The 56,589-nt window shown below is 72.2% G+C and carries 52 protein-coding genes and 2 pseudogenes (1 of these 54 running past the window's edge); 33 read left to right on the top strand and 21 right to left on the bottom strand.

Annotation, left to right across the window (positions count from 1 at the left end; genetic code table 11):
- Nucleotides 1–157, top strand: the end of a protein-coding gene (locus J5X75_RS15995) for an SRPBCC family protein (protein ID WP_208468185.1). 482 nt of this gene lie to the left of the window's left edge; 157 of the gene's 639 nt are visible here — the last part of the coding sequence; the start codon falls outside the window, past its left edge; the stop codon is at nucleotides 155–157.
- Between the two features lie 4 nt (nucleotides 158–161).
- Here the strand turns inward: J5X75_RS15995 and J5X75_RS16000 are convergent, their stop codons facing one another.
- Complete coding sequence (locus tag J5X75_RS16000; RefSeq protein ID WP_208468186.1) at nucleotides 162–1,139, bottom strand: sulfotransferase family protein; 978 nt, start codon at nucleotides 1,137–1,139, stop codon at nucleotides 162–164.
- Between the two features lie 87 nt (nucleotides 1,140–1,226).
- On the opposite strand from J5X75_RS16000, the gene J5X75_RS16005 reads away from it, so the two are divergent.
- On the top strand, nucleotides 1,227–1,568 hold the full coding sequence (locus J5X75_RS16005; protein ID WP_208468187.1) for an MmcQ/YjbR family DNA-binding protein: 342 nt from the start codon (nucleotides 1,227–1,229) through the stop codon (nucleotides 1,566–1,568).
- Nucleotides 1,569–1,608: 40 nt separating this feature from the next.
- A complete protein-coding gene (locus tag J5X75_RS16010) occupies nucleotides 1,609–2,082 on the top strand; it encodes an OsmC family protein (RefSeq protein WP_208468188.1) in 474 nt (157 codons plus the stop codon).
- 65 nt (nucleotides 2,083–2,147) lie between these two features.
- On the opposite strand, the gene J5X75_RS16015 is transcribed toward J5X75_RS16010, so the two are convergent.
- Complete coding sequence (locus J5X75_RS16015; RefSeq protein ID WP_208468189.1) at nucleotides 2,148–3,179, bottom strand: ABC transporter substrate-binding protein; 1,032 nt, start codon at nucleotides 3,177–3,179, stop codon at nucleotides 2,148–2,150.
- 217 nt (nucleotides 3,180–3,396) lie between these two features.
- On the opposite strand from J5X75_RS16015, the gene J5X75_RS16020 reads away from it, so the two are divergent.
- From J5X75_RS16020 to J5X75_RS16035, 4 genes are read left to right on the top strand one after another with little or no spacing between them, the layout of a single operon-like run.
- On the top strand, nucleotides 3,397–4,335 hold the full coding sequence (locus J5X75_RS16020) for a FecCD family ABC transporter permease (protein ID WP_372450892.1): 939 nt from the start codon (nucleotides 3,397–3,399) through the stop codon (nucleotides 4,333–4,335).
- Nucleotides 4,332–5,354 (top strand): FecCD family ABC transporter permease, encoded by a 1,023-nt coding sequence (locus tag J5X75_RS16025; RefSeq protein WP_208468190.1) that lies wholly within the window; start codon nucleotides 4,332–4,334, stop codon nucleotides 5,352–5,354. Before J5X75_RS16020 ends, J5X75_RS16025 begins: the two co-directional genes overlap by 4 nt.
- Before the next feature lie 7 nt (nucleotides 5,355–5,361).
- The gene (locus tag J5X75_RS16030) at nucleotides 5,362–6,204 is read left to right on the top strand and encodes an ABC transporter ATP-binding protein (protein ID WP_372450888.1); all 843 of its coding nucleotides are present in this window, start codon (nucleotides 5,362–5,364) and stop codon (nucleotides 6,202–6,204) included.
- Between the two features lie 53 nt (nucleotides 6,205–6,257).
- Nucleotides 6,258–7,865, top strand: coding sequence for a methyl-accepting chemotaxis protein (locus J5X75_RS16035; protein WP_208468192.1), 1,608 nt, complete (start codon nucleotides 6,258–6,260; stop codon nucleotides 7,863–7,865).
- 116 nt (nucleotides 7,866–7,981) lie between these two features.
- Here J5X75_RS16035 and lhgD read toward each other — a convergent pair whose 3' ends face one another.
- On the bottom strand, nucleotides 7,982–9,178 hold the full coding sequence (lhgD, locus tag J5X75_RS16040) for an L-2-hydroxyglutarate dehydrogenase (RefSeq protein WP_208468193.1): 1,197 nt from the start codon (nucleotides 9,176–9,178) through the stop codon (nucleotides 7,982–7,984).
- Nucleotides 9,179–9,337: 159 nt separating this feature from the next.
- Entirely contained in the window at nucleotides 9,338–10,327 is a 990-nt protein-coding gene (locus J5X75_RS16045) for a PrpF domain-containing protein (protein WP_208468194.1), read from the bottom strand.
- 121 nt (nucleotides 10,328–10,448) lie between these two features.
- Between J5X75_RS16045 and J5X75_RS16050 the strand changes: the two genes are divergently transcribed.
- Entirely contained in the window at nucleotides 10,449–11,159 is a 711-nt protein-coding gene (locus J5X75_RS16050) for a GntR family transcriptional regulator (protein WP_238488124.1), read from the top strand.
- Here J5X75_RS16050 and J5X75_RS16055 read toward each other — a convergent pair.
- A complete protein-coding gene (locus J5X75_RS16055; protein WP_208468195.1) occupies nucleotides 11,144–12,535 on the bottom strand; it encodes a HAMP domain-containing sensor histidine kinase in 1,392 nt (463 codons plus the stop codon). The genes J5X75_RS16050 and J5X75_RS16055 overlap by 16 nt on opposite strands.
- Nucleotides 12,532–13,221, bottom strand: coding sequence for a response regulator transcription factor (locus J5X75_RS16060; protein ID WP_208468196.1), 690 nt, complete (start codon nucleotides 13,219–13,221; stop codon nucleotides 12,532–12,534). The genes J5X75_RS16055 and J5X75_RS16060 overlap by 4 nt, the downstream gene beginning before the upstream one ends.
- Nucleotides 13,222–13,375: 154 nt before the next feature.
- On the opposite strand from J5X75_RS16060, the gene J5X75_RS16065 reads away from it, so the two are divergent.
- From J5X75_RS16065 to J5X75_RS16115, 11 genes are all read left to right on the top strand, one after another.
- A complete protein-coding gene (locus J5X75_RS16065; protein WP_208468261.1) occupies nucleotides 13,376–13,963 on the top strand; it encodes a DUF4956 domain-containing protein in 588 nt (195 codons plus the stop codon).
- Complete coding sequence (locus J5X75_RS16070; RefSeq protein WP_208468197.1) at nucleotides 13,960–14,739, top strand: polyphosphate polymerase domain-containing protein; 780 nt, start codon at nucleotides 13,960–13,962, stop codon at nucleotides 14,737–14,739. Before J5X75_RS16065 ends, J5X75_RS16070 begins: the two co-directional genes overlap by 4 nt.
- Nucleotides 14,736–16,703 carry a carbohydrate-binding domain-containing protein gene (locus tag J5X75_RS16075; RefSeq protein ID WP_238488126.1) on the top strand — a complete coding sequence of 656 codons (1,968 nt, stop codon included), beginning with the start codon at nucleotides 14,736–14,738 and terminating at the stop codon, nucleotides 16,701–16,703. The genes J5X75_RS16070 and J5X75_RS16075 overlap by 4 nt, the downstream gene beginning before the upstream one ends.
- Before the next feature lie 48 nt (nucleotides 16,704–16,751).
- Nucleotides 16,752–17,654: a Sco1979 family transcriptional regulator gene (locus J5X75_RS16080; RefSeq protein WP_307798106.1), complete on the top strand. Its 903-nt coding sequence runs from the start codon at nucleotides 16,752–16,754 to the stop codon at nucleotides 17,652–17,654.
- Nucleotides 17,655–17,713: 59 nt separating this feature from the next.
- Nucleotides 17,714–18,661, top strand: a complete 948-nt coding sequence (locus J5X75_RS16085; protein ID WP_307798107.1) for a phosphodiester glycosidase family protein — start codon at nucleotides 17,714–17,716, stop codon at nucleotides 18,659–18,661.
- 5 nt (nucleotides 18,662–18,666) lie between these two features.
- On the top strand, nucleotides 18,667–19,437 hold the full coding sequence (locus J5X75_RS16090; protein WP_208468199.1) for a glycosyltransferase family 2 protein: 771 nt from the start codon (nucleotides 18,667–18,669) through the stop codon (nucleotides 19,435–19,437).
- Between the two features lie 22 nt (nucleotides 19,438–19,459).
- A complete protein-coding gene (locus J5X75_RS16095) occupies nucleotides 19,460–22,651 on the top strand; it encodes an AfsR/SARP family transcriptional regulator (RefSeq protein WP_208468200.1) in 3,192 nt (1,063 codons plus the stop codon).
- Nucleotides 22,652–22,849: 198 nt separating this feature from the next.
- Nucleotides 22,850–23,806 carry an ATP-binding cassette domain-containing protein gene (locus tag J5X75_RS16100; protein ID WP_208468201.1) on the top strand — a complete coding sequence of 319 codons (957 nt, stop codon included), beginning with the start codon at nucleotides 22,850–22,852 and terminating at the stop codon, nucleotides 23,804–23,806.
- Nucleotides 23,803–24,609, top strand: coding sequence for an ABC transporter permease (locus J5X75_RS16105; protein WP_238488128.1), 807 nt, complete (start codon nucleotides 23,803–23,805; stop codon nucleotides 24,607–24,609). The genes J5X75_RS16100 and J5X75_RS16105 overlap by 4 nt, the downstream gene beginning before the upstream one ends.
- A gap of 99 nt (nucleotides 24,610–24,708) precedes the next feature.
- Nucleotides 24,709–25,323 carry a peptidase associated/transthyretin-like domain-containing protein gene (locus J5X75_RS16110; RefSeq protein ID WP_208468202.1) on the top strand — a complete coding sequence of 205 codons (615 nt, stop codon included), beginning with the start codon at nucleotides 24,709–24,711 and terminating at the stop codon, nucleotides 25,321–25,323.
- Nucleotides 25,324–25,468: 145 nt separating this feature from the next.
- Nucleotides 25,469–25,894 carry a hypothetical protein gene (locus J5X75_RS16115; RefSeq protein WP_208468203.1) on the top strand — a complete coding sequence of 142 codons (426 nt, stop codon included), beginning with the start codon at nucleotides 25,469–25,471 and terminating at the stop codon, nucleotides 25,892–25,894.
- A 5-nt stretch (nucleotides 25,895–25,899) separates the two neighbouring features.
- On the opposite strand, the gene J5X75_RS16120 is transcribed toward J5X75_RS16115, so the two are convergent.
- Entirely contained in the window at nucleotides 25,900–27,108 is a 1,209-nt protein-coding gene (locus J5X75_RS16120) for an EAL and HDOD domain-containing protein (RefSeq protein ID WP_307798108.1), read from the bottom strand.
- A 153-nt stretch (nucleotides 27,109–27,261) separates the two neighbouring features.
- Here J5X75_RS16120 and J5X75_RS16125 point away from each other — a divergent pair, with 153 nt between their 5' ends.
- The 8 genes from J5X75_RS16125 to J5X75_RS45980 all read left to right on the top strand — a co-directional run bounded on the left by J5X75_RS16125 (nucleotide 27,262) and on the right by J5X75_RS45980 (nucleotide 37,841).
- Nucleotides 27,262–28,815 carry a long-chain-fatty-acid--CoA ligase gene (locus J5X75_RS16125; protein ID WP_208468205.1) on the top strand — a complete coding sequence of 518 codons (1,554 nt, stop codon included), beginning with the start codon at nucleotides 27,262–27,264 and terminating at the stop codon, nucleotides 28,813–28,815.
- Nucleotides 28,816–28,956: 141 nt separating this feature from the next.
- A complete protein-coding gene (locus J5X75_RS16130) occupies nucleotides 28,957–30,228 on the top strand; it encodes a GlnX family signal transduction membrane protein (protein ID WP_238488227.1) in 1,272 nt (423 codons plus the stop codon).
- A complete protein-coding gene (locus J5X75_RS16135; protein WP_208468206.1) occupies nucleotides 30,228–31,154 on the top strand; it encodes a glutamate ABC transporter substrate-binding protein in 927 nt (308 codons plus the stop codon). Before J5X75_RS16130 ends, J5X75_RS16135 begins: the two co-directional genes overlap by 1 nt.
- A 150-nt stretch (nucleotides 31,155–31,304) precedes the next feature.
- Entirely contained in the window at nucleotides 31,305–32,531 is a 1,227-nt protein-coding gene (locus tag J5X75_RS16140; protein ID WP_208468207.1) for a hypothetical protein, read from the top strand.
- A complete protein-coding gene (locus J5X75_RS16145; RefSeq protein ID WP_208468208.1) occupies nucleotides 32,528–34,822 on the top strand; it encodes a serine/threonine-protein kinase in 2,295 nt (764 codons plus the stop codon). Before J5X75_RS16140 ends, J5X75_RS16145 begins: the two co-directional genes overlap by 4 nt.
- Nucleotides 34,823–34,832: 10 nt before the next feature.
- The gene (locus J5X75_RS16150) at nucleotides 34,833–35,921 is read left to right on the top strand and encodes a PP2C family protein-serine/threonine phosphatase (RefSeq protein WP_208468209.1); all 1,089 of its coding nucleotides are present in this window, start codon (nucleotides 34,833–34,835) and stop codon (nucleotides 35,919–35,921) included.
- Between the two features lie 10 nt (nucleotides 35,922–35,931).
- Complete coding sequence (locus J5X75_RS45975) at nucleotides 35,932–37,194, top strand: vWA domain-containing protein (protein WP_208468210.1); 1,263 nt, start codon at nucleotides 35,932–35,934, stop codon at nucleotides 37,192–37,194.
- A complete protein-coding gene (locus J5X75_RS45980) occupies nucleotides 37,191–37,841 on the top strand; it encodes an FHA domain-containing protein (protein ID WP_208468211.1) in 651 nt (216 codons plus the stop codon). The genes J5X75_RS45975 and J5X75_RS45980 overlap by 4 nt, the downstream gene beginning before the upstream one ends.
- Before the next feature lie 39 nt (nucleotides 37,842–37,880).
- On the opposite strand, the gene J5X75_RS16165 is transcribed toward J5X75_RS45980, so the two are convergent.
- Together J5X75_RS16165 and J5X75_RS16170 are read right to left on the bottom strand one after the other, a co-directional pair.
- Nucleotides 37,881–39,098, bottom strand: coding sequence for a DUF3500 domain-containing protein (locus tag J5X75_RS16165; protein WP_208468212.1), 1,218 nt, complete (start codon nucleotides 39,096–39,098; stop codon nucleotides 37,881–37,883).
- A gap of 10 nt (nucleotides 39,099–39,108) precedes the next feature.
- The gene (locus J5X75_RS16170) at nucleotides 39,109–39,888 is read right to left on the bottom strand and encodes an inositol monophosphatase family protein (protein ID WP_208468213.1); all 780 of its coding nucleotides are present in this window, start codon (nucleotides 39,886–39,888) and stop codon (nucleotides 39,109–39,111) included.
- Nucleotides 39,889–39,963: 75 nt separating this feature from the next.
- Here J5X75_RS16170 and J5X75_RS16175 point away from each other — a divergent pair, with 75 nt between their 5' ends.
- From J5X75_RS16175 to J5X75_RS16185, 3 genes and pseudogenes are all read left to right on the top strand, one after another.
- Nucleotides 39,964–40,641: a TetR/AcrR family transcriptional regulator gene (locus J5X75_RS16175; RefSeq protein WP_238488130.1), complete on the top strand. Its 678-nt coding sequence runs from the start codon at nucleotides 39,964–39,966 to the stop codon at nucleotides 40,639–40,641.
- Nucleotides 40,638–42,317 (top strand): AMP-dependent synthetase/ligase, encoded by a 1,680-nt coding sequence (locus J5X75_RS16180; protein WP_307798109.1) that lies wholly within the window; start codon nucleotides 40,638–40,640, stop codon nucleotides 42,315–42,317. Before J5X75_RS16175 ends, J5X75_RS16180 begins: the two co-directional genes overlap by 4 nt.
- Nucleotides 42,318–42,436: 119 nt before the next feature.
- Nucleotides 42,437–43,209: pseudogene (locus J5X75_RS16185) on the top strand (IS5 family transposase).
- A gap of 32 nt (nucleotides 43,210–43,241) precedes the next feature.
- Here the strand turns inward: J5X75_RS16185 and J5X75_RS45470 are convergent.
- Both J5X75_RS45470 and J5X75_RS45475 read right to left on the bottom strand, forming a co-directional pair.
- On the bottom strand, nucleotides 43,242–43,370 hold the full coding sequence (locus J5X75_RS45470; protein ID WP_274383559.1) for a hypothetical protein: 129 nt from the start codon (nucleotides 43,368–43,370) through the stop codon (nucleotides 43,242–43,244).
- 3 nt (nucleotides 43,371–43,373) lie between these two features.
- Nucleotides 43,374–44,069: pseudogene (locus J5X75_RS45475) on the bottom strand (IS630 family transposase); the annotation flags it as partial.
- Between the two features lie 1,316 nt (nucleotides 44,070–45,385).
- Between J5X75_RS45475 and J5X75_RS16195 the strand changes: the two are divergent.
- Nucleotides 45,386–45,901 (top strand): hypothetical protein, encoded by a 516-nt coding sequence (locus J5X75_RS16195; protein ID WP_208468214.1) that lies wholly within the window; start codon nucleotides 45,386–45,388, stop codon nucleotides 45,899–45,901.
- A gap of 145 nt (nucleotides 45,902–46,046) precedes the next feature.
- Nucleotides 46,047–46,829: a hypothetical protein gene (locus J5X75_RS16200; protein ID WP_208468215.1), complete on the top strand. Its 783-nt coding sequence runs from the start codon at nucleotides 46,047–46,049 to the stop codon at nucleotides 46,827–46,829.
- A gap of 9 nt (nucleotides 46,830–46,838) precedes the next feature.
- On the opposite strand, the gene J5X75_RS16205 is transcribed toward J5X75_RS16200, so the two are convergent.
- The 3 genes from J5X75_RS16205 to J5X75_RS16215 form a co-directional block, all read right to left on the bottom strand.
- The gene (locus tag J5X75_RS16205; RefSeq protein ID WP_208468216.1) at nucleotides 46,839–47,171 is read right to left on the bottom strand and encodes an STAS domain-containing protein; all 333 of its coding nucleotides are present in this window, start codon (nucleotides 47,169–47,171) and stop codon (nucleotides 46,839–46,841) included.
- Nucleotides 47,168–47,998 carry an ATP-binding protein gene (locus tag J5X75_RS16210; protein ID WP_208468217.1) on the bottom strand — a complete coding sequence of 277 codons (831 nt, stop codon included), beginning with the start codon at nucleotides 47,996–47,998 and terminating at the stop codon, nucleotides 47,168–47,170. Before J5X75_RS16210 ends, J5X75_RS16205 begins: the two co-directional genes overlap by 4 nt.
- A gap of 98 nt (nucleotides 47,999–48,096) precedes the next feature.
- Nucleotides 48,097–50,853, bottom strand: coding sequence for a DEAD/DEAH box helicase (locus J5X75_RS16215; RefSeq protein ID WP_208468218.1), 2,757 nt, complete (start codon nucleotides 50,851–50,853; stop codon nucleotides 48,097–48,099).
- Between the two features lie 78 nt (nucleotides 50,854–50,931).
- Here J5X75_RS16215 and J5X75_RS16220 point away from each other — a divergent pair, with 78 nt between their 5' ends.
- Complete coding sequence (locus J5X75_RS16220) at nucleotides 50,932–51,675, top strand: HAD family hydrolase (protein ID WP_307798110.1); 744 nt, start codon at nucleotides 50,932–50,934, stop codon at nucleotides 51,673–51,675.
- On the opposite strand, the gene J5X75_RS16225 is transcribed toward J5X75_RS16220, so the two are convergent.
- From J5X75_RS16225 to J5X75_RS16255, 7 genes are all read right to left on the bottom strand, one after another.
- Nucleotides 51,666–51,848, bottom strand: a complete 183-nt coding sequence (locus J5X75_RS16225) for a hypothetical protein (RefSeq protein ID WP_208468219.1) — start codon at nucleotides 51,846–51,848, stop codon at nucleotides 51,666–51,668. The two genes, J5X75_RS16220 and J5X75_RS16225, sit on opposite strands and share 10 nt — an antisense overlap.
- 41 nt (nucleotides 51,849–51,889) lie before the next feature.
- Nucleotides 51,890–52,819, bottom strand: a complete 930-nt coding sequence (locus J5X75_RS16230; protein WP_372450889.1) for a diacylglycerol/lipid kinase family protein — start codon at nucleotides 52,817–52,819, stop codon at nucleotides 51,890–51,892.
- An 84-nt stretch (nucleotides 52,820–52,903) separates the two neighbouring features.
- A complete protein-coding gene (gene tatC, locus J5X75_RS16235) occupies nucleotides 52,904–53,857 on the bottom strand; it encodes a twin-arginine translocase subunit TatC (protein WP_208468221.1) in 954 nt (317 codons plus the stop codon).
- Between the two features lie 9 nt (nucleotides 53,858–53,866).
- Nucleotides 53,867–54,169: a Sec-independent protein translocase subunit TatA gene (gene tatA / locus J5X75_RS16240; RefSeq protein WP_208468222.1), complete on the bottom strand. Its 303-nt coding sequence runs from the start codon at nucleotides 54,167–54,169 to the stop codon at nucleotides 53,867–53,869.
- Nucleotides 54,170–54,297: 128 nt separating this feature from the next.
- Nucleotides 54,298–54,543 (bottom strand): hypothetical protein, encoded by a 246-nt coding sequence (locus tag J5X75_RS16245; protein WP_208468268.1) that lies wholly within the window; start codon nucleotides 54,541–54,543, stop codon nucleotides 54,298–54,300.
- A gap of 15 nt (nucleotides 54,544–54,558) precedes the next feature.
- Complete coding sequence (locus J5X75_RS16250; protein ID WP_208468223.1) at nucleotides 54,559–55,545, bottom strand: helix-turn-helix transcriptional regulator; 987 nt, start codon at nucleotides 55,543–55,545, stop codon at nucleotides 54,559–54,561.
- Nucleotides 55,542–56,531, bottom strand: a complete 990-nt coding sequence (locus J5X75_RS16255) for a helix-turn-helix transcriptional regulator (RefSeq protein WP_208468224.1) — start codon at nucleotides 56,529–56,531, stop codon at nucleotides 55,542–55,544. The genes J5X75_RS16250 and J5X75_RS16255 overlap by 4 nt, the downstream gene beginning before the upstream one ends.
- Between the last annotated feature and the right edge of the window lie 58 nt (nucleotides 56,532–56,589).

The following is a 56,589-nucleotide window of genomic DNA, read 5'->3' on the forward strand; positions in this document are numbered from 1 at the left end:
CGCCATGGCCTGGATGATGTCCGACGACGGCAAGCAGTTCATGCGGCTGTCCGCCGACGCCTGGACCGAGGCGGACATCGCCTACGGCACCGAGCCCGAGCAGGCCCGGCGCCAGGCGGAGAACACCCTCAAGGCGTACCTCGGCGAGGAGGCCTAGCCCTTCAGAGACGGGCGGGCAGTGCCGGGCCGCGGCGGCGGGCGCGCAGGCGCCCACGCGCGTCCGCGGCCCGCTCCCGGGCCGGGTCGAGCTTGTCGCGCACGGCCAGCCAGGTGCGGGTCGCCGTGATCTCGGGGGTACGCCGGCCCGCGGCCGACACCTGGTACCCGAACCTGGTCAGGCGGTCCCCGAAGATGGCCTCGCAGCGGTCGATCTCCTCGGCCGTGAGCCGCCGCTGCCAGCTGCTGACCCGGGCCGTGGTGACCTCCGAGCGGGTCAGCGCGTGCCAGGTCTTGTACGCGGGGACCGCCACCGGCGCGAGTTCGGACGGGCGGGCCATCGCCGGGTCGTACTCCTCGCCCAGGAAGTCGCAGATGGCCCGCAGGTGCGGCTCCGGATCGGCGACCAGGTCCTCGTAGCGCAGCTGGTGGTAGACGCCGGCCGGGTAGGCGCGGGCGGCCCGCAGCGAGGAGTCGGCGGACCGCGCCCAGATGTCGATCAGCTCGTCGAGGTCGCGCGGGCCCCACGGCGTCTCCTTGAGCGACGCCACGCAGTCCCGGCCGTCCCGCACGATGTTGATGATCTGCGCGTCCGGGAACAGCCGCCGGATGGTCGGCAGGTGCCGCAGGTAGAGCGGCCGCTTGTCACCCCAGCGCGGCTTGCCGAACCGCTCCGCGTACCGCTTGAAGACCGTGCCCAGGGCCGACCCGAGCGTGGGCGGCGCCGCGACGATCGCCTCGATCGTCGCCCGCCGGTCCAGGCCGAGGTCGCCGAAGTGGCTGGTGCCGGTGATGAACTCGGCCAGGGCGCGGCGCTGCGCCGGTTCGCCCAGGTCGCCGAACTCGTGCCGCCGCCGGTAGGCGGGCAGCAGGAAGCGGCTCTCCGGGGGCAGCGCGATCCGCGGGTGCGCGTGCAGCATCAACTGGAGCATCGTGGTGCCCGAACGCGGGCAGCCGACGACGAAGATCGGGCGGTCTGACATGGCGTAGACCGTAAGGTAAGTTATGTCCGTTTTGCAAAGAACGTCATGGCGGTTGCCCGCGGCCGCCGCATGGCGTAAGCACTAGTCATGATCGGTGACGAACTGTTGCGACACTGCCTCGCCAAGCCCGGCGCCTGGCAGGACGAGCCGTGGGAGGGCGACGTCGTCGCCAAGGTCGGCAAGAAGATCTTCGCGTTCATCGGCACCGGCGAGGCCGTCGGCGTCAAGTGCGGCCCGAACCGGGACGTCGCCGACGAGTGGCTGGACCGCTACCCCGGCGACGCCACGGCCAGCGCCTACATCGGCCGGCACGGCTGGAACACGCTGCGCCTGGGCGGCGCCATCCCGGACGACGAGATCCTCGAGGCGGTCGACGCGTCCTACGAGGCGATCGTCGCCACCCTGCCCAAGAAGGACCGCCCCGCCTGACGCGTACCGTGAGCGTTTCGGGATCTCGTCAGGAGGGTGAATGCCACTCGCGCACCACTACGCCACCGTCGTCACCTGGACCGGCAACCGCGGCACCGGCACCAGCGGCTACCGCGACTACGGCCGCGACCACGAGGTGACCGCGGACGGCCCGGCCCCGATCGCCGGCAGCTCGGACAAGACGTTCCGCGGCGACCCGGAGCGCTGGAACCCCGAGCAACTGCTGCTGGCCGCGCTGTCCCAGTGCCACATGCTGTCCTACCTGCACGCCTGCGCCGACGCGGGCATCGTCGTCACGTCGTATGTGGACCGCGCCGCCGGTGAGATGACCACCCGCGCCGGTGCCGGGCAGTTCACCGAGGCGGTGCTGCGGCCCGAGGTGACCGTGGCCTCACCGGACATGGTGGAGACCGCGATCAAGCTGCACGACGACGCCCACCACGCCTGCTTCATCGCGAACTCGGTGAACTTCCCGGTCCGCCACGAGCCGATCGTCACGGCCGGCAACGGCTGATCACGGTCGAGCCCCGCCGCCGGCGTGGGCCGGTGACGGGGCTCGGGTTCGCCGATCGCGGACGGTCAGGCGAGCTTCTTGGACTTCGTGATGGCGGCGGTGATCGCCTCGATCAGCGGGGCCGAGCTCGCCCAGGAGTAGATCGGGACGGCCTGCCACGGGAAGACCTGGTTCGCCTTGACGGCGGGCAGGGCGGCCCAGCCCGGCTTGGACGCCAGGTCGTTGGGCTGCAGGGTGCCGGTACGCGCGTCGAGGAAGATGATGTCGGCGTGGTACTTGTCGGCGTTCTCCCAGCTCAGCGACTCGAAGTAGTCGGCGCCCTTGACCTCGGGCATGACCAGGTCGACGCCGAGCTCCTTGAAGTACATGAGGTCGGAGCTGACCGCGGCGCTGGACACGTAGAAGATGTCGGCGGCGCCGGAGCCGAACAGCACCTTGACCCCACCGGCGGCCTTGGCGGCGGCGGTCAGGTCGGCGGCGGCCTTCTCGAAACGGGCCTTGGCCTCGGTCACCTTCGGCGCGTTCAGGTCGGCGCCCAGCGACTTGGCGAGCTCGGCGTACCGCTCGATCGGCTTGTTCAGCGGGACCCGGCCCACGGTGATGGTGGCGGCCGGGGCCAGCTTGAGGATCTGGTCCTTGCTGGCGTCCGGGAGGTACCAGTACGCGCCCGGGTCGAACATGTGCGTGACCAGGAGCTCGGGCTGCAGCGCCGCGTACTTCTCCACGGAGAACTCGCCCCAGGCGTTGCCGATGATCTGGACCTTGTTGATGTCCAGGTCGCCGGCCTGCTCCTCGGCGGTGCCGTCGGTCTTCTTGGTCTCGCCGAAGACGCCGACGATCTTGTCCTGGAGGCCCAGGTCGACCAGTGCGGCGGCGGTGCCGGTGAAGGCCACGATCTTGCTGGGGGCCTTGTCGGCCTTGTGCTCCTTGGGCTGGTCGTCGGTGAACGCCCAGGGGCCGGCGGCGGTGGCCGTGGCGGCCGGCGACGACCCGGTCTCCTCCTTGCCACCGCAGGCGGCGAGCAGGGCGCCCGCACCGGCGGCGCCACCCGCGGCCAGCAGGCCACGACGGGACAAAGAAAGCTGTGAGTACTTCATCTTCAAGTCTTTCTGGGGGGACGACCGGCCCTACGGCCGAGTGCGATGGTTAGGCTAACCTAACGGACCGAAGACGCGTCAACAGGATCCAGATCACCAGGGCGGGAGAACCACGCTGTCCACCATCGACACCCCCGTCGAGCAGGGGTTTCGCGCCGCGGAGCCGACCCGCGCCGGGCGCCGCTCCGTCGTACGCCTGTTCGGTCTGATCCTGGCTCTGGTGGCGCTCGCCACGATCCTGGTCCTCAGCGTCGGGTTCGGCGCGCGCTTCCTCTCGCCCGGTGAGGTGTGGGCCGGACTGACCGACCCGGCGTCCGATTACTACCGGATCGTCCATGAGATGCGCCTTCCGCGTACCCTGCTCGGTCTGATGGTCGGCATGGCGCTCGGCCTGGCCGGCGCCATGATGCAGGCGCTGACCCGCAATCCGCTGGCCGACCCGGGCCTGCTCGGCATCAACGCGGGCGCGTCGGCGGCGGTGGCCAGCGCCGCGGTGTTCTTCGGCATCGGCACCTTCTTCGGGTACGTGTGGTTCGCTCTCGCCGGCGCCGCGGTCGTCACGGCCCTGGTGTACGCGGTCGGCGGCGGGCGCTCGGCCACCCCGGCCCGGCTCGCCCTGGCCGGCGCCGCGCTCAACGCCACGCTCTACTCGTACGTGAGCGCCACCCTGCTCTCCGACACGCAGGCCATCGACAAGGTGAAGTTCTGGACCGCCGGTTCGCTGGCCAGCGCCGACTTCGAGACCGTCGAGCTGCTCCTGCCGTTCTTCCTGTCCGGGCTGCTGGCCGGGCTGCTGGTGGCCCGGCCGCTCAACGCGCTGTCGCTGGGCGACGACGCGGCCCGCGCGCTGGGCGCCAATCCGACGGTGATCCGGGTCGCGGTGATCGTCGCGGTCACCCTGCTGTGCGGCAGCGCCACCGCGGCGTGCGGCCCGATCGTCTTCGTGGGACTGCTCATCCCGCACCTGGTGCGGCCGATCACCGGACCGGACCTGCGCTGGATGCTGCCCTACACCGCGGTGCTGGCGCCGGTGCTGCTGCTCGGCGCCGACGTGCTCGGCCGGATCCTGGGCAGCCCCGGTGAGCTCCAGGTCGGCACGGTCACCGCGGTCCTCGGCGGTCCCCTGTTCCTCTATCTCGTGCGAGCCGCCAAATGACGCTGGTAGAAGTGCGCAGGAACCCGGTGGGCATCCGTCCGCGGGCCGTCGTGGTCGGGGTGACCGCCGTCGTCGCCACCGTCGTGGTCAGCGTGTTCAGTCTCGGCACCGGCGACTTCCCGATCGCCCCGGCCGACGTGGTGGCGACCCTGTTCGGCGCGGGCAACCCGGCCCACGAGTTCATCATCAACGAGCTGCGGCTGCCCCGGCTGATCGTCGCGATCCTGGTCGGCGCGGCCCTGGCGGCCGGCGGCGCGGTCTTCCAGTCGCTGGTCCGCAACCCGCTGGGCAGCCCGGACATGCTGGGCGTCACCAACGGCGCGAGCACCGCGGCGCTGGTCGTGGTGATCCTCGGCGGCTCCGACCTCCAGCTGTCGGTCGCCGCGATCGCCGGCGGGATGGCCGCCACCCTGCTCATCCAGCTGATCGCCGGCCGGGCACTGCACGGTTTCCGGTTCATCCTGGTCGGCGTCGGCATGGCGGCGATCCTCACCGGCATCAGCGGCTACCTGCTGACCCGCGGCCAGCAGATGGAGAACGCCCGGGCGCTGCTCTGGCTCACCGGCAGCCTGGACGGCCGCTCCTGGACCCAGGCGGTGCCGCTGCTCGTGGTGCTCGGGGCGGTGCTGCCGTTCCTGGTGCTGGCCTGCGGCCCCGGCCTGCGGATCCTGGAGATGGGCGACGACGCGGCGTCGGCGCTCGGGGTCCCGGTCTCCCTGCTGCGCAACGGCGCGCTGCTGGCCGCCGCCCTGCTGGTGTCGTTCGGCGCGGCCGCCGCCGGGCCGGTCGCCTTCGTCGCGCTGATCGCCCCGCACCTGGCGAAGCGGCTCACCCGGGCGCCCGGGCCGAACCTGCTGCCGTCGATCGCGGTCGGGGCGCTGCTGCTCAGCGGCGCCGACTTCATCGCCCAGCACGCTCTCGACGACCGGGCGCTCCCGGTCGGTGTGGTCACCGGCCTGGTCGGTGGCGCCTACCTGGTCTGGCTGCTCACCACCGAACGGCGAGCGGGACGGATCTGAGGCGGATATGACGAACACGGCAACAGGAGAGAACATGACCCGTCTCAGCGGCACCGGGATGACACTGGCCTACGACAAGCGGGTCATCGCCGAGGACCTCAGCGTCGAGATCCCGGACGGCTCGTTCACGGTCATCATCGGGCCGAACGCGTGCGGCAAGTCGACCCTGCTGCGGGCGCTGTCCCGGCTGCTCAAGCCGACCACCGGCACGGTGCTCCTCGACGGCAGGGACGTGCACTCGCAGCCCACCCGGACCGTCGCGAAGACCCTCGGCCTGCTCCCCCAGTCGTCGACCGCCCCGGACGGCATCACCGTGGCCGAGCTGGTGGCCCGCGGCCGCTACCCGCATCAGAGCATCCTGCGCCGCTGGTCGGCCGAGGACGAGCGGGTGGTCGAGGAGTCGATGGAGTCCACCGGGGTGGCCGACCTGGCCGACCGCAACGTCGACGAGCTGTCCGGCGGCCAGCGGCAGCGGGTGTGGCTGGCCATGGCGCTGGCCCAGCAGACGCCGCTGCTGCTGCTCGACGAACCCACCACCTATCTGGACATCGCGCACCAGATCGAGGTGCTGGACCTCTGCGCCGAACTGCACGAACGCCAGGGCCGGACGCTGGTCGCCGTGCTGCACGACCTCAACCACGCGGCCCGCTACGCCACCCACCTCATCGCCATGCGTTCCGGCAGAGTGGCCCGTTCCGGACAACCCGGTGACGTGCTGACCGCCGAACTGGTCGAGGAGGTGTTCGGGCTGCCCTGCCGGGTGATCGACGACCCGGAGACCGGCACCCCGCTGGTCGTGCCCGCCGCCCGTCGCCGTACCGGAGATCTCTCAACCAACGCCCGCATCTGACGATCGGAGGGGGGACCCCCATTTCCCTCCTCCCCTCGCCGGAGCGTGAAACGATGTCCTCCGAAGCCGCACCCGAGCGTGCGAGCGGCAACGCCGTGGTCGGCTGGTTCTCCGACCTCCGCGTCCGAACGAAGATCCTGGCGGCGATGTCCCTGGTGACGATCTTCGTCACCGCCGCCTGCGTGCTGGCCGTCGCACGGATGGGGGCCATGGACGACCGCCTCGACGAGGTGCGTGCCACCAACGTCGGCAACCTGGCCCTGCTCGGCGAGATCCGGGGCCACCAGGCGCTGATCAACCACTACGCGGCCGCCCGGCTGGCGGTCGGCTCGGACCGGGCCGCGCAGGCCTCCATCGGTGAGCAGCAGGCCGCGGCGATCCAGGGCCTCGACGAGACGCTCGAGAAGTACCGGGCGCAGCCGAAGAGCGCGTCCGAGCAGAAGACGCTCGACGCCTTCACCGGCTTCTGGGACGAGTACACCGGGGCGATGGCCGACATCGCGGCCGGCCGCGCGCCGACGATCGACTTCGACGCCGTCAACAACGGCATGGAGAGCTCCGTCGCCGAGCTCGCCGCCGAGACCGCCACCAGCGCGGACGCCGCGGTGGCCGAGGCGCACGACGACTTCGAGTCGGCCCGGCGCCAGGTGCTGATCGTGCTCGGTGTGGGCCTGCTGCTGAGTGTCGCGCTGGGCGTGCTGGCCGCGCGGTCGATCACCCGTCGCCTCGCCCCGGTGGCCGAGGCCATGGAGGCGATGGCGGCCGGCGACCTCACCCGCGACGTCCCGGTCGAGGGTAGGGACGAGATCGGCGCGATGGCCCGCTCGGTGAACAAGGCGACCGTCTCGGTGCGGAAGACCGTGAGCGCGATGGCCGACAGCGCCCAGCTGCTGGCCCAGAGCACCAGGGAACTCTCCCGGGTCAACGACCAGACGGTGGCCGGTTCGGAGGCGGTGTCGGCGGGCGCCGGCTCGGCCACCAACTCGGCCGACGAGGTGTCGTACAACCTCCAGACGGTCGCGACCGGCGCCGACGAGATGTCCCACGCCATCCAGGAGATCTCGCAGAGCGCGGTGGCCAGCGCCGGGGTCACGCTCGAGGCGGTGGCGGTGGTCGCCGAGACCACCGAGACGGTCAGCAAGCTGGGCGCCAGCTCGCAGGAGATCGGCGACGTGGTGAAGACGATCACCGCGATCGCGGAGCAGACCAACCTGCTGGCCCTGAACGCGACCATCGAGGCCGCCCGCGCCGGCGAGTCCGGCAAGGGGTTCGCCGTGGTGGCCAGCGAGGTCAAGGACCTGGCCCAGGAGACCGCGAAGGCGACCGAGACCATCTCCGGGCGGGTGCAGGCCATCCAGGCCGACACCGAGAGCGCGGTCGCGGCGATCGTCCGGATCGGCGCGGTCATCGAGCGGATCAACCAGTTCCAGACCACGATCGCCTCGGCCGTCGAGGAGCAGACCGCGACGACCACCGAGATGAACCGCAACGTGGCGACCGCCGCGGCCGGCGCCAAGGAGATCGCCAGCAACATCGGCGACGTCTCCAGCGCCGCCGAGCAGTCCAAGCAGGCCGTCGCGGCGGGTCAGCGGGCGGCTTCCGAGCTGGCCTCGCTCGCCGACGACCTGCACCAGCTGGTCGGCCGGTTCTCCTTCAAGTAAAGGTCAAGAGCACGATGTCGTAGCGGGGTGGTGGGTACCGACCGCTGCTCCCGCCGAGGCGGCTGGCTGTCAGTGCTGTCCCCACCGGAGACAGCACTGACGGCCGGCCGGGGACGTCAGGTGCCGAAGACGTCGGCGACCACGTGCGCGGCGATCGCCAGCGACGACGTCGCCGCGGGTGACGGCGCGTTCCGTACCGCCGTGACCGGCCCCATCCGGTGGATGCGGAAGTCGTCGACCAGACCGCCGTCGCGGTCCAGCGCCTGGGCCCGCACCCCGGCGCCGGCCCGCACCACGTCGGCCGCCCCGATCTCCGGGACGTAGCGCATGGCCTCGGCCATGTAGCGGCGCTTGGACAGCGAGCCGCGCACCTCCTTGATCCCGGTACGCCAGTGCCGCCGCGCCATGTGCCAGGTGCCCGGCCAGGCCGCGATGCCGGCCAGGTCGGGGAGGGAGAGGCTGGTACGCCGGTAGCCCTCCCGGGCGGTGGCCAGGACCGCGTTCGGGCCGACCTCGACGACCCCGGTCACCCGCCGGGTGAAGTGCACGCCGAGGAACGGGTACCGCGGGTCCGGAACCGGGTAGATCATGCCGCGGACCAGGTCCGCCTTCTCCGCGCGGACCCGCATGTACTCGCCGCGGAACGGGATGATCCGGGGTTCGGCGGTGTCGCCGGCCAGCCGGGACACCCGGTCGGTGTGGATGCCGGCGCAGACGATCACCTGGTCCACGGTGACGTCCCGGTCGCCCGCGACGATCCGGATCCGGCCGGACTCGCGCCGGATCGCGGTCACCGCGAAGTCGAGCAGGACCGCACCGCCGGCCGCCTCGATGTCCGCGGCGAACGCCTTCGCGACGCCGGGGAAGTCGGTGATCGCCGTCTCCGGTGAATGCAGCGCGGCCAGGCCGGCGGCGTGCGGCTCGACCTCGCGGATCCCGTCCGGATCGACCCTCCGCAGACCGGGCACACCGTTCTCGCGGGCCCGTCTCTCCAGGTCGCCGAGCCGCCCCAGCTCGTCCTCGCGGACCGCCACGACCAGCTTGCCGCACTCGTCGTACGCGATCCCCCGGTCCGCACAGTACTCCCGCAGCAGCAGCCGCCCGCGGGTGCAGAGTTCCGCTTTCAGGCTGCCCGGCGTGTAGTAGATGCCGGCGTGCACCACCCCGGAGTTGTGGCCGGTCTGGTGCCGGGCCACCTCGCCTTCCTTCTCGACGACCACGACGCGGGCGCCCGGCCGTCGTAGCGTTATCTCCCGGCCGATCGCCAGTCCGACGATGCCGGCCCCGATGATGCCGATGGTCTCGTCCGCCACGTGTGCTGCCTCTCTGGTACGTCCACCTCGGATTCCCAAGTGGACGGCGAAGGTCTCGACCCTGGTATAGAACCGCAGCGCCTCCACGCCCTGCTCGGTAAAGGGCGATCCGGAGTCACGGAACCCGCCGAACGGCATGTGCACGGGCCGGTCCGGGTTCTAGGGCGCGAAGACCCGGCCGTCGAGGAGCAGTCGCGCGGTGCTCACCACCGACGTGTCCGACGGCGAGTCCCCCAGCACCAGGTCGAGGAAGCCGGACGGGTGCTCCAGGCGCAGCACGTCCCGGGGCACCGAACGGTCGGCGACCGGGGCCACCAGCCCCGCCGCCACGCTTCCGGGAAACGCCACCGCCGCGCCCACGCCGACCGCCGCGCGGACTCCGATCGCCGCGTGCACCCGGTCCGGCAGGAACGTCCGCGTGCTCAGGCTGCCGCCGTCGGCCGGCCGCGCCAGCAGGCACATCTTCGGCGGCGCGCCCATCAGCGCGACCGCGGGGCGGCGCAGGCCGGCCACCCGGTGCCGCAGCCGGGCGTCGTACTCCAGGCGGGTCGCCGACTCGTGGCCGGTGACGCCGAGCGCCTCCGCCTCGATCAGCGCCATCGGCGTGCCGTTGTCGATCAGGGTGGCCGGCACCCCGTCCAGGTCGTCGATCACCCGGCCGGTGGGCAGCCGGGCCGGACCCGGGTAGGAGATCCGGAGCCGGGCCGCGCCACCGGGCACGCCGCTGAGCCGGGTGTCGCCGGCGTACGACGGCCGGCCGTCCACCGTGGGCACGTGAACGGTCGCCACCTCGCCGGTGCCGAGCACGCGTACCCGTACGCCGGTGATCGGAGCGCGAGCGGGCACCAGGCCGCGCTCGATGGCGAAAGGCCCGACCCCCGCCAGGATGTCGCCACACGGGCGTGCCCGGGGCCGTGTCGCGCCGACCTCGAGGAACAGGTAGTCGACGTCGGCGCCCGCGTCGGCCGAGCGGCTCACCACGGCGACCTTGCTCTCGCCGATGCCGTCGATCCGGCGCCGGCCGGGTGGGCCCGTCAGCGCGCGCAGCAGCCGGTCCCGCTCGGCCGGGTCGGCCGGCAGGTCGGAGGCCAGGAAGTACGCGCCCTTGGACGCGCCGCCGCGCAGCACCTGCACCGGGATCCCGCCCATCGGCCCTCCTTCGCGAAACGCGCCTCGGCATGTTGTCGACAATCCTGTCGACCCTCCTGGCACGAGAAACCATAGGCTGGTCCTACCCTGCTGAGCAATTGTTGACAATAATGGGAAAGCTATGGCGACCGACGCCGACCACGGGGGACAGATGCCGCCCGAGCCCAGCACCGAACGACGGCCGGCCCGCGCCGTGAACACCGCGGTCCAGGTCCGCGACGCCCTGCGCGACGCGATCCTGAAGGGCGAGTACCTGCCGGGCGAGCGCCTGGTCGAGGCGCAGGTGTGCGAGCGCATGGAGACCAGCCGGTTCACCGTCCGCGCCGCCCTGGCCGACCTGGCCGGCGAGGGCCTGGTCGAGGTGCGGCGCAACCGCGGGGCCCACGTCCGCAAGGTGTCGATGGCCGAGGCCGTGGAGATCACCGAGGTTCGGATGATGGTCGAGGGCCTGATCGCGGCGCGCGCCGCCGAACTGGTCGACCCGGACCGCGCCACCGAGCTGGACGAGATCGGCGTGCTGATGCGCCGGGCCGTCGAGGCCGGCGAGCACCGCCGCTACAGCGACCTCAACCAGCGGCTGCACGCACTGGTCCAGGAGATCGCCGGGCACGCCACCGCCGACCGGATCGTCGAGACGCTGCGCGGGCAGATCGTCCGCCACCAGTACATGCTGTCGCTCGTGCCGGGCCGGCCGGAGACGTCGCTGCCGCAGCACGAACGGATCATCGCGGCCATCCGGGACCGGGACCCGAAAGCCGCCGAGGCCGCCATGCGGGAGCACATCTCCAGCGTCGTCGAGGCACTGCGGGCCATCGACTATCCCGGCTCCTGAACGGGCAGCCGGACCGTGACGATCGTGCCGTGCGGCCGGTTGGTCCCGGCGGTCACCGTGCCGCCGTGCTGGGTGGCGGTCTGCGCGACGATCGCCAGGCCCAGCCCGGACCCGGGCATCGACCGGGCGGCCGGCGCGCGGTAGAAGCGGTCGAAGACGTACGGCAGATCCTCCCCGGCGATCCCCGGCCCGGTGTCGGCGACGGTGAGCACCCCGGCCGGGGTCAGCCGGACCGTGACGGCGCCGCCCGGTGGGCTCCACTTGGCGGCGTTGTCCAGCACGTTCACCACCATCCGCTCCAGCTCGCCGGGGCGGCCCGCCACGGTCACCGGTGCCAGCTCGGCGTCGAAGGCCAGGCCCGGGGCGCGGATCCGGACCCGGTTGATCGCGGCGGTCACCACCTCGGCGTACTCCACCCGTTCGATCGACTCCCGGCTGGTCTCCTCGCGGGACAGCTCGACCAGCTCGGTGGTGAGGGTGGCCAGCTCACGGACCTGCGCGTCCAGGTCGGCGAGCAGTTCGGCCCGCTCCTGCGGCGGCAGCCGGTACGCCAGCTCGGGGCTGCGCTCGACCGCGAGCAGCAGCTCCACGTTGGTACGGATGCTGGTCAGCGGCGTACGCAGTTCGTGTCCGGCGTCCTCGACCAGGGCCCGCTGAGCCCGGCGGGACGCGTCGATGGCGGCCAGCATGGCGTTCACCGAGCGGCCCAGCCGGGCGATCTCGTCGTTCCCGGAGACGCTGATCGGCCGGGTCAGGTCCATCGTGACGGCGACGTCCTCGACCGCGCCGGTGAGCCGGTCCACCGGGGCCAGCCCGGCCCGGGCGACGGTCCGGCCGAGCAGCGCCGCCCCGGCGATCCCGGCCACGCAGCCGACCGCCAGCAGCAGCGCGAACAGGGCCAGCACGCGGGCGTCCGGGTCCCGGTCCATGGCGACCTGCACCGCTCCCCCACCCTCGATCGGCACGGTGAGCATCAGGAACTCGCCGGGACCGAGGCCGACCTCCTCCTGCGCCTCCCCGGGGTGCCGCCCGGTGGCGACGCGCGCGGCCAGGTCGGTCACCGGCAGCCCGGTGTCGCTGCCGCCGGTGACCGCGCCGGCCGCGTCCAGGATCTGCCAGCACGGCCCGATCTCCCGGCCGCCGTAGCCGCCCTGCGCCGGGCCGGTCCGGGCGCTCTTGGTGCTCAGCCACTGCTCCGGGTGCTCGGCGATGGTCCGGGCGTCGGCCAGCAGCTCGGCGGAGATCTTGTCCTGCTGGATCTCGCGGACGGTCAGCCACGCCCCGGCCGAGACCAGCAGCACGGCCGCCGCCACCGCCCCGGCGACCAGCAGGGAGACCCGGTCGTGCAGGGTCCGGCCGCGCCACCAGCTCCTCACAGCGGCTCGTCCCGCAGCACGAAGCCGACGCCCCGGACGGTGTGCAGCAGCCGGGACCCGCCGTCCGCCTCCAGCTTGCGCCGCAGGTAGCCGAGATAGACGTGCAGACTGTTCGAGCCCTCACCGAAGTCGTAGCCCCACACCTGCTCGAACAGGGCGGCCCGGGTGAGCACCTGCCGCGGGTGGCGCAGGAACACCTCGAGGATCCCGAACTCGGTCCGGGTCAGCCGGAGCGCGCGGTCACCGCGCCACACCTCCCGGGTGCGCTGGTCCATCCGTACGTCGGCGAAGGTGAGCAGGTCCCCGGTGGGCGGCGCCCCGACCAGCGCCGAGCGCCGCAGCAGCGCCCGGATCCGGGCCAGCAGCTCCTGCAGCGCGAACGGCTTGACCAGGTAGTCGTCGGCGCCCGCGTCGAGCCCGGCGACCCGGTCGCCGATGCTGTCGCGGGCGGTCAGCATCAGCACCGGCAGCACCACGCCGTCGGCCCGCAGCCGGCGGCACGCCTCCAGCCCGTCCATCCGGGGCATGCTCACGTCGAGGATCAGCGCGTCCGGCTCACGGTCGCGGACCGTGTCGAGGGCGGCCCGGCCGTCGCCGGCGACGTCCACCTGATACCCCTCGAAGCGCAGCGTACGGGCCAGCGAGTCCCGGACCGCCGCGTCGTCCTCCACCACCAGGATGCGCATCAGGCCATTAAAGCCATCCGTTCCTAAGGGTTCCGTAAGAGGCGGCCCGCCGAACTCTGAGTCACGGCATAGAAACCGCACAGGATGCCGACAGGAAGATCCGGCGAAATGGAGAACACCTGATGAACACCACCTGAAGGAAGTCCCAGTGACCATGTTCCTCGCCGCAGCCGCGGACCTCGTCGCGATCGTCGTCCTGACGTTCGGTGTCTACTTCCCCCGTCACCGCCGGCGTGACCTGGTGACCGCGTTCCTCGGTGTGAACATCGGCGTCCTCGCCGTCTCCATCGTGCTCGGCAACACCGCCGTCGGCGCCGGCCTGGGTCTGGGCCTCTTCGGCGTCCTGTCGATCATCCGGCTCCGCTCGGACGAGATCAGCCAGCACGAGATCGCCTACTACTTCGCGGCCCTCGCGCTGGGCCTGATCGCCGGGCTCGGCGACGTCATGGACGTGCTGCACCTCGCCCTCATGGCGCTGGTGGTGGCCGCTCTCTTCATCGGCGACCACCCGGCCCTGTTCCACCGGCACCGCAACCAGCTGCTCCGGCTGGACGTGGCGCACACCGACGAGGACGCGCTGCGCGCCCACCTGGCGACGGTCCTCGGCGGCCGGGTGACGAACGTGGTGGTCAAGCAGATCGACATGGTCAACGACAGCACCCTGGTCGAGGTCCGCTACGTGGAGCCGGCCGCCGCGCCCGCCCACCCCGGCCCGCGGATGGAGCCGGTGAACGCCCGATGACGATCACCACCGAGGTTCCGCTCTTCCACGGCTTCGCCCCGATCTCCCTCGACGAGCTGGTCGGTGCAGCCGCCCTGCTGACCCGGCTGGACCGCAAGTACGTCCTCCCGGCGATGGCGCTCCCGGACCTGCTGGACCGGATGCCGGCCGGCGTGCGGGTGCTCCAGATCGGCGCCCAGCGCACCTTCGGCTACCGCTCGGTCTACTTCGACACCCCGGAGCTGGACGCCTATCGGGCCGCCGCCCGCCGGCGCCGCCGCCGGTTCAAGATCCGGGTACGGACGTACGTGGACAGCGGACTCGAGTTCGTCGAGGTCAAGACGCGCGGCACCCGCGGGGTCACGGTCAAGGAGCGGATCCCGTACACCGGGAGCGGCGGTGACCTGGGGCCCGAAGGCCGGGCGTACGCCTACGAGACCCTGGCCGGCGCCGGCATCCGCCCGGACGGCCACGAGTTCCGCCCGGTGCTGGCCACCCACTACCGCCGCAACACGCTCTACGTCCCGTCCACCGGCAGCCGGGTCACCATCGACACCGGGCTGAGCTGGACGCTGCCGGACGGATCGACGGTGCACATGCCGCGCTCGGTGATCGTCGAGACGAAGTCCGGCCGGGCCGCCTCCGACGTCGACCGGCTGCTCTGGTCCCTGGGCCACCGCCCCTGCCCCATCTCCAAGTACGCCACCGGCCTGGCCGCGCTCCGTCCCGAGCTGCCCGCCAACCGCTGGCACCCCGTTCTGAGCCGTCACTTCTCCACCCGGAAAGGGCACCGATGAGACTCCGTAGGAAGGTCGTCGCCGCCGTCAGCTCCCTGGTGCTGGCCACGGCCGTACTGGCCGGCTGCTCCTCGGCGGACAGCGCCGCCGAGACGGCCACCGCCGCCACCACCGCGGTCGCCGGCACCACGGTCGACGGCACCCAGGACGCCGCTGCCGTGCTCGCCGCCAACGAATCGGTGCACGCGGCCGGCTCCACCGGCTCGGGCGCCACCGGCACCATCCAGCTCACCGGCAGCTCGGCCACCTCGACCGCCGAGGGGGTGACGGTCGACGGCGCGACGGTCACCATCACGGCCGCCGGGACGTACACGGTCAGCGGGAAGCTGGCCGGGCAGATCGTGGTGAACGCCCCGGACGCCACCGTCACGCTGATCCTCGACGGCGCCGAGATCACCAGCTCGGAGACCGCCGCGATCGCCGCCACCGAGGCCAAGGAGCTGGTGATCCGGCTCGCGGGCGGGTCCACCAACACGCTGTCCGACACCTCCTCGTACGCCGACGACGCCGACGTGAACGCCGCCCTGTTCAGCGCCGGCCACCTGACCGTCACCGGCTCCGGCAAGCTGACCGTCACGGGCAACGGCAACGACGGCATCACCAGCAAGGACGGCCTGCTCGTCGAGTCCGGCACGATCACCGTCAAGGCCAAGGACGACGGGCTGCGCGGTAAGGACTACGTGGTGGTCAACGACGGCACGGTCACCGTGACCTCGGGCGGCGACGGCCTCAAGGCCGACAACGACGAGGACGCCACCGCCGGGTACGTCGCGATCACCGGCGGCACGATCAGCCTGACCACCACGGGTGACGGCGTCGACGCCACCACTGACATCGTGGTCACCGGCGGCACACTGAAGGTCGCGGCCGGCGGCGGGCACACCGAGCAGGCCGCCGACGACACCTCCGCCAAGGGCCTCAAGGCCGGTGTCATTCAGGTGCTGGAGGGCGGCACGATCGTGGTCAGCTCCGCGGACGACGCCGTGCACAGCGACGGCGCGGTCCACTTCAACGGCGCCAAGGTGACCGTGGCCAGCGGCGACGACGGCGTCCACACCGAGGGCCGGCAGATCATCGACGGCGGCACCCTGAACGTCGCCGGTGCGGTCGAGGGCCTGGAGGCGGCCGAGTTCGTGCTCAACAAGGGCACCGTGCACGTGGTGTCCAGCGACGACGGCATCAACGGCTCGGGCAACAGCACCTCCTCCGAGACGACCACCGACCAGGGCGGCGGGTTCCCCGGCGGTGGCGGCGAGGAGGTCGGCGACTTCTCGGTCACCGTCAACGGCGGCACCCTGGTGATCGACTCCGAGGGCGACGGCCTGGACTCCAACGGCACCGCGTCGATCACCGGCGGCACCGTCGTGGTGAACGGCCCGCAGGGCGACGGCAACGGCGCCCTCGACGTCAACGGCGACTTCACCATCAGCGGAGGCACCCTGCTCGCGGCCGGCAGCGCCGGCATGGTGGTGGCGCCCGGCACCGACTCGGAGCAGGGCTGGCTCTCCGCGACGCTGGACAGCGCGGTCGAGGCGGGCACCACCGTGCAGATCACCGACGGCGACGGCACGGTGGTCGCCACCTATGTCACCACCAAGACCGTGCAGAACGTCGTCTTCTCGTCGCCGGCCGTCACGTCCGGTCAGGAGTACACCGTCCACGCGGGCGGCACGGCGACCGGCGCGAACACCGGCGGCCTGTACGCGTCCGGCAAGCTCGGCTCGGCCACGAAACTCGCCACGGTGACCGCGGGACAGGCGCCGGCCGGCGGCCGCGGGGGGGGGGCCCCCCCCCCCCCCCCCCCCCCCCCCCCCCGGGGCGCGGGGGGCCCCCCCCCCCCCCCGCGCCCCGCCCCGCCGGCGGGGCTGCCCGGCCCCCCCGCGGGGGCGGCGCCCCGGGGCGCCGCGCCGTCGCTCTTCGCGTTGACCTCCCGGTCGCATAGCCACTTGCCATGGGTATGCTGAGGCCGAATGGCCCCGAAGGATCCACTGAGGACTGTCGAAGAGGTCCACGTGTCCGAGGAAGCGCCCGACAGCGACAACGAGAAGTTCGACGAGAACGGTCGAAGCGGGGCGACCGTGCGCCGGCTCCAGGTCGGCGCGCATCTGCGTGCCCTGCGCCGGGCCAGGGGCCTGAGCCGCGACGAGGCCGGCTACGTCATCCGGGCCTCCGAGTCGAAGATCAGCCGGATGGAGCTGGGCCGGGTCAGCTTCAAGGAACGCGACGTCACCGACCTGCTGAAACTCTACGGAGTCGAAGACCAGGCCGAGCACCGCCGCGTCCTCACCCTGGTCCGCGAGGCGAACGCGCCGAGCTGGTGGCAGGCGTACGGCGACGTCCTCGACACCTGGTTCCAGAACTATCTCGACCTGGAGCAGGCGGCCGAGCTGATCCGCACCTACGAGGTCCAGTTCGTGCCCGGCCTGCTCCAGACCGACGCGTACGCCCGGGCCGTCATCAAACTCGGCCACTCCGCCGACGGCCCCGAGGAGATCGACCGCCGGGCCCGGCTGCGGATGGCCCGCAAGCAGGTCCTGGACCGCGCCGACGCGCCCCGGCTCTGGGCCGTGCTGGACGAGGCGGTGCTGCTCCGGCCGATCGGCGGGGTGGAGGTGCTCCGGGACCAGATCCGCTACCTGCTGGAGATCAGCCGGTCGCCCCGGGTCCGCCTCCAGGTGATGCCGTTCGCCAAGGGCGGTCACGCGGCGCTCGGCGGCGCCTTCAGCATCCTGCGCTTCCCGCACGACAAGCTGCCCGACGTGGTCTACATCGAGCACCTCACCGGCGGGCTGTACCTGGAGAAGCGCGACGAGGTGGACCGGTACGCCGAGGCCATCGGGCGGCTCTTCATCGAGGCCGAGCAGCCCGACCGGACCCCCGAGATCCTCCAGCGCCGGCTCGACGAACTGGACTAGTGGTTCACCGATAAGTCGCGCACAGGGGAGCCACAAGATCCACGGCTTCACTGCGAAGCGTGACGAACGAAACCGCTCCCGCCCGCCGCATCAGCCGCCGTGGCCTGCTCGCCGGCGGCCTGGGCCTGCTCGCCGCCGCCGGTGGTGGCGGCGCCTGGGCCCTCGACCGCTACGTCCTCGACCACGTGGAGGTGTCCGGCGCCTCGAACCTGATCGCGCGGAACGTGGTCGCGGCCGAGGCCGACACCGACGGCACCGCCACCGCCACCTCCTACGCCAGCGACACCGCGAAGATCTCCATCGAGACGGTGACCACCGGGTCCGGCGACGACCGGGTGACCTACTTCGTGGCCGACGTCCGGGTCACCGACGCCACCATCGTCAAGTCGGCGTTCGCCGGCGACCAGTTCGGCGAGAACATCATCGCGAACCCGTCGGAGATCGCGGCCGGCGTGGGCGCGGTCCTGGCGATCAACGGCGACTACTACGGGTTCCGGGACACCGGGATCGTGATCCGCAACGGCGTGACGTTCCGCGACAAGGGCGCCCGCCAAGGGCTGGCGCTCTACGCGGACGGCTCGATGAGGCTCTACGACGAGACCGCCACCAGCGCCGACGAGCTGATCGCCGCCGGGGTGTGGAACACGCTGTCGTTCGGGCCCGGACTCGTCGACGGCGGCACGGTCGTCGACGGCATCGACCGGGTGGAGGTGGACACCAACTTCGGCAACCACTCGATCCAGGGCCGTCAGCCGCGCACCGGGATCGGCCAGGTCGCGGAGAACCACCTGCTGTTCATCGTCGCCGACGGGCGCAGCAGCGGATACAGCCGGGGCGTCACCATGCCCGAGTTCGCGCGGATCTTCGCCGACCGGGGGGCGCGGACCGCGTACAACCTCGACGGCGGCGGCTCGTCGGCGATGGTCTTCCGGGACGGTCTGGTCAACGACCCGCTCGGCAGGGGCGAAGAGCGGGGCACCAGCGACATCCTGTACGTCGCGGGCTGACCGCCATGATCGTGCTGATTCCCGCGTACCAGCCCGGCCCGCCGCTCGCCGAGCTCGTCGAACGTCTGCGCCGCCACCGGGTCGTGGTGGTCGACGACGGCAGCGGTCCCCCGTACGCCGAGATGTTCGACAAGGCCCGCCGGGCCGGCGCCGACGTGATCACGCTGGACCACAACCGGGGCAAGGGTTTCGCGCTGCGGACCGGGTTCGCGCACATCGAGGCCCGCTATCCGGGCGAGGACGTGGTCTGCGCCGACAGCGACGGCCAGCACCGGGTGGAGGACATCGAGGCGGTCGCCGCCCGGGTCCGGCTCTCCGGCGCCGCCATGGTGCTCGGGGTGCGCCGCTTCACCGGCCGGGTCCCGGCCCGCAGCCGGTTCGGCAACGCCGCCACCCGGGTCCTGTTCCGGCTGGTCACCCGGCTGGCGGTGACCGACACCCAGACCGGGCTGCGCGGCTATCCGGCCCGCATGCTGCCCTGGCTGTGCCGGGTGCCGGGCGACCGGTTCGAGTACGAGCTGCGGCTGCTGCTGCGGGCCGCGGCTGAACGGGTCGACGTCGAGGAGATCGAGATCGCCACCGTGTACCTGGACGGCAACCGGTCGTCCCACTTCCGTCCGGTGATCGACTCGGCCCGGATCTACGGCCCGCTGCTGCTGTTCCTGGCCGGGTTCGCGATCCAGCGGGCGTTCGTCTTCCGCCGCGCCACCACCGGGCCGCACCCGGCCGACCGGGCCCACGCGGGCGTGCGGGACGCCGGGGCGATGGCCGCCTGAGGCGGGCGGCAGAATCGTCGCCATGCGGTTCGGCATCCTCGGTCCCCTGTGGGCGGAGCACCCGGACGGGACCGGAGTCCCGCTCGGCGGGCCCCGCCTGCGGGCGTTGCTCGCGATGCTGCTGCTCGACGCCGGCCGTCCGGTGAGCGTCGACCGCCTGATCGACGGGCTCTACGGCGAGCGCCCGCCCGCCGGGGCCGGCAACGCCCTCCAGTCCCAGGTGTCACGCCTGCGGCAGCTGCTGCCGGTCGAGCGGGAACCGGCCGGGTACCGTCTGGCCGTCTCCCCCGGCGAGGTCGACGCCCACCGCTTCGCCGCGCTCGCCGCCGACGGCCACCGGGCGCTGGCCGACGGCGAGCCGGACCGGGCGGTCACCCTGCTCCGCGAGGCGGTGGCCCTCTGGCGCGGCGACGCCCTCGCCGACGTCCGGGACGCGCCGTTCGCCGCCGGCCCGGTCACCCGCCTCACCGAACTGCGCCTCACCGCCGTCGAGGACCTGCACGACGCGCTCCTGACCGGCGAACGGCCCTCCCCCACCGCGATCACCGAGCTGCGCGGCCTGATCGCGGCGCATCCGCTGCGCGAGCGCCTCCGGTCCCTGTTGATCCGTTCGCTCACGGCCGCGGGCCACACCGCCGAGGCCCTTTCCGCGTACGAGGACGCGCGCCGGATCCTCGCCGACGAACTGGGCGCCGACCCGGGGCCGGAACTGACCGCCCTGCACGCCGCCCTCCTCGGGCCGTCGTCCCGGGTCACGCCGGAGCCCGGCGGCCACGCCCCGGCCCGGCACGGGGTGCCCAGCCAGTTGACCAGCTTCGTGGGGCGGGACGGGGAGCTGGCGCGGGTGGCGGCGGCGTTGCGTACCGGGCGGCTGGTGACCCTGCACGGACCCGGTGGCGCGGGCAAGACCCGGCTCGCCGCCGAGGTCGCGGCCCGGCACGACGGCGACGTGTACTTCGCCGAGCTGGCCGCCGCCGCGCCCGGTGACGTGGCCGGGACGCTGCTCACCGCGCTGGGGGTGCGGGATCCGGCCCGGCGGGACGCGGGCCGGCCGCCCGGCGCGCCGGAACGCCTGGCCGCCGCCCTCGCCGGCCGCCGGCTGCTGCTGGTCCTGGACAACTGCGAGCACGTCGTCGACGAGGCCGCCGCGCTGGCCGGCCATCTGCTGCCGCGCGCCCCGGAGCTGTGGATCCTGGCCACCAGCCGGGAGCCGCTCGGGCTCACCGGCGAGGTGCTGCACCCGGTCGGCGGCCTGCCGGTCCCGCCGGTGGACCCGTCCGCCGGCCCGGACGCCGTCCCGCCGGAACGCCCCTCCGCCGACCTGGACTCCTTCCCGTCGGTGCGGCTGTTCGCCGACCGGGCCGCGGACGTCTCCCCCGGCTTCCGGGTCACCGCGGCGAACGCCGCCGCGGTCCGCCGGATCTGCCGCACCCTGGACGGCCTGCCGCTGGCCGTGGAACTGGCCGCCGCCCGCCTGCACGCGCTGTCGGCCGGCGAGGTGGCGGCCCGCCTCGACGACCGGTTCCGGCTGCTGTCCCGGGCCGGTCGCGGCGCCACCGCCCGCCACCGCACCCTGCAGGCCGTCGTCGACTGGAGCTGGGACCTGCTCACCGAACCGGAACGGCGGCTGGCCCGCCGGTTCGCCGCCTTCGCCGGAAGCGCGACCCTCGACGCCGTCGAGCGGGTGTGCGGGCCGCTGCCGGACATCGTCGACCTGCTGGCCGGGCTGGTCTCCAAGTCGCTGATCGAACGCGACGGCGACCGCTACCGGATGCTGGAGACGATCCGCGAGTACTGCGCCGGGCGACTCGACGAGGCCGGCGAGCGGGACCGGATGCACCGCGCCCACGCCGCGTACTTCCTCGATCTGGCGGACGGCGCCGGCCCGGTGCTGCGTACCGCCGGGCAGCTCGCCGCCCTGGAACGCCTCGACGCGGACCGCGACAACCTGCACACCGCGTTGCGGCGCAGCGCGGCGGCCGGCGCGCCGCGGACCGCGCTGCGCCTGGTGGCGGCGCTCTCCTTCTACTGGTGGCTGCGCGGGCTCCGGGCCGAGGCCGCGACGCTCGCCGGGCTCGCCCTGGACGCGGCCGGCCCGGAACCGCCGCCGGACCTCACCGAGGAGTACGTGATGAGCGTCTTCACGGCGGCCCTCGGCGGCTCGGGCCGGCCGGCCGGGCGCTGGACCGCGTTCATGCGCACGCTGACCGCCGCTCCCCGGCAGCCGTTCCTGCTCTACCTGTCGGCGATGGCGGTCGGACCACCGGACGGCGGCGCCGACGACATCGTGGCCCTCAACCGGTACCTGCGCGCCCAGCTGAGCGGCGACCCGTGGAGCGAGGCCCTCGGCGCCATCGGCGGCGGCTGGATGGTGCTGTTCTCCGGCGCCGACCCGGCCCTGGCCGAACCCGAGTTCCGGGCCTCGCTGGCCGGCTTCCGGGCCCTCGGCGAACGCTGGGGCGCCATGCTCGCCCTGTCCGGCCTGGCCGAGACCGCCGCCTGGCGGGGCGACCCGGCGGCCGGGACGGCGTGGGTCGCCGAGGCGCTGCGCCTGGCCGGGGAACTCGGCTCGACGGTGGACGTGGCCGACCTGATCCGCGGCCGTGCCGAGGCCCGGCAGGCGGCCGGCGACCGGGCCGGCGCGGCCGAGGACTTCACCCGCTCCGCCGAACTGGCCCGCCGGGCCGGCGCCCCCGAGCTCACCGCGGCCGCCCTGCTCGGCCTGGGCGTGCTGGCCCTCGACCGGGGCGACCTGCCGGAGGCCGGCCGCCTCTGCTCGGCGGCGCTGGCCACCTGCCCGGAGGGCTGGTACAGCGCCGAGGGCACCCGGATGGCGATCCTGCTGGCGCTGGGCCGCGTCGCCGAGGCCGCCGGCGACCCGGGGACGGCCGCGGCCCGCTACCGCGAGATGTTCACGGTGCGCGGTGGCATGCTCGGCTTCCAGGTGATGGCCGAGGGCCTCGACCGGCTCGCCGCCCTCGCGCTGGCCGACGGCGCCCCGGAACGCGCCGTCCACCTGCTCGGCGCGGTGCGGGCGCTGGCGTTGCGTCCCGGCCCGGAGTCGTCCCCGCTGGGCGCGGAGACCGCGGCGGCCGCCCGCGCCGCGCTGGGCGAGACCCGGTACGCGGCGGCATTCGCGCACGGCGCGTCCCTCACCCCCGATCAGGCGCTCGCCCTCCCCCACGACGGACAGCCGGCCGGACCACCGATCTGAGCCCGGCGGGCGCGGCACGGGCCGGAGTGGGCAGCGCCTCGCGGGGCGGGGCGGAACGGTCCTGGGTTCGGCGGGGCGACGTCACGCGTACCGGAGGAAGGAGCGGGACGCGGGAAACGGACCGGGACCACCGACGGGGTGCGTGAGCCGTCAGCGGACGGTGCGCCGCCGGTCAGCGCGGCGCCTCAGCCTGGGCGCATGCAGACGACATTCGCGGTCGTGGCCGAGAGGCTGCGCAAACGGTATCGGGGCGGGCACGGGGCCACCGCTCTCGACGGGTTCGATCTCCGGGTGCCCGCCGGGACGGTGTACGGGCTGCTCGGCCCGAACGGGGCGGGCAAGACCACGGCGGTACGGGCGCTCACCACGCTGTTGCGGTTCGACGCCGGCCGGGCGGAGGTGGCCGGCGCCGACGTCGCCCGCGATCCCGGGACGGTCCGTGAGCGGATCGCGCTGACCGGCCAGTACGCGGCCGTCGACGAGCTGCTCAGCGGGCGGCAGAACCTGGTGCTGTTCGGGCGGCTGCACCGGCTGAGCGGCCCGGCCGCGCGCCGCCGGGCCGACGAGCTGCTGGAGCGGTTCGGGCTGACCGAGGCGGCGGGCCGGTCGGCGAAGGACTACTCGGGCGGCATGCGGCGGCGGCTCGATCTGGCGACCAGCATGATCCGGCGGCCCCGGGTGCTGTTCCTGGACGAGCCGACCACCGGGCTGGACCCGCGCAGCCGCAACCAGGTGTGGGAGGCGGTCCGCGGCCTGGTCGCCGACGGCACCACGGTGCTGCTCACCACGCAGTACCTGGACGAGGCCGATCAGCTGGCGGCCCGGATCGCGGTGGTGGACGCCGGCCGGGTGGTGGCCGAGGGCAGCCCGGACGAGCTGAAGGCGGCGATCGGCGCGGACCGGCTGGAGGTGGTGGTCCGGGACGCGGACCGGCTCAGCGAGGCGGCCGCCGCGGTGGCCCGGGCGGTGGGCGCCGCCCCCGACGCGGACCCCGATCAGCGGCGGCTACGGGTGCCGGTCACCGACCGGGTGGGCGGTCTGACGGCGGCGGCCCGGGCCTTGCAGGACGCCGGGATCACGGTCGCCGACCTGGGCGTGCACCGGCCCACGCTGGACGAGGTCTTCCTCAACCTGACCCGGGCGGCGGCCCGATGACGGGCGTGCGAGCCGAGCGGGGCGGGGCGCTGGCGGACGGCTGGGTGATGACCGGGCGGTACCTGCGGCACGTGGTGCGGGCACCCGAGGAGATCGTGATCTACTTCAGCCTGCCGATCATGTTCGTGCTGGTCTTCGGGTACGTCTTCGGCAGCGGGATGTCGGTGCCGGGCGGCGGCGGGTACCGCGAGTTCCTGATTCCCGGCGTGTTCGTGATGACGATGCTCTACGGGATCGGGGCGACGGCCACCGCGATCGCCGTGGACACCGGCCGGGGTGTGCTGGACCGGTTCCGGTCCATGCCGATGGCCCGGTCCGCGCTGATCACCGGCCGGGTGCTGGCCGACCTGTCCCGGGCGCTACTGGAGACGGCGGTGCTGCTGGCGTGCGGGCTGCTGGTCGGCTGGCGCTGGCACCACGGGGCCGGGCCGCTGCTGGCGTCGATCGGTCTGCTCCTGCTGCTGCGGCTGGCGCTGAGCTGTGCCGGGGTGGCGCTCGGGCTGGTCGCGCCGAACCCGGACACGGTGTCGATGATCGTGTTCCCGCTGGCCTTCCCGTTGAGCGCGGTGTCCAACGTGTTCGTGGCGCCGGAGATGATGCCGGGCTGGCTGGGCACGGTGTCGGAGTGGAACCCGATCTCGGCGACCACGGCCGCGATCCGTGAGCTGAACGGCAACCCGGGTCTGGGCGGCGAGACCTGGGCGGCCGACCACTCGCTGCTGCTCGCGGTGGCCTGGCCGGTCGCGCTGATCGCGGTCTTCGGGCCGCTGTCGGTGCGCCTCTACCGGCGGCTGGGCCGCTGATCCGGTTTCGGTCCCTGCGGACAAATAACGCAAAAGCGCACGAAGACTCAACTACCTTGCGAAGATCATCTCTTAGGTGACGACAGCGGGGGTGGGTAGTTGCGGAACGAGGAGACGGGAGGCACACCTGTCATCAACCGGTGTGCCAGCCTCGACAGGACGCCCGCCGACCGGCCCCTTCCCCGGCCGGCGCAGCGCGGCCCCCAGCACGCCCGCCTGATCCGCGCCGAACCCGGCGGCGCCCAGCCGCTGCCCCTCGAACTGGTCCGCCGGGACGTCGCCGGCGACCGGCCCGGGGTGCCGCTCATGCTGCGGGTACGGGTCCTCGAAGCGCTCACCGGGACACCGGTCGGCGGCGCGGTGCTGGACATCCGGCACCGCGACGCCACCGGTGACGGCGAGCTGCGCGGCGCCCAGGTGACCGGCGCCGAGGGGTACGCGGAGTTCCGTACCGTCCATCCGGGCCGCGAGGCGGGCACGCCGGTGACCATCCTCGCCGAGGTTCATGTGGGCGGATACCTGGCCGGGGGACGGTCGGTGACGTACGCCGGCCCGCTCTTCGTCCCCGAGCAGATCGCCGGCCAGATCGACGGTCAGGTGGCGGCCGAGGACCCGCGCCCGGACACCGGTGGGGTGCTGCACGTGGTGCCGCGCGACCGGTTCGACCTCAAGGCCGGGCTTCTCGGCACCATCACCGTGACGATCGGGGAATGACGCCCCGCCCGGTACCGAACCGCCCGGCATGATATTTCGTGATCTTGACGGTGGAGGCCTCGCACCGGACCTGCTTTGGGGGGTTCTCTGCGGGCCTGAACGTTTCTAGGCTGACGCGACCACACTCAGCCAGGGGGTTGCGACGATGCAGGGCAGTGCGCGGAACGAGACCGTCCCCGGGCCGGCGAACATCAAGCGCCGCTGGACGCTGGTCGCCATCCAGGGCGGCACTCTGATCCCGCTGACCTACCTCTGGCTCGGCCCGGCCAGCGAGGCGGCCGCCGCCAGCCCCCAGCCCGATCTGGCCGCCGGGCTCGTCGGTCTCCTGCTCACCGTGTTCGGACTGCCCTGGTCGGTCTTCGTCTGCCTGCTGGACAACCATTACGGCCTGTTCGACAGCCCGCTGCGCGACCTGTTCGTCCTCGGCCCGGCGGTGTTCAACCTGGGACTGACCGCCTTCGGCGTCTGGTGGACGAGCCGCCACCCGGCCGTCGAGCACGAGTGGGAGATCATCGAGGTCACCGACGCCGACGGCGTGGAGGTCGAGGTGGAGGCGGAGCCCCGGGCCTGACCGGCCTAGTTGACGGTCTTGCCGGGGGCGTACGCGTTGGCCGCCGTGAGGGTGAGTGTCGACCAGCGCATCGCGTCGAGGGAGAGCCCGGCCAGGTCGCCGGTGCCCCACTCGCCGTTCTCGTACGCCTGCACCGTGCTCAGCACCTGGCCCAGCCGGCCGGCGCCGTGGGTGAGCGCGTCGGCCACCTCCGTGGACAGCGGCAACTGCTCGGCCATCGCGGCCGGGGTCGTCGCCATCACGCCGGCCATGCCGGTGACCAGCCCGGCCACGAAGGCGGCGCCCGGGTCGGCGCCGAAGCGCGGGGCCAGGCTCTCACAGAGGCGGGCCTGGGCCAGGGCGGTGAGCAGCTGTTCCTCGGGGGCCTCGCCGACGTCGTCGACCACCATGAGGGTGGCCCAGCGGCGGATCCGGGTGAGGCCGACCATCATGATCGCCTGGCGGACCGAGGAGATCCGGCTGACCACACCGGCGGCGACCGAGTTGCTGACCCGCAGCACGCGCAGCGCCAGCGCCGGGTCGCTCGCGATGATCGAGGTGATCTTGTCGAGCGGCACGTCCGGCGCCATGAGGGCGGCGACCAGCTCCAGCCGGCGCAGCCGGGACGGGGAGAGGCTGGGCGTGCTGAGCACCTGGGGGCGGCTCAGGGCGTACCCCTGGCGCAGCTCCATGCCGTAATGGTCGGCGATCGCCACCTGGGCCTCGGTCTCCAGCCGTTCGGCGACGATCTGGATCCGCGGATGCTCACGGCAGGCGGCCACGATCTCGTCGAGGCGGCTCAGGTCGCCGTCGAGAAGATCGAGTTTGACGTACGAGGCCAGGCCGAGCAGCCGCTCGTGGCCGGAGCCCCAGACGAAGTCGTCGAGGGCGATTCGGTAACCGGCCTCGGCGAGGGCCGTCAGCCCGGCGATCACCTCGTCGTCGACGTCGACCGTCTCCAGCACCTCGAGCACCACCTGGTCGGGGTCGAACGGCAACGGAAGCCGCCCGGTCACGAACTCGCGGGTGAGGTTGATGAAGCACGGCCGGTTGCCGACCACCTCGGCGATGCCGAACTCGGTGAACGCGTTCACCATGACGGCACTGGTGGCGTACGTATCCTGCCGTCCCGACTCGACGGCGTCCAGACGGCCGCGGAAGAGCAGCTCATAAGCCACCACCGCGCCGGCCGCGTCAAAGATCGGTTGACGGCCCACGTGTACCGCGTCCAACACCGGGATTCCCACGCTGGAGTCATCGGCGTCCGGCGGCCGGACTTGATGAATCGCACCACGAAACAAAGTCGAAACGGTGACTTCCACGGGCGGGGGCGGGCGTGCTGGGATGAGGCGGCCGTCACAACTCACCGGTAAGAAGGGTTCCACCGCATGCTCAACCTCTCCGTACTGCTGGAGGACAGCGCTCGCCACTACCCGGAGCGCACGGCTGTGGTGCTCGGCCCGCAGCGGCTGACCTACGCCCAGGTGGACGCCGCGGCGAACCAGGTGGCCACCATGCTGGTCGCGCGGGGCGTGCAGCCCGGCGACAAGGTGGCGCTGACCTGCCCCAACCTGCCGTACTTCCCGATCGTCTACTACGGCATCCTCAAGGCCGGCGCGGTCGTGGTGCCGCTGAACGTCCTGCTCAAGGGCCGGGAGATCGCCTACCACCTGCGCGACTCGGGCGCCAAGGCCTACTTCTGCTTCCAGGGCACCCCGGAGCTGCCGATGGGCGCCGAGGGCTTCGCCGGCTTCGGCGAGGCCGCGGACTGCGAGCAGTTCTTCCTGATCACCGCCGACCCGGCGGCCGCGTCGCCGATCGAGGGCGCGGAGACGATGGGCGCGGCGCTGGCCGGGCAGTCGCCGCTCTTCGAGACGGTGCTGCGCGACGAGACCGACGCCGCGGTGATCCTCTACACGAGCGGCACCACCGGCCAGGCCAAGGGCGCCGAGCTGTCCCACTCGAACCTGGTGCTCAACGCGCTGACCTGCAACCGGCTCTTCGGCACCCAGCCGGGCACCGACACCCACCTGCTGGTCCTGCCGCTGTTCCACTCGTTCGGCTCGACGGTCAACATGAACGCCGGCTTCGCCACCGCGTCGACGCTGGTGCTGCTGCCGCGCTTCGAGGCGACGGCCGCCGTCCAGCTGCTCCAGTCGGAGAACGTGACGTTCTTCGCCGGCGTCCCGACCATGTACTGGGGCCTGCTCAACGCCCTGGACCAGACCGAGGGCGTCGACGTCGAGCGGATCGCCCGCAACATGCGGGTCGCCGTCTCCGGTGGCTCCAGCCTCCCCGTCGAGATCATCAAGGCGGTCAAGGAGCGCTTCGGGGTGACCATCCTCGAGGGGTACGGGCTGTCCGAGACCTCCCCGGTGGCCACCTTCAGCGACCCGGACAGCGATCCGCGCCCCGGCTCCATCGGCATCCCGATCTGGGGCGTCGAGGTGAAGCTGATCGACGGCGACGGGAACACCATCGAGAACCCGGACGAGATCGGCGAGATCGCGATCCGCGGGCACAACATCTTCCGGGGATACATCGGCCGGCCGGAGGCGACCGCCGAGGTGATGCACAACGGCTGGTTCCGTACCGGGGACCTGGCCCGCCGCGACAAGGACGGCTTCTACTACATCGTCGACCGGGCCAAGGACATGATCATCCGGGGTGGCTTCAACGTCTACCCGCGGGAGATCGAGGAGGTGCTGATCACCCACGAGGCGGTCTCGCTGGCCGCGGTGATCGGGGTGCCGCACGAGAGCCACGGCGAGGAGGTCAAGGCGTTCGTGATCCTCAAGCCGGGGGCCACCGTCACCGAGGAGGAACTGGTCGCGTGGGGCAAGGAGCAGATGGCCTCCTACAAGTACCCGCGCGTCGTCAAGATCGTCGATGCGCTGCCCATGACGGCGACCGGCAAGCTGCTCAAACGTGAGCTCAGCTGAACGTGACGGTCGAGCAGGGCGCCCGGCGGCTCCCGCCGGGCGCCGTGCTGTCCCGGGCCGCGTCCGGGCACGCCTCACGGTTGCGCCCATGACGCACAGTGGACCTGCGGTTCCAACTGGGGAGAGGCTCGAAGCGTGACGATGGTTCAGGCGCCACCACGGGCCGCGCTGCAGCACCTCACCGGGTTGCGGCACACCTCGCCCGGCCGGCTCCAGCTGCTGCTCGTCACCCTGCTCGTGCTCACCGCGCTGACCGGCCTGGTCGCCGGCGTGGCCGCGAGCGCCGCCGCCACCGGCACCGCCGACCTGCGTGACCGGGCCCAGCCGCTGATGAGCGAGGCACAGACCGTCTACTCCTCGCTGGCCGACGCCGACACCACCGCGGCCCGCGCCTTCATCACCGGCGGTCTGGAGCCGGCCGGGCTCACCCGCCGTTACGAGGGCGACCTGGAGCAGGCCGCCGCCGCGCTCACCTCGGCCGCCCGCCGCGTCCCCGCCGGCAGCCGGGCCGGTGAGGCGATCGAGCGGATCGCCACCGGGCTCACCCGTTACACCGCGCTGGTCGCCTCGGCCCGCACGCTGAACCGGCAGGGCAAGCCGGTCGGCGCCGCGTACCTGTCCACCGCCTCCCAGCTGAACCGGGAGACCCTGCAACCGCAGGCGCAGGCGCTCTTCCAGGAGGCGCGCCGCGCGGCCGACCGGGGGTACGCGGACGCCGGCGCCTCCTGGTGGCTCATGCTGCTGGTGGTGCTGTTCGTCGGGCTCGCGGTGGCGCTCGTGTGGACGCAGATCTACCTGAGCCGCAGCACGAACCGGGTGTTCAACGTGCCCCTGCTGGCGGCTTCCGGGGTCGCCGTGCTCCTGATGATCGGCTGCGTCGTGGTCTTCGGCCACCAGCGCGGCCAGCTGGCCGCCGCCGACCGGGACGGGTCGGCGCCGCTGGAGGTCCTCGCCGAGAAGCGGATCCTGGTGCTGCGGGAACGGGCCGACGAGGCGCTCACCCTCGCGGCGCGGGCCGGGCACGGGCCGCTCGAGGAGGAGTTCCGCCAGCTGAGCGAGCGGGTCACCTTCGACGACCCGCAGCTGGACGACATGCCGGCGCTGATGGGCGAGGCCGCCGATCTGCACGGCCGGTTCCTGACGGCGCACCGGCAGGTCCGCTCGCTGGACGACGGCGGCGACTACGAGGGCGCCGTGCGACTCGCCGCCTCGGACGGCATGGCGCAGACCTTCGACCAGCTCACCGACATCCTCGACACGGCCATGGACGACCGGCGGGCCGCCTTCGCCTCCCGCAGCGAGGCCGCGGGATCCGGGTTGGGCGCGCTCGTCGTGCTGGGCCCACTGCTCGCGCTGGTGATCGGCGTACTGGCCACGATCGGCCTGCGGGCCCGGCTGGAGGAGTACCGCTGATGCGCGCTCTCGCTGTCGTCGCCGTCCTCACGCTGCTCGCCGCCGGCTGCACCCCCGCTCCCCCGCCGCCGACGGCCGCGCCCGGCCCGTCGCCCACACCGTCCGCCACCGGCTCGGCGACGGCGGCGCCGGAGTGCGAGCCGCGGAAGAGCTGGCGCCCCACCCGGGGCCTGGAGATCCCGGCCGGCAGCCGGATGGCGGAGATCCGCGCACGCGGCCACCTGATCCTGGGCACCAGCCAGGACACCCTGCTGTTCAGCTCGCGCGACCCGTTCACCGGCGCCATCGAGGGCTTCGACGTCGACATGGCGCGGGAGATCTCCCGGGCCATCTTCGGCAGCCCCGACAAGGTGCGGATCCTGGTGATCCCCCGCTCCCGGCGGGTGGACGCGGTCGCCACCGGCCAGGTCGACATGGCCATCAACACCATGACCACCAACTGCGCCCGCTGGCAGCGGGTCGACTTCTCCACCGTCTACTACGAGGCCGGGCAGAAGGTGCTGGTCGGCAGGGACTCGACGGTGACCCGGATCCAGGACCTCGGCGGCCGCCCGGTGTGCGCGGCCAGCGGCTCCACCTCCCTGGAGAACCTCGCGAAGATCGACCCGAAACCCGAGGCGGTGGCCCGCCGCGACTTCGGCGAGTGCCTCGTGGCGTTCCAGCAGAACGAGGTGGAGGCCATCTCCACCGACGACACCATCCTGGCCGGCCTGGCCGCCCAGGACCCGTACGCCAAGGTGGTCGGCGAGCCCTTCACCCAGGAGCCGTACGCGATCGCGATCAGCCGGACCCACCGGGACCTGACCGAGTTCGTCAACGCGGTCCTGGAGCGGATGCGTGCCGACGGCACCTGGACGGCCCTGTACGACAAATGGCTGCACGCCAGCGGCCCGGCGCCGAAGCCACCCGTGGCGGAGTACAAATGAGCGAGCTTGCGAGCGAATCATTCAGCTCAGTCTCGAACTCGTTGCGACGCCGGAGCGCAGCGGAGGTGGCGCAATGAGCGAGCTTGCGAGCGAATCATTCAGCTCAGTCTCGAACTCGTTGCGACGCCGGAGCGCAGCGGAGGTGGCGCAATGAACGCCGGAAGCGTGTTCGCCGCCGACACCGAGCTGGAACGGCTGGAGAAGGCGGTGGCCGCCATCTCCGCCAACCTGGTCGAGCTGGACCAGAACCCGGACCGTCAGGAGCTCGGCCGGACCCGGCTGACCGGCCGCACCGCGGCCGCCTGGTCCGACGCCGGCGAGGCCCTGGCCCAGCTGTGGCAGGGTCACCGGCTGCTCGGCGACGTGATCACCCGGGCCCGGGCGCTGCGCGGGCACGGCGACCGCGCGCTGAAACGGATGAGCGACGCGGACCGGGCCGCCTACCAGCGCGAGGTGCTGGGTCACTCGATCACCCTGGCCACCGCCACGGTGCCGCTGGCCCAGCGCGGGCTGCTCGGCTCCGGGCAGGTCAGCACCACCTGCACGCCGGCCGAGTTGCTCGCCGGGATGGAGGCGGCGTTCACCACCGCGGTCGCCGTGGTGACCGCGGCCGGGGACGCCTGGCGCCGGGCCGTGCCGGCCGCGGCCGACGCCGCGGCCGCGCTGTCGAAGGTCCGCTCGCTCACCCGGCAGGCCGGCGCCGGCACGCTCGCGGCCGAGGCGGAGCGCCTGCTCGACGAGGCCGACCGGCTGCTCGGCGGCATCACCGGCACGCTGGCCTCGGACCCGCTGGGCGCGGACACCTCCGGCCTGGACCGGGTGCGCGCCCTGATCGCCCGGGCCGACGCCGAACGGACCTCGGCCACCGAGCTGCGGGAGTCGCTGACCCAGCGGCTGCGCGACGCCCGGGTGCTCGCCGCCGAGGTGGACGCGGCGTCCCGGGACGCCGCCGCGGCCCGCGACGCGGTGGCCGGGCGGTTCCCCGGGGACCGGGTCGCCGTGGTCCGCGGCGACAGCCCGCTCGCCGACCTGGTCGCGATCGAGGCGCTCGCCGCGGCCGGGCACTGGGCGCTGATCAGCCCCCGGCTGTCGGCCTGGACCAGACAGTCCCGGCAGCGGCTCGCCGACCTGCGGGATGCCCGGGCCCGCAACGCCGGCCTGCTGGCCGAGCGCAACGAGCTGCGCGGGCGGCTCGACGCGTACCGGGCGAAGGCGCTGAGCCGCGGGCTCGGCGAGGACCCCGGGCTCGGCCCGCTCGCCGAGACCGCCCGTGACGCCCTCTTCTCCGCGCCGTGTGACCTGACGGCGGCGCGGGCCGCCGTCGACGCGTACCAGGACGCGCTCTCCGCCACCATCGCCGCCAGGGAGGCCCGATGACCAGCTGCCGGCGGGACAACTGTCCCGGAACGATCGAGGACGGCTACTGCGACACCTGCGGGCTGGCGCCCGTCACCACACCCACACCCACACCCACGCCCGCACCCGCTCCCGCCGTCGTGGCGGCGGGCGGCTGCAACCGGGACGGGTGCGACGGGACGATCGACGAGGGTTACTGCGACACCTGCGGGCTGGCCCCGGTCACGGTGCCCGCACCCCGGACGGCGACCGCCGCGTCGGCCCGCGCGAGCAGCGCGCTGTCCTCCCGGACCCGGGGCAGCGGCCGGACCACCACCAGCTCCCGCACCGGTTCGGCCCGCCGCTTCGGTGGCGGGCTGGTCGCCATCGAGCCGATCCGCACCGCCGACCCGTCGACCGCCGTGATGACCGTCGCCGAGGTGCCGGAGTCCAAACGGTTCTGCGCGAAGTGCGGCAACCCGGTGGGCCGGGCCCGGGGCGAGCGGGCCGCGCGCCCGTCCGGCTTCTGCCCGTCCTGCGGCGAGGCGTTCAACTTCACCCCCAAGCTGAGCAAGGGCGACCTGGTCGCCGGCCAGTACGAGGTGGTCGGCCCGCTGGCGCACGGCGGTCTGGGCTGGGTCTACCTGGCCGTCGACAAGAACGTGTCGGACCGGTGGGTGGTCCTCAAGGGCCTGCTCAACTCCGGCGACGAGGACGCGCTGGCCGCCGCCGTGGCGGAGCGGCGGTTCCTGGCCGAGGTCGAGCACCCGAACATCGTGAAGATCTACAACTTCGTCGAGTTCGACGGCTCCGGCTACATCGTGATGGAGTTCGTCGGCGGCAAGTCGCTCAAGGACCTGCTCAAGCAGCGCCGGGGCGACGGGGCGGCGAACCCGCTGCCGGTGGATCAGGCGCTGGCCTACGTGCTGGAGATCATGCCGGCGTTCGGGTACCTGCACGACCGCGGCCTGATCTTCTGCGACTTCAAGCCGGACAACGTGATCCAGTCCGGCGACCAGATGCGGCTGATCGACCTCGGTGGCGTGGTGCACGTCGACGACGAGGAGGCGGCGATCTACGGCACCGTCGGCTACCAGGCGCCGGAGATGGCCACCGACGGGCCGTCCCCGCAGTCCGACCTCTACACCATCGGCCGCACGCTCGCCGTGCTGACCACCGACTTCCGCGGCTACCAGAGCACGTTCAAGGACAGCCTGCCGGACCGGGGCGAGTTCGAGGTGTACCGGCGGCACGAGTCGTTCTACCGGCTGCTGGTGCGGGCCACCCGTACCGACCCGGGCGAGCGGTTCGCCGACGCGGCCGAGATGTCCGAGCAGATGCTGGGGGTGCTGCGGCAGGTCCTCGCCACCGACGGCACCCCGCGGCCGGCGGTGTCCCGCTACTTCACCGGGGAGCTGCGCACCGACCTGCGCGACGAGCGGGCCCGCTGGCAGGACCTGCCCACCCCGCTGATCGACCTGAGCGACCCGGCCGCCGGTTTCCTCGCCTCGATCACCGCGGCCGACCCGAAGACCGTGCTCGCCCAGCTGCGGACCGCCCCGGAGGACACCGTCGAGGTGCGGCTGCGGACCCTGCGGGAGCTGATCGGGCAGGGCGACACCGAGGCCGCCGAGATGGTCCGCGACTCGCTGGAGCCGGATTGGCGGGTCGACTGGTACGACGGGATCCTGGCGCTGTCCACCGGCGACACGGCCCGGGCCCGGCAGCGGTTCGACGCGGTCTGGTCGGCGCTGCCCGGGGAGCCGGCGCCGCAACTGGCCCTCGGGGTCACCGCTGAGCTGGCCGGCGACCCGGCCACCGCCTGCGGGTACTACGACGTGGTCAGCCGCACCGATCCGGCGTACACGGCGGCGGCCGCGGGGCTGGCCCGGTGCCGGCTGGCGAACGGCGACCGGGCCGGGGCGGTGGAGGCGTACGGGCGGGTCCCCGGCACCTCGTCGGCGTACCCCAGTTCGCAGATCGGCGCGATCCGGGCGCTGGTCCGCTCGCACCGGACCGCGGCGGTCGATGTGGACTCGCTGGCCACCGCGGCCGGTCTGATCTCCCGGCTCGAGGTGGAGGCGGCCCAGCTGGCGTCGCTGCGGGCCGAGTTGCTGGAGCAGGTGCTGCGCACCATGGACGGCGGGACCCGGCTCACCGGGACCGTGCTGACCACGGTGATCGGTGGGACCCCGGCGGAGCGGGATCCGGAACGGGACGTACGGTTCGCGCTGGAGTCGGCGTACCGGGAGATGGCCCGGGCCACGCACGGCGCGGAGAAGATCCGCCTGGTCGACCTGGCGAACGCGGTCCGGCCGCGTACGCGTACCTGAAAGGGCGGAAATGACGCTGACCACCGACTGCACCTCGTGCGCCGACGAGCGCACCGCCGGCGCGAGCTTCTGTGAGGTGTGCGGTCGCCGGCTGACCGAAACGGCGGAGCCGCCCTCGGCCCGGGAGGACTGCTCGCACTGCGGAGCGGCGGGCGCCGTGGACGACGACGGGTACTGCGAGGAGTGCGGCATGCAGGCCGGCCGATCCCGCGACCATCTGGAAGCCGACGGCGGCGCGACCGGCGCCGCGGTGAGCGACCGGGGCCGCCGCCACCACCGCAACGAGGACGCCATGTGGCTGGCCGTCGGCTCGGACGCCGCCGACGTGGTGGTCTCCGACGGCGTGTCGGCGTCGTTCGACCCGGACGCCGCCTCGGACATCGCGGTCCGCGCGGCCGGTGAGCTGCTGGCCGCCGCCCGCCATCCGGACGAGCAGCCGGCGCCCGGCAACCCGGACGAGACGGTGGACCTGGACCGTCCACAGGGGGCGGTGGGGCTGGCCGGCGCGGTGGCGCACGCCATCGCCGGGGCAGCCGCCGCGGTGGCGTCGCTGGCGCACACCGGTGACCCGCGCCGGGCCGCCGCGAACCCGGCCTGCACGATCGTGGCCGCCGCGGTCCGCGGGCCGCACGTCGGGTACGGCTGGGTCGGCGACAGCCGGGTCTACTGGCTGGGCCCGGACGGTCCGGCCGAGCAGCTCACCGAGGACGACTCGTGGGCCGCCCACGTGATCGCCCTGGGCGCCGACCCGGTGACCGCCATGAACGATCCGAAGGCGCACGCCATCACGGCGTGGCTGGGCGCGGACGCCGGGCCGGTGGCTCCGCGGGTGCGGTCGTTCACCGCCACCGAGCCGGGCCATCTGATCCTGTGCAGCGACGGACTGTGGAACTACCTGCCCGACGCGGCCGAGTTCGGCGCCGTGGTCCGCGAGGCCCTGGCCGCCGCCGCCGGTCCGCTGGACGCGGCCCGGGCGCTGGTCGCCTACGCGAACGCGGCCGGCGGCGCGGACAACATCACGGTCGCCCTGGTGCCGGTGCATCCGGTGGCCGAGACCGAACCGAAGACCAGGGAACTGTCCACCACCAGCGAGGATTGAGGAGACACGCGTGTCGTACACCGCTGAGGCGTTCCAGAACGAGTACCTCGCCACGGGTGCGAGTGAGGTCAACGCGATCGTGACGATCACCTCGACCGGGAGCGAGGGCGGGCGCCGCACGGCCGGCGCCACCGAGATCATCATCGTGGACGCGTCCGGGTCGATGCAGGCCGAGGGCCGGATCGGGGCGGCCCGGCAGGCCGCGAAGGCGGCCGTCGAGTGCATCGACGACGGCGTGCACTTCGCGATCATCGCCGGTGTCAGCACCGCCCAGCAGCTGTTCCCGGACCCCGGGCAGCTGGCGGTCGCCTCGCCGCAGACCCGGGCCGACGCGGCCCGGGCGATCGAGCGCCTGCAGGCCAACGGCGGCACCGCGATGGGCGCCTGGCTGCTGATGGCCGCCCAGCTGTTCGCCCAGCGGCCGGGCGACATCAAGCACGCCATCCTGCTGACCGACGGCGACAACGGCGAGCGGGCCGGCTACCTGGAGACGGTGCTGGACCAGATCAAGGAGCAGTTCGTCTGCGACTGCCGGGGTGTCGGCGCCAACTGGAAGGTCGCCGAGCTCCGCAAGATCGCCGACCGGATGCTCGGGACCGTGGACATCGTGGCCAAGCCCACCGAGCTGACCGCCTCGTTCCAGCAGATGATCACCGCGGCGATGGGCAAGACCAGCGCCGACGTACAGCTCAAGGTGATCACCCCGGTGACCAGCAAGGTCCGCTTCGTGAAGCAGGTCGAGCCGCAGGTGGCCGACCTGACCGGCAAGCGGGTGGAGGACGGGCGGGCGGGCCGTTACCCGCTCGGCTCCTGGGGGCAGGAGAGCCGCGACTACCACCTCTGCTTCGACGTCACGCCGGGCAACGTCGGCGACAACATGATGGCCGGGCGGGTGCAGATCCTCGAGGGCGACACGGTGCTCGCGACCGTACTGGTGAAGGCGACCTGGACCGAGGACACCGCGCTCTCCACCAAGATCAACCGGCAGGTCGCCCACTACACCGGTCAGGCCGAGCTGGCCGAGGTGATCCAGGAGGGGCTGACCGCGCACAAGGCCGGCGACGACCGGACCGCCACCATCAAGTTCGGCCGGGCCGCCCAGCTCGCCCGGGCCAGCGGCAACACCGCCACCGAGGAGCTGCTGTCCAAGGTGGTGGAGATCGAGGACGCGGTCACCGGCACGGTCCGGCTCAAGCGCCGGGTGGCCGCCGAGGACGAGATGGCCCTGGACACCCGCTCCACCAAGACGGTCCGGGTGGGCCGCGGCCAGTGAGCGCCTACACCTGCCCGAACGGTCACGCGTCCACCGAGGGCGACTTCTGCGACACGTGCGGCTCCCCGATCGAGGGCGCCGCACCCGCCGCCGTGGTGACCACCGCCGCCCCGGCCGCCGCCGAGCCGGCCGCACCGGCCGGGGACTGCCCGCAGTGCCGGGCGCCGCGCGGGCCGGGCCGGTTCTGCGAGGACTGCGGTTACGACTACACCACCGGGCGGGTCCCGCAGCTCGGCACGCCCACCCCGGCGGCGCCGGCCGGCGAGTGGACCGCCACGGTCTTCGCCGATCCGGACTACTTCGCCGACAACGACATCGAGGGTGTCGAGTTCCCGGCCGGCGCGCCCCGGCGGACCGTCCGGCTGGCCCCACCACAGGTACGGATCGGCCGGCACAGCTCCTCGAAGGGCACCACCCCGGAGATCGACCTGGCCCAGGCGCCCGCCGACCCGGGGGCCTCGCACAACCACGCGCTGCTCACCTTCTCGGTGGACGGCACGTGGCTGGTCTCCGATCTCGGCTCGACCAACGGCACCTACCTCAACGAGGAGGCGCGGCCGCTGGACCCGGGCCAGACCCGGGCCCTGAAGGACGGCGACCGGGTGCACGTGGGCGCCTGGACGACGATCACCCTGCACGCGCCGTGACGAGGCGTGGGGCCCCGGCGCGCCGGGGCCCCACGGTCGTCAGAAGGTGAACTGGCCACCGTAGTCACGGGTGCGGTCGCGGTAGACCGTCTGGTACTGGCTCTGGCCCTTGAGGATCTCGCTGTTCTGGGTGACGAACTCCACCCAGACGCTCGGCCCGTCGATGCGCACGTAGTCGCCCTGGTTGGTCAGCGAGGTGGCGCCGGTCCACCCGACGTAGGTCTTGTCGATCTCCAGCGCGTAGGTCTTCATCAGCTCCGCGGCGGTGGCGTCGTCGGCGCCCGCCACCCACGGCTCGACGGCGGACAGGATCAGCTTCTTCTGCGCGGCGGTGAGCGCCCCGGCGGACAGGCCCTCCTTCTTCGCCGGGAACTCGCCGTCCTCACCCGGCCCGAGCAGCACGTTGTTGTACGTCTTCGTCAGCTTCGCCTGTCCTCGCTCGATATCGGTGAGGCCGTCGAGCATGCTGATCAGGGCGGTCCTCATGTCCTGCAGCGGCGCGTGCTGGATGTTCGCGGCATCGGTCCAGGTGGCCGGCTCGACGCCGACGAAGAAGGGTGACGCCCCGACCACCTTGCCGTCCTTGTACGACATGTGCACCGCGAGGTTGTGGCCGCCGAAGCTGATCTCCCAGGCCCCGATGGTGCCGGGCGCGCCGAGGAACGCCAGGAAGTAGTTGCCGGACGAGTAGCTGGTGTCCGAGCCGCCACCCGGCCCTCCGGAGGGCATCGCACCGCCGGGACCCACGCTCGGCATGCCACTGGGCGGGCTGCCGCCGAGCGCCCGGGGGCTCGGCATCCCGCTGGGCGGCCGGGCGCTGCTGATCGCGCCTTTGACCTGGAGGAGGCCGAGATGGTCGTCGGCGGCCATGATCTCCTCGACCCGCTCGTAGCCGGCGCCGGGCCGCGTCCCGAGTGCCGTCTTGAGCACGCTCTTGGCGGCGGCCAGCTGCTGGAAGTCCAGGTCGCCGAACCGGATGCCGGGCCGGCAGGACGATCCGCACGGCTTGTTCGACCACAGGGTCGCGTCCGCCTCGGTCAGCTCCAGCTGGGTGAGCGCCTTCTCGTCGGCGTCGAGGGTGGCGAGGAACGCCTCGGCCGCCTCGACCACCCCGGCGACCGATTTCTCGTACGACCTGACGATGGGCAGCGCCGCGCTGGACTTCTCGGTCGCCGGCTCCTGGTCGGCCGGCCCGCCGCAGCCGGCGGACACGAGCACGAGCAGCAGGCCGGCGAAGGGCAACCACCTATTTCTCACGATCCTCACGTTAGCGAGCGTTGAGCACCTTCAAGGCGGTATCGCCCAACTCGGTACTCCGGGAATACAGTGACGCCCCCGGTCCCGGCCGGGTCCGCCCGTCCAGCCCCCGGTAGTCGCCGCCGGCCTCGGTCACGATCAGCGAGGTGGCCGCGAAGTCCCAGATCTGGCCGCCGGTCTGCACCGCCAGATCGAGCTCGCCCCGGGCCACCAGGAGCGCGGGCTGCACCGTCCACCCGCGTTCGTCGGCCGCCTCGATGAGCGGCGCGACCGTGTCGCGTCCCCAGTCCGGCACCACGCCGAGCCGGCTCTCGGCCAGCTCGGCGGGCCCGGTGTCGGCCACCCGGATCCGGTGTTCGCCGAGGATCCGGCCGTCCTGGACGCGGCCCTCCCAGGCGCCGCCGCCGCGTTCGGCCCACCAGATCCGCCCCTGGGCCGGGACCGCCGCGACGGCGGCGCTGATCTCGCCCCGCTCCTCGAGGGCGATCAGCACGAGCCACCGGTCGTCGCCCTCGACGAAGAGCTTGGTGCCGTCGATCGGGTCGATGATCCAGCGGCGGCCCCCGGCGCCGGCGGTCTCGCCGTGCTCCTCGCCGAGAACCGCGTCCCCCGGCCGGGCGCCGGCGAGGACCTCCCGGATCCGGGTCTCGACGGCCCGGTCGGCGGCGGTCACCACGGAACCGTCGGCCTTGACCTCACGCGGCAGCCCGGCGAGGGCCGCGAAGTGCCGGAGGGCCTCGGCCGCACCCGCGAGGGCGGCCTCCTGGGCGAGTCTCAGATCATCAGCCACCCTCCCATCCTGCCCTCGGCGCACCCGAGGGGTTGTCCCGTGTCACGAGAACGTCATGCGAATCTTGAAGTAACAATGCGTACTCAGATGGACCGGATCACCGACGGAGTGATCTTCACCGTGCCGGCCGGCCTGCCCCGGGGCCGGCACGTGCTGGCCCGTGAGCAGGTGGTCGCCGCCCAGCGGGAGCGGATGATGATCGCCGCCACCGAGCTGCTGGCGGCCGTGGGCTACCGGGGCTTCGGGGTGCGCGAGATCTGCGCCCGGGCCGCGGTGTCGAGGGCGGCGTTCTACGAGTGCTTCGCCGACAAGGACGCCTGCGTGTACGCCGCGTACGACCGGTTCATCGCGGTGTTCCTGGACCGGCTGACGGTGGCGGCGGACCGGGGTGGGGACTGGCCCGGCTGCGTGCGCGAGTTCGTGGCCGCGTACCTGGGCACCTGCGAGAGCGACCTGGTGGCGGCCCGTGCCTTCGGGGTGGAGATGGACGCGCTGGGCCGGGCGGCCCGCGACCGGCGGCGCGCCGCGATCACCCACCTGGCCGGGTTCATCCGCGGGCTGCGGGAACGGCGGTTTCCCGGCACGACCGGGGACACCCCGCTGAGCGCCTACATCGGGGCGATCCACGCGCTGCGGCAGATCGCGTCGGACGCCCTCGACGCCGAACCCGTGCCCGACCTGTCGGCCCTGGTCCCCGAACTGTCCACCTGGCTGTGCCGGATGGTGCAGAGTCCAGCAGAGGAGAGAGTGTGACGATCTGTGCCGCGCCCGCGGACGAGAAGGCCCGCCTCGACGATCTGCGGCGGGACAGCCCGTCGTCGTTCGGTGCGATGTTCCTGCGGCGCGCCGACCGTACCCCCGATGACGTGGCCTATCGCCGGCCCGGCAGCGATGGTGAGTGGATCGCCCAGACCTGGGCGCAGACCGCGTCAGCGGTCCGGGAGATCGCGGCGGGACTGATCACGCTGGGCCTGCGGCCGGAGGACCGGGTGGCGATCGCGTCCGGCACCCGCGTCGAATGGATCGAGGTGGACTTCGGGGTGATGTGCGCGGGCGGCGCCACCACCACCGTCTACCCGTCGTCGTCGCCGGAGGAGGTGGCGCACATCCTCACCGACTCGGGCAGCCGGTTCGCGTTCGTGGAGGACGCCGCCCAGGAGGCGAAGGTCGGCCCGCACGTCGAGCGGGTGTTCCGGATGGACGGCCTCGGCGAACTGCGGGCCACCGGCCGGAAGGCGCTGGCCGCCGACCCGGAGCTGGTGCTGCGGACCACCGGCGCGGTCGGCCCGGACGACCTGGCCACGCTGATCTACACCTCCGGCACCACCGGCCTGCCCAAGGGCGTGCGGATCAGCCACGGCGCGTGGGTCTACCAGGGCCTGGCCATCCAGGCGATGGGCTTCCTGCGGCCCGACGACGTCGGCTACCTGTGGCTGCCGCTGTCGCACGCCTTCGGCAAGGCGCTGCTGGCCTGCCAGCTGTCGGTGGGCTTCGAGTTCGCCGTGGACGGCGACGTGAGCCGGATCGTGCAGCGGCTCGCCGAGGTGCGGCCGACCATCATGCCGGCCGTGCCGCGGATCTTCGAGAAGGTGTACGCCGGGGTCGGCGCGTCGGTCGGCGGCGGTCTCAAGGGCCGCCTGTTCGCCTGGGCGGTCAAGGCCGGGCACCGCAACGTGCTGGCCGACCGGCTGGTGCTGTCGAAGGTGCGGGCCCGGTTCGGCGGGCGGATGCGGTTCTTCATCTCCGGCGCCGCCGCCCTCTCCCCCGACATCGCGGCCTGGTTCGGCGCGCTCGGCCTGCCGGTAGCCGAGGGGTACGGCATGACCGAGTCCTGCGCCACCACGGTCTTCAACCGCCCTGAGGCCCCGGAGTACGGCACCGTGGGCCGCCCGCTGCCCGGCACCGACGTACGGATCGCCGAGGACGGCGAGGTCCTGCTGCGCGGCCCCGGCATCATGAGCGGCTACCACGGGCTGGACTCCAGCGAGACCCTGGTGGACGGCTGGCTGCACACCGGCGACATCGGCGAGATCAGCGAGGGCGGCTCGCTGCGGATCACCGACCGCAAGAAGGACCTGATCAAGACGTCGAACGGCAAGTACGTGGCCCCGCAGGCGATCGAGGCGAGGTTCAAGGCGATCTGCCCGCTGGTGAGCCAGATCCTGATCCACGGCGACGGCCGGAAGTACATCACCGCGCTGATCGACCTGGATCCGGAGGTCACCCGTACGCCCGAGGTGGAGGCCGAGGTCGCGGCCTGCGTCGAGCGGTTGAACGCCGCTCTCAACCCGTGGGAGACGGTCAAGAGATTCGTCATCATCGACGAGCATCTGGACGTGGAGAGCGGCCTGCTCACCCCGTCGATGAAGCTGCGCCGCCGGGTGGCCGAGAAGCGTTACCGGTCGCAATTGGACGCCCTCTACACCTAGGCCGTGTTTAAGAAGCGGCTGGCCGTGTCGGTTGTTCGGGTGTGTCGGTGATCGATATGTGAAGAGGTCTCCGGTAGATCGGTTAGCGACCAAGCAAACCGAAGACCCCCGGAGACCTCGTGGACACCATACCGGTGGCGGGGCGGTTCGACCTGACCGACGAGTTGCTGCCTGTCGGTAAGAAGCCAGGGCGCCCGCCGATCTGGACGAGATGGCAGCTCATCGATGGGATCAGGTGGCGGGTGCGGGCCGGGGTGCCCTGGCGTGACGTGCCGCCGCAGTACGGGCCGTGGCAGAGCGTCTATGGACTGTTCCGCTGCTGGCAGCGGGCCGGGGTGTGGGCGCAGATCCTCACCGGGCTGCAAGCTCTCGCCGATGCGGCCGGGCTGATCACCTGGGATGTCAGCGTCGACTCGACCACCGCCCGGGCGCATCAGCACGCCGCCGGCGCCCGGCGTGACAGCGGATCGCAGGTGCAGCCGCCGGGTGGTGTCGGACCGGCCGAGCCGGACGATCACGCGTTGGGCCGGTCGCGGGGCGGGTTCACCACGAAGTTGCATCTGTCCTGTGAGCAGGGCTGCCGGCCGATGTCGTTGCTGGTAACGGCCGGCCAGTGGGGCGACAGCCCGCAGTTCGTGGCGGTGTTGGAAGGCATCCGGGTGCCCCGGCTCGGGTCCGGGCGGCCCCGGACCAGGCCGCGAACCGGCGTAAGAAGGGCTCGGCCGGTGGTCGCCCACCGGCCTTCGACCCCGCCGACTACCGGTTGCGTAACGCTGTCGAACGGGGCATCAGCCTGCTCAAACAGCATCGGGCCGTAGCCACCCGGTTCGACAAGCTAGCCGTGCGCTACCTGGCCACCGTGCAGATCGCCGCGATCAACAGGTGGTTATGAACCCATCTTCTACTGAGCTTTTGAGGTCAGGGTCAGGGTGGTGCCAGTCCGCTGGTGGTGAGGAATCCGAAGGCGAGGGTGGGCCGGTACTGCATGCGTTTGAGACGGTTCTTGGTGATGCGGAGTAGGTCGTCGATGCCGCCGGGGGCGAGGTTGGTCATGCCGCGTTTGAGGCTGGACCACATGTTCTCGACCGGGTTGAGTTCGGGGGCGTAGCCGGGCAGCCGGTAGACGCGCAGTCAGGGTCGGGCGGCGATGAGGGCGCGCATCTTGGCGGACTTATGGGCGGGCAGTCCGTCCCAGAGCAGCACGATCGGGCCGCGTAGTTGCTGGTGGGCGGTGTCGAACAGGTCGGCGAAGTGGTCTTCGCCGAAGCCTTTCGGTTCGCCTTTACGTCCTCGGTGGACCATGGCGCGGTAGATGATGCGCGGCCGTTGTCCGGTGCGATAGGCGACGATTCCGGCGAAGGAGAGTTTGCGGCCGCCGCGGCCGGCGACCTTGACGATCGGGGTGGTGCCTCGCCGGGCCCAGGTGCGGGCCCAGGCTGGTCTCAGCGTCATGCCGGACTCGTCGGCGAAGGGCTGGTCCAGTGCCTGGATGCCGGCGCGGTTCTCGGTCACGGATGCGGCCACGACGATGACTACCAGCAGGAAGCCCAGCGTGTCTGTGACTACGCTGCGCTTACGGCCGACGATCTTTTTGGTGGCGTCGGTTCCTTGCGTCGCAGTCGGCGGGTTGGTGAATGTCTTCACGCTCTGCGTATCGATTACGGCAGCGGTGGGCTGCGGATCGCGGCCGGCTTTGACCCTGGCGAGGGCGGTCAGATCGACATTGAGATGGGCGAATATCAGCCGCCGAATAGCGGACGAAACAACACTTACCCAGAGAGGTACGTACTAGTAGATCAAGTACAAATTGAATGCCCTCTGATGTTGTATCCACAACGCGCAGACGATCATGCGGTGGCCGCACCTATTCCGGCGGATCCGAAGCTACATCACGAACGGCGGCTGCCGCAGTTAGTCACAATGAGAACCGGCCCCGTTCAGCGCTTCCGCTAGCACCGGGGCCGTTTCCCTAGCCTGTGACGCATTTAAACTTCTGCAACTTCCCGACGGGATTATGGTCGAGTCATCTCATTTTCTAAGCTTTGCGGATCCTTATAGCCTCTGATAAGCCCATAGTCGCATCACGAAGAGCATCGGCGCTGGACACCGTAGATGCAGCTCGCGAGCCTCGCGACCTCTGCCCTATCGCTGAGATTAGCACTAGCTGCATGCTGCCAGATCAAACACTCGCATCAGGGTAGTCAAAAAATGAGCCTTACTGGAGCCATTTCGAACCGTACCCTACTTGAATAAACGACCGCGGCTTACCTGAAGGAGTTAGGCGCTTCTTCTTGCGTAGCAGGTTCGCCCGGTAGAACATACCTGGAATTCCACAATCGGGTTAGCGGCGCTTCCTACCCGCTGGATGCCACAACCGGCCGATGCACCATTGGAGTCTCCAACCCGCCCCGAGGCTCCCGAGCGAAGCCAATAGTTGACGCTATAGCCATAACCGTCAGCAACGGTATCGCATGCATCAATGATTTGATGACTGTCTCGAACCTGCCCGTAGCCGCAGTCGGTCAAACCGGCCGCCCCGCAGAACTTTGGGCCGTACTCTCTGACGTCGTGGGCGTATGCGGGTGTGCCCCAGGCTAGCGTCAAAGCGCTCAAAGCAAGGCCAGTTGCAGCCGTAACGGCGCCCATTGCGGTCTTCCTCACATCTCTCCTTTAGGTCGAGATATCCATTCTGCACGCTTTAACGCGCGAACGCAGCCTAGCGGAAGACCAAATAGCCGTCAATGTATCTATTTGTGAGCTTCGTGGCACTCGGTTATGTAGCAGCTTGGCGTTGGCGGGTCCGCCGCAGCTGAGGCACTCGAGCATTCCAGCAACCGCGGTCCAGTGGATCATGTGCTCGGCCACTGCGTCGACGACCAGGACGCCGTCGGGGCCGCCGCGCCGGTCGACGACCCGCCGTACGCTCAGCCGCACGCCGTGCCGCTTGGCGAGGCGGGCTCGCTGGGCGCTGGTGTATTGCTCAGATTCAACTGGTCGTCGCAACATCGGCCTGTTAAGAGATCGTAGATGTTCGTCGAGGGCTTCGGCGGGAGTCGTCCAGCACCATCGTGTTCGACGCACCTCGGCACGGCCGCGGCTTCTTCGAAGCCCTCATCGTCGACAACCTCGACCTCGGCCGCCCGCACAACGTCGAAATCATCTTCGGCCGCAAGGTCCGCCGCGACACCCGCGGCACCTTCCGCACCGCCATCGACCGCCGCGACAACGGCGGCGTGCTGCTCAACGTCTTCTACAAACACTCCCGGATCAAGCAATACCTCAAAGACGGCCGCGCCCTGCGCATCGAGACCGTCGTCAACACACCCCGCGACCTGGGCTGCCACGCCCGGCTACCCAAGCTGGACGACCTGCAGGCCAAGGCCCGTGCCGACAACAACCGCTACACCCTCACCCCGGACGGCATCCGCATCGCGATCTTCTACACCAAGGTCTACAACCGGCTCCTGGTCCCACTCACCAGCGCCGACCAATTCCAAGCCCCACCGGACCTACGCGCCGCACTGGTCACCATCACCCGCAACGTCGACGACTGCGACCACGCCCGCCTGCCCCGCGCCGCCTGAAACTTGCCTCCATTATGAAGAAACTAGAGACCAGAGAGCGCTGGGCGCCCGGGCGTGACCTTGACCGCACCCCGCGCTGGACTGTACCTATACGGGTCGCGCGATCACATAGGGTTTCCGATGCGTCGATCCATGGGGGAACTAAATGTCGCCATCTCGCCCTGCCCTGCTCGCTCTCGCCACCGTCGCGCTGGCCGCCGGGTGCACCACGCCGGCCACCTCGCGGTCGGCCGCGCCCGCGTCCACGCCGGGCACCGAGTCCACCTCGGCGGCCGCCGCGCCGAGCCCGTCCGGCGCCCCGGCCCGGGACCAGTTGCTCGCCGCGCTGGAGAAGTCACGCGCGAGCACCTACCGGTTCAGCGTGACCGGTGACGTGCCGGACAAGCAGAAGGTCGCCGGCTCCGGCACCTTCGACCCGAAGGCGAAACGCCTCAGCGTCAAGTACAAGATCACCGGTAAGGAGACCGAGCAGAGCCAGCGGATCGTGGTCGGCACCGACCTGTACTCGCGGGAGAAGAGCAACGAGACCTGGGTGCACCTGGACCTGAAGCGGATCAAGAAGGACTCACTGTACTGGTTCGACATGACCGACCCGACCGGCCTGTCCCGGTTCACCTCGTCGGTCGACCAGGTCCGCAGCACCGGGCCGAACGCGTACGCCGGCACCCTCGACATCGAGGGCGACAAGTTCAACGACGGCTTCCTGCCGGTCGGCACCCCGGCCATCTCGGTCTGGTTCGGCGGCAACGCCCAGTTCACCGCGACCACCGACGCGGCCGGCTGGGTCACCTCCATCGGTGTGACGCTGCGCGACAGCGACGGCGCGCTGAAGATGACCACCCGGCTCAGCGGCCACGGCAAGCCCTCCGGGGTGAAGAAGCCGTCCAACTACGGCGAGGCCTGGGACTTCTACTACGACAAGAAGTAACGGCCGGGGTCACATGTCGAAGAGGTCGGCGGCCCGGGTGGCGCGCAACAGCCACCGCAGGTGCGGCTGCGGATCGTGCAGGTGGCAGGTCGCCTGCCGGGCCTCCGCCACCCGGCGGGCCGCCACCAGCATCCGCAACCCGGCCGCGTCGCAGAAGTCCACGCCGGCCACGTCGATGTGGATCTGCCGGACCGGGTCGCCGAGACCGATCAGGTCGTGCACCTGGGTCAGGTCGTAGAGCTGGGTCTGCAACGCCTCCACCGACATGGCGTCCAGGCTGCCCTGGAGGGTGATCAGCAGACGGTCGCCCTCCCGGCTGCCGGCGATCCGTGTGCCGGTCACGACGGCGCCTCCGGACGGGCCCGGATGATCGCCCAGACCAGCTTGCCGCCGCGGGCCGGCAGGGCGCCCCACGCCGACGCCGCCGACCCGACGATCCGCAGCCCCAGGCCCCGGTCGACCAGCGACGGGCCGAGCGGGCCGGGCACCGGATCACAGACCCGGGGCAGCACCAGGTCACCGTCGTAGACGGCCAGGTGCAGCGCGGCCGCCGGCCCGGAGCCGCGCGACGACACCACCACCTCGATGTCGGTGCCGGCGTGCTCGGCCGCGTTCACCACCAGCTCGGAGATCACCAGGCGGGCCCGTTCGCACAGGTGGCCCAGGCCCCAGCCGGCGCAGGCGTCGGAGACCAGTGACCGGGCCTGCATCGCGGCCGCCGGGTCCGGGGGCAGCGCCAGGTGCAGCCGGTCCGGCAGCGCGTTGCGGCCGGCCAGCGCGGCCCGGGCCTGCGACACGGTCGCGTACAGCACCAGCCAGTCCCGGGCGCCGAGACGCCGCAGCCGCCGGGCCACCGGCGCGTTCGCCGGCACGCAGACGGCGACCGCGACCGGCGGTTGCAGGGCGGCCCCCTGGGCGCACGCGGTCAGCCACAGCGGCGCGCTCACCGCGTGCGGGTCACGCAGCCGGTGCAGGTCCACGATCACCCCGGTCGGGTGCTCGGCCAGGCATTTGTCCAGCACCGTACGGGCTTGCACCGACCGTCGCCGGTCCCAGCCGCCCCACACGGACAGCTCGATGACCGCGGTGTCCGCGTCGATGACGGCCAGCACCGAATCCGCCACCGCATCGCCGGACCACCCGATCAGGTGCGGTGAACCCGCGCTCATACCCTCTTCTCCCGGAAATCAGCGACATCGATGCCGCCGCCGCAATTCTTGGATTATCCGGGAGATAGCGTCAACGGTGATTCACCATCCGCCACGATCTACAGGGCGCTCTGCAGAGCCAGCACCCCCCGGTTGACCGCCTTGATCGCCTTGCGGGCCGTCTCCTTCACGCTCGGCGTGGCGGCGGACGCGTCCTTCAGCTGGCCGAGCAGGTCGAGCACCTGGCGGGCCCACCGGACGAAATCGCCGGCCGGCATGTCGGCGTCGTAGTGGCCGCTGGCCAGCACCCGGGCCAGCGGCTCGCCACGGGCCCAGCGGTACATCGGCCAGACGAAGCCGGCGTCGGGCTCGCGGGTCAGCGACAGGCCGTGCTCCGACTCGTCGGCCGCGATCTCGCCCCACAGCTTGGCGCAGGCGTCGACGGCGCCGCTGACCGGGCCCTTCGGCACCGAGGCGCGGTCCTCGCCCTCCCGGCGCGACTCGTAGAGCACCATCGACACGGCGGCGGCCAGCTCCTCGGGGGCCAGACCCTCCCACACGTCCTGGCGCAGGCACTCGGCGACCAGCAGGTCGGCCTCCGACCAGATCCGGCCGAGCATCCGGCCGGCCTCGGTCACCTCGCCGTCGGACGAGAGGTAGCCGCGGGCGGTCAGGACCGCGCACACCTGGTCGAACGTCCGGGCGAGCGAGCCGGTGCGCCCGGCCACCTTGGCCCGCAACGTCTCGGTGTCACGGTGCAGACGGTGCCGCCGCTCGGCCCAGCGGGCGTGCTCCTCCCGCTCCGGGCAGGAGTGGCAGGGGTGCTGCCGCATCCTCGTCTTGAGCAGCGCGATCTCGGCGTCCTCCCCCGGGTTGGCGCGGCTGCGGCCGCTCCGGCGACGGTCCGGATGCCGGTCCAGGCCGGTGGCGCTGACCTGGGCGGCCAGATCCCGGCGGGCGCCCGGCGAGCGGTGGTTGAAGTTCTTCGGCACCCGCACCCGGGCCAGCACCTCGACCTGCCCGCCGAAGTCGCCGGGGCTGACCCGGCCGGCCCACCGGTCCTGGGTGAGCACCAGCGGCCGCGGCTCCCCGAACCCACCGGTCGCCGGCTCGACGACCACGGCCAGCCCGGCCCGGCGGCCCTGCGGCACCCGGATCACGTCGCCGGTCCGCAGCCGCTCCAGTGAGTCGACGGCCGCCGACCGGCGCTGCTGGACGCCCTGGCGCGACAGCGACTTCTCCCGGTCGGCGATGGCCACCCGGATCCCGAAATACTCGTCGAAGTCGCCGTGGTGGCAGGCGGCGTCCTCGGCATACGTCTCCATCGTCTCGACGTTGCGCTGCACCTGCCGGGCCAGGCCGACCACCGACCGGTCCGCCTGGAACTGGGCGAACGACGACTCCAGCAGCTCCCGGGACTTCTCCGCGCCGACCGAGCCGACCAGGTTGACCGCCATGTTGTACGACGGCCGGAACGACGACCGCAACGGATAGGTCCGCGTGGAGGCGAGCCCGGCCACGTGACGCGGGTCCACGTCGGGGCTCCACAGCACCACGGCGTGGCCCTCGACGTCGATGCCGCGGCGCCCGGCCCGGCCGGTCAACTGCGTGTACTCACCGGGGGTGAGGTCGACGTGCGCCTCGCCGTTGAACTTGACCAGGCGCTCCAGCACCACGCAGCGGGCCGGCATGTTGATGCCCAGCGCCAGCGTCTCGGTGGCGAACACCGCCTTGACCAGGCCCTTGACGAAGCACTCCTCGACCGCCTCCTTGAAGGCGGGAAGCATGCCGGCGTGGTGGGCGGCGACGCCGCGCTCCAGGCCGTCGAGCCACTCCCAGTAGCCCAGGACCGACAGGTCCTCGGACGGGATGGCGGCCACCTTGGCCGACACGATCCGGCGGATCTCGGCCCGCTCCTCCGGGTCGGTGAGCCGCAGCCCGGCGTCGAGGCACTGCTTGACCGCCGCGTCACAGCCGGCCCGGCTGAAGATGAACAGGATCGCCGGCAGCAGCCCGGCCCGCTCCAGGCGGTCGACCACCTCGGGCCGCGGCGGGGGCTGCCAGCGGCGGGCCCGGCCGCCCCGCCCGGCCCACCCGCCGGCGCGGTCGGTCAGCTCCATGCGCCGGTCCATCTCCCGGGTGTAGCGCAGCAGCTCGGGATGGACGTCGTGCTTGCGGGCCGCGTCGGCGTCGTGGAACAGGTCGAACATCCGCCGGCCGACCAGCATGTGCTGCCAGAGCGGCACCGGCCGGTGCTCGCTGACCACCACCTCGGTCTGCCCGCGGACGGTGACCAGCCAGTCGGCGAACTCCTCGTAGTTGCTGACCGTCGCGGACAGCGAGACCAGGGTGACCGACGCCGGGAGGTGGATGATCACCTCTTCCCAGACCGCGCCCCGGAACCGGTCGGCGAGGTAGTGCACCTCGTCCATCACCACATAGGCCAGATTGCGCAGCTGGTCGGAGCCGGCGTAGAGCATGTTGCGCAGCACCTCGGTGGTCATCACCACCACCGGGGCGTCCCCGTTGATCGCGTTGTCGCCGGTCAGCAGGCCGACCTTGTCGGCGCCGTAGCGGGCCACGAGATCGTGGTATTTCTGATTGGACAGCGCCTTGATCGGCGTGGTGTAGAAGCACTTGCGCTCCCCCGAGCGCAGCGCCAGGTGCACCGCGAACTCGCCGACCACGGTCTTGCCGGCGCCGGTCGGAGCGCAGACCAGGACCCCGCTGCCACGCTCCAGCACCTGGCAGGCCTCGCGCTGGAAATCGTCCAGGTCGAAGCCGACGTCGAGCATGAAATCCTCGAGGGCCGGATAGGTGGCGACCCGCGCCGCCCGCCGTCTGGATGCCGCGTACTTCTCGGCGGGACTAGTCATGACCCAAGGCTAGTTCGTGCGTACGACAATTCGCAGCACGGTATAGGGCCGCGAGGGCCACCGGGACCGGTCGGTAAGGTGCACGGCGTGCCGCTTGCCTCGAATCCTCCAAACCGTCCGGTGCGGCCCGTCGAGGCCGTGCTCTTCGACTTCCACGGCACACTCGCCCAGGTGGAGGACCCGCTGACCTGGGTGATCGCCGCGGCCGCCGCGTGCGGGACCGAACTGGACCGGGGTAGGGCGACGGTCCTGGCCGACCGTCTGACGACCGCCGGGCGGGCCGGCGGACCGCTGCCGCACCGGGTGCCGCCGCACCTGGCCGAGCACTGGGCCGACCGGGACCTGTACCCGCACAGTCACCGCGCCGCCTACACCGGCCTGGCCGCGACCGTCCACACCGACGTGGCGGGGCTCGCGGACGCCCTCTACGAGCGGCTGCTGCTGCCGGAGGGCTGGCTGCCGTACCCGGAGACCGAACCGACGCTGCGCAAACTCCACGAGGCCGGGGTGAAGGTGGCGGTGGTCAGCAACATCGCCTTCGACATCCGGCCGCTGTTCGCCGCCTGGGGGCTGGACGGGTTCGTCGACGGTTACGCGCTCAGTTACGAGATCGGGCGGATCAAGCCCGACCCGATGATCTTCTACCGGGCGTGCGGCCTGCTCGGCGTCGACCCGGAGCGGGCGCTCATGGTCGGCGACACCCCGGCCGACGCGGGCGCCGTCGACGCGGGACTGGCCGCGCTGGTGCTGCCCGCCGCCGACCCGGGCCGGCCGAACGGCCTGTCCGCGGTGCTGTCACTGGCGCTGGCCGGTCAGGCGTAACAGTCCAGGACGGTCCCCTGACGGCCCTTCTTCACCGCGTCCGCGGCCGGCGTCTCGTCCGGCGACGGGACCGCCGCCTCGGCGATCGCCTTGAGCGTCTCCCTGGCGCCGCCGAACAGCGAGGCCGCGCGGGTGGCCACCGACGGGACGCTGCTGCCGATCGAGTTCGTCATGCCCTACGGTTCGGCGCGCCCGGCGAGATCTGACCCCCGGGTCAACGGAGCAACCGGACCGCACCCGGCACACAGCTCACCTCGACCGGCAGGGGGCCGAGACGCTCGCCGTCGGCGTACCCGATGATGCCCTCCGCCTCGATCCGCACCTCGCGCGCCCGCAGCACGGTGATCCGCGGATCGGTGACGTGGGTGCCGTTGCGCAGGCGCGGCTTCAGCCGCGTGATCGCCGCGCGGCCGAGCGTGGTCGCGAAGATGACGTCGAGCAGGCCGTCCGCCGGGTCGGCGTCCGGCACGATCCGCAGCCCGCCGCCGTAGCTGGGACAGTTGCCCACCGCCACGATCTCGCCCCGCAGATGATGGACGGCGCCGTCGATGGTCACCGTGTAGTCACGGGCCCGCAGCCGGGCCAGCTCCAGCACGATCGCCAGGTCGTAGCGGCGCGGTCCGGACGGCCGGCGCATCCGGTTGGCGCGCTCGTTGACCAGCGCGTCGAACCCGCCGGCCAGGACCGCGCAGAACCATCGCCGCTCACCCCGGGCGTCGCGGGTCCGGGCCAGATCGAACCGGTGGTCCCGCTGATCACGGAGAGCCTCGGCGATCGCCTCCGCGGCCTTCAGCGGATCATGGGGTACGCCCACCGCGCCCGCGAAATCGTTGCCCGTCCCGGCCGGCACCACCCCGAAGCCCACCGGCTGCCCGGCGACCGCCTGCAGGGCCCGGTGCACCGTGCCGTCGCCACCGACCGCCACCACGGCCGCGGCCCCGTCCTCGACCGCCCGGTGGCAGGCCAGCTCGGCCTCGGCACTGCTGCCGGCGTCCAGGAGCCGGACCGTGTGCCCGGCCGCCCCGAGGGCCTGCAACACCCCCGGAAGCAGACCGCGGTGCCGGCCCCGCCCCGCCGAGGGGTTGGCCAGCACCGCGATGAAGTCGCTCGTCACAGCCGCGAAGGTACCCCCGATCGCGATCACCGCCGGTGCGGGGGTGGGTGATTCCCCGGCGCCCGCGATCCTGGTCGTCGCGGGCGGCGGGAGATCACCGCGGAGTGATCCGGCTCAGGTCATGTCGTCGAAGCGGCGTTCGATCGGCATCGGCTTCTCCACCGGCGCCGGCGCGTCGATGGCGGTGGGTGCCTCGACCGGGTCGGACGCGCCGACCGGCACCCGCTCCTCGGCGAGCGGGGAGATCGTGTCGTCGTCGAGCCCGGCGTAGATCTCCTTGCCGCGGCCCTTTCGCTTGTCGTTCAGGAACGCAACCCCGACGGCGATGAAGTACAGCACCGAGATGCAGGCCGCGAGGAGGGTCATGCCGAACGGGCCCGGGTCAGGGGTGGCGATTGCCGCGAACACGAACGCCAGGAAGACCACCGTCCGCCACCAGCTCAGCAGCCGCCGTGCGCTGACCACGCCGGTGAAGTTCAGCATAAGCAGCAGGAGCGGAAACTCGAACGCCGCGCCGAACAGCAGCAGCATGTTCATCACGAAGCCGACGTAGGAGGTGACCTCCAGTTTCGTCGGCTCGCCGATCACACCGGCCTCCATGATGAAGGAGAGGCTGTGACCGATCACGAAGTAGGCGAGCGTCGCACCGGCGAGGAACAGCGGCGTGGCCAGCGCAACGAACACATACGCCCACCTGCGCTCATGACGGTGCAAACCGGGCGCGACGAATGCCCAGAGTTGATAGAGCCAGACCGGCGCACCAACGATCAGACCCACCCACAGTGCGATCTTCAGGCGCAACATCAGCTGGTCGGTCACCGCGAGGCTGATGAACTCGCAGCTACCGGTCGCGTCCGCCGAGCTCGGCAGATCACAGTACGGTGCCTTGAGGATCGCAAAGACGTCCTGCGAGATGACAAAGCCGACGATCAGGCCGGCGACGATCCCCAATGACGCGATGAAGAGCCTGTTACGCAGCTCGCGGACGTGCTCGATGAGCGTCATGGAGCCGTCGGCGGCCTGCTGGAACTTGCTGGGTCCCTTGTTCTTCCGAAGGCTCAGTGCCATCGGCCCGGGTCAGCGGTCATTGGTGCGCTGCACCGGGTCCACGTACGGCTGGGCGGGCGGCTGCTGCGGCTGCTGGTAACCCTGCTGCTGGTACGGCTGCTGCACCTCGCCCTGGAGCGGGGTGCGGCTATGCTGCGGCTCAGCCTTCTCCGCGACGTTGTTGTCGTCGTCGACGAGGCCCTTGGTTTCCGCCTTGATGATCCGCAGCGAACGGCCGAGGGACCGCGCCGCATCCGGCAGTCGCTTCGCGCCGAAGAGCAGGATCAGCACAACAACGAGAACAATGATGTGCCATGGCTTGAGGGCGCCCATGGGAGACTCCAGTCGGTCGGATCAGGTTGCGGGGTCCATCGTACGTGTGGATCCCCGGGATGTTGCCCTCCGCATCCTTCCGGTTTCTTATGATCTTCGGAAGGTCCGGACAACGGGCCGGGAACTGCCTACCGGCGGCCGAGACCGGCTTTGATCTGCTCCACCGTCTCCTGCGCCCGCTCGGCCCGCCCCTGCACGGCGAGCATCGTCTCCTGCATCACCTCGGCCTTGGCCTGCAGGGCGAGCGCCTGCTCCTGGCGGTGCTGCAGCCGCCGGGCCGCGCGCTCCAGGACCCTCAGCCGCCCGAGCAGTCTCGTCCCGGCGACGATCATGACGATCAGCGCGACCGCCACCACGGCGATCCAGACCCACATCAGCACGCGGCCACCCTATCCGGCCGCCGGCCGGTCCGCCGCGAGGCCGTGCGGCGCGGCGTACTGGTCGAGGGCGGTCGCGGCCTGGGCACGGATCCGTTCCAGCAGCTCGGGCGGGCCCACCACGGTGACGTCACGGCCCTGCCCGGCCAGGAACCGCTGCGCCCAGCCGAGGTCGGTGACCCGCATCGTGACCAGCCACTCCGGGCCCTCCCGGACGACCTGCTCGACCGGGTAGTACTCGGTGATCCAGCGCCCGCCGCGGCCCACCCGCAGGGTGACCAGCGGCAGCTCCGGGCCGGGGTGGAAGACGCCGCCGGTGACGTCGTGCGGCACCGCGCCGACCGGCGGCGCGGACGGCTCGTCCAGCTCGGTGAACGCGTCGATCCGGTCGATCCGGAACAGCCGGGTCGCCTCGGCCCGGCGGCACCACGCCTCCAGGTAGTTGAAGCCGCCGACCATCAGCATCCGCATCGGGTCGACCACCCGATCGGTGGTCTCGTCCCGCGACGGGGTGTAGTAGGTGAGCCGCAGCGCGTTGCCGGAGGCGACCGCGGCCCGGACCTTGGCGAGCCGCTCCTGGTTCGCCGGCAGCTTGACGGCCACCGGGGCGTCCGCCAGGTCACCGGCCGCGTTCTCGATCTTGGCGAGGGCCCGCTCGATCGCGTCCCGGGTGCCGATGCCGGGCGTCTCGGCGAGCATCCGCAACGCCACCACCAGGGCGAGGGCCTCGTCCGGGTTGAGCCGCAGCGGCTTGTCCATGCCGGCGTCGTGGCTGATCGTCACGTGGTCGCCGTCGATCGCCATGTCGATCAGGTCGCCGGGGCCGTAGCCGGGCAGCCCGCACACCCAGAGCAGCTCCAGGTCCTCGCGCAGCTGCTTGTCGGTGACGGCCAGGTCGGCGGCCGCCTCGGAGATCAGGATCCCGGGCCGGGCCAGCAGGTACGGCACCAGGTTCAGCAGCCGCCCGAGCCGGTCCGCGGAGGGCGTCCGCGCGCTCATGCCGGCACCGCCGGGGTCTCGTGCCGGGTGATCATCTCTTTGAGGTGCTGGATGACGGCGTCGCGCAGCTCGGGCGGGCCGTCGGCGCGGGCGTCCGGACCGTACCCGGCGATCCGCGAGGCCAGCCAGTCCACGTCGCCGTAGCTGATGGTCAGCCGGTCGCCGTCCGGTCCCGGGGTCACCTCGGCGGCCATCCGGCGCAGCCCGGCGGCCCGGCCGGGGCGGACCGTCACGGTGGCCCGGCCGTTGCGCGCGATCGGCCCGGACGAGCGGGCCACGTGGCTGATCAGGTCCGCGCCGACGGGCGGCTCGAAGGCGCCCGGGCGGCCGGTGGCCTTGACCTCGCCGACGATGCGGGACAGGCGAAAACAGCGGGTGGCGGCCCGGTCGCGGTCGTGGCCCACCACGTACCACCGGCCGCGCCAGCAGACCACGCCCCACGGCTCCAGGCGGCGGGTGCTGGGATCGTCGACCTCGGGCACCCGGTACTTGAAGGTGACCGCGCGGCGCTCCCGGGCGGCCGAGGTGAGCGGCCCGAACGACGGGTCGACGGTCACCACCGGCTCCACGCCGAGGGTCGCCTGCGGGTCCACCTCGACGCCGGCGGCCCGCAGCTTGGCCAGCCCGGACGAGGCGGCGGCGGCCAGTCCGGCGTGCTGCCACAGGCGGGCCGCGATGCCGACGGCGGCCGCCTCGTCCGGTTCGAGAAGGATGTCGGGCAGCGCGTACTCCCGCTGGGCGATCCGGTAGCCGGGCTCCTGGTCGAAGATGCTCGCCGTACCGGTCTCCAGGGGCACGCCCAGCTCACGCAGCTCGGCCTTGTCCCGTTCGAACTTGCGCTGGAACGCCTCGTGGTCGCGTGGGTCCGACGGGTCGTGCTCGTAACCGGGCACGGTCAGGGCGATCTGCGCGGCGGTCAGGAACCGCCGCGTCGACAGGAGGCAGATGACCAGATTCACCAGGCGCTCGGTACGAGTGCGCGACACGAGTGGCAACGCTAGCAGCACCCGGTCGCGGGACTGTCAGGCGTCACTGCCCGGCGCA

This window comes from Actinoplanes flavus (assembly GCF_017592555.1).
Lineage (GTDB): Bacteria > Actinomycetota > Actinomycetes > Mycobacteriales > Micromonosporaceae > Actinoplanes > Actinoplanes flavus.

What these genes read in the sequence shown, in the direction of transcription:
- J5X75_RS16000 (WP_208468186.1), bottom strand. Translation starts at nt 1,139, where the DNA reads ATGTCAGACCGCCCGATCTTCGTCGTCGGCTGCCCGCGTTCGGGCACC.
- J5X75_RS16005 (WP_208468187.1), top strand. Translation starts at nt 1,227, where the DNA reads ATGATCGGTGACGAACTGTTGCGACACTGCCTCGCCAAGCCCGGCGCC.
- J5X75_RS16010 (WP_208468188.1), top strand. Translation starts at nt 1,609, where the DNA reads ATGCCACTCGCGCACCACTACGCCACCGTCGTCACCTGGACCGGCAAC.
- J5X75_RS16015 (WP_208468189.1), bottom strand. Translation starts at nt 3,179, where the DNA reads ATGAAGTACTCACAGCTTTCTTTGTCCCGTCGTGGCCTGCTGGCCGCG.
- J5X75_RS16025 (WP_208468190.1), top strand. Translation starts at nt 4,332, where the DNA reads ATGACGCTGGTAGAAGTGCGCAGGAACCCGGTGGGCATCCGTCCGCGG.
- J5X75_RS16030 (WP_372450888.1), top strand. Translation starts at nt 5,362, where the DNA reads ATGACGAACACGGCAACAGGAGAGAACATGACCCGTCTCAGCGGCACC.
- J5X75_RS16035 (WP_208468192.1), top strand. Translation starts at nt 6,258, where the DNA reads ATGTCCTCCGAAGCCGCACCCGAGCGTGCGAGCGGCAACGCCGTGGTC.
- J5X75_RS16045 (WP_208468194.1), bottom strand. Translation starts at nt 10,327, where the DNA reads ATGGGCGGGATCCCGGTGCAGGTGCTGCGCGGCGGCGCGTCCAAGGGC.
- J5X75_RS16050 (WP_238488124.1), top strand. Translation starts at nt 10,449, where the DNA reads ATGGCGACCGACGCCGACCACGGGGGACAGATGCCGCCCGAGCCCAGC.
- J5X75_RS16060 (WP_208468196.1), bottom strand. Translation starts at nt 13,221, where the DNA reads ATGCGCATCCTGGTGGTGGAGGACGACGCGGCGGTCCGGGACTCGCTG.
- J5X75_RS16065 (WP_208468261.1), top strand. Translation starts at nt 13,376, where the DNA reads ATGTTCCTCGCCGCAGCCGCGGACCTCGTCGCGATCGTCGTCCTGACG.
- J5X75_RS16070 (WP_208468197.1), top strand. Translation starts at nt 13,960, where the DNA reads ATGACGATCACCACCGAGGTTCCGCTCTTCCACGGCTTCGCCCCGATC.
- J5X75_RS16075 (WP_238488126.1), top strand. Translation starts at nt 14,736, where the DNA reads ATGAGACTCCGTAGGAAGGTCGTCGCCGCCGTCAGCTCCCTGGTGCTG.
- J5X75_RS16090 (WP_208468199.1), top strand. Translation starts at nt 18,667, where the DNA reads ATGATCGTGCTGATTCCCGCGTACCAGCCCGGCCCGCCGCTCGCCGAG.
- J5X75_RS16095 (WP_208468200.1), top strand. Translation starts at nt 19,460, where the DNA reads ATGCGGTTCGGCATCCTCGGTCCCCTGTGGGCGGAGCACCCGGACGGG.
- J5X75_RS16100 (WP_208468201.1), top strand. Translation starts at nt 22,850, where the DNA reads ATGCAGACGACATTCGCGGTCGTGGCCGAGAGGCTGCGCAAACGGTAT.
- J5X75_RS16105 (WP_238488128.1), top strand. Translation starts at nt 23,803, where the DNA reads ATGACGGGCGTGCGAGCCGAGCGGGGCGGGGCGCTGGCGGACGGCTGG.
- J5X75_RS16115 (WP_208468203.1), top strand. Translation starts at nt 25,469, where the DNA reads ATGCAGGGCAGTGCGCGGAACGAGACCGTCCCCGGGCCGGCGAACATC.
- J5X75_RS16125 (WP_208468205.1), top strand. Translation starts at nt 27,262, where the DNA reads ATGCTCAACCTCTCCGTACTGCTGGAGGACAGCGCTCGCCACTACCCG.
- J5X75_RS16130 (WP_238488227.1), top strand. Translation starts at nt 28,957, where the DNA reads ATGGTTCAGGCGCCACCACGGGCCGCGCTGCAGCACCTCACCGGGTTG.
- J5X75_RS16135 (WP_208468206.1), top strand. Translation starts at nt 30,228, where the DNA reads ATGCGCGCTCTCGCTGTCGTCGCCGTCCTCACGCTGCTCGCCGCCGGC.
- J5X75_RS16140 (WP_208468207.1), top strand. Translation starts at nt 31,305, where the DNA reads ATGAACGCCGGAAGCGTGTTCGCCGCCGACACCGAGCTGGAACGGCTG.
- J5X75_RS16145 (WP_208468208.1), top strand. Translation starts at nt 32,528, where the DNA reads ATGACCAGCTGCCGGCGGGACAACTGTCCCGGAACGATCGAGGACGGC.
- J5X75_RS16150 (WP_208468209.1), top strand. Translation starts at nt 34,833, where the DNA reads ATGACGCTGACCACCGACTGCACCTCGTGCGCCGACGAGCGCACCGCC.
- J5X75_RS16175 (WP_238488130.1), top strand. Translation starts at nt 39,964, where the DNA reads ATGCGTACTCAGATGGACCGGATCACCGACGGAGTGATCTTCACCGTG.
- J5X75_RS45470 (WP_274383559.1), bottom strand. Translation starts at nt 43,370, where the DNA reads ATGACCAACCTCGCCCCCGGCGGCATCGACGACCTACTCCGCATCACC.
- J5X75_RS16200 (WP_208468215.1), top strand. Translation starts at nt 46,047, where the DNA reads ATGTCGCCATCTCGCCCTGCCCTGCTCGCTCTCGCCACCGTCGCGCTG.
- J5X75_RS16210 (WP_208468217.1), bottom strand. Translation starts at nt 47,998, where the DNA reads ATGAGCGCGGGTTCACCGCACCTGATCGGGTGGTCCGGCGATGCGGTG.
- J5X75_RS16215 (WP_208468218.1), bottom strand. Translation starts at nt 50,853, where the DNA reads ATGACTAGTCCCGCCGAGAAGTACGCGGCATCCAGACGGCGGGCGGCG.
- J5X75_RS16225 (WP_208468219.1), bottom strand. Translation starts at nt 51,848, where the DNA reads ATGACGAACTCGATCGGCAGCAGCGTCCCGTCGGTGGCCACCCGCGCG.
- tatC (WP_208468221.1), bottom strand. Translation starts at nt 53,857, where the DNA reads ATGGCACTGAGCCTTCGGAAGAACAAGGGACCCAGCAAGTTCCAGCAG.
- tatA (WP_208468222.1), bottom strand. Translation starts at nt 54,169, where the DNA reads ATGGGCGCCCTCAAGCCATGGCACATCATTGTTCTCGTTGTTGTGCTG.
- J5X75_RS16245 (WP_208468268.1), bottom strand. Translation starts at nt 54,543, where the DNA reads ATGTGGGTCTGGATCGCCGTGGTGGCGGTCGCGCTGATCGTCATGATC.
- J5X75_RS16250 (WP_208468223.1), bottom strand. Translation starts at nt 55,545, where the DNA reads ATGAGCGCGCGGACGCCCTCCGCGGACCGGCTCGGGCGGCTGCTGAAC.